The organism is Mesorhizobium silamurunense, assembly GCF_014843905.1.
Lineage (GTDB): Bacteria > Pseudomonadota > Alphaproteobacteria > Rhizobiales > Rhizobiaceae > Mesorhizobium > Mesorhizobium silamurunense.
This window is the reverse complement of sequence record NZ_LPVS01000257.1, coordinates 1-41,970: the sequence shown is the minus strand read 5'-3', so window position 1 is coordinate 41,970 and position 41,970 is coordinate 1. Positions and strand designations below refer to the sequence as shown.

Genomic DNA, 41,970 nt, shown 5'->3' with positions numbered 1-41,970 from the left:
ACATCGTCCCTTACATCCACAAGCGAAAGGTGCCGCCGCGACAGCGCTTACCATGAATCAAAACAAAGACTTAAAGCGCGTCGACTGAATCCGTTTCAGCGCGACGCGCTTTAGGATCTTTTCCCTCCGAAGTCGCCAATGCCGAGCAGCTTCAGCGACAGCTAACCAGCCCTCGCTTTTGCGAGGAGGTTGGTGAGCCAATCGAGCTCCATCTGAGGAACAGATGAAAGCAGAAGCTCGGTATAAGGGTGATGTGGCGGCTTGAATATTTCATCCTTGGGGCCTTTCTCGGTGACGCGCCCCGACTGCATGACAACGACTTCGTCAGCGATGCTTTTAACCGTCGCCAGGTCATGCGTGATGAACATGTATGCAAGGCCCAATTCCCGCTGCAGGCGATCGAGAAGCCGTAGAATCCCTTCTGCCACAAGTTGGTCCAGCGCACTTGCGACTTCGTCACAGATTATGAACGTGGGCTCGGCAGCCAACGCGCGCGCGATGCCGACACGCTGCTTTTGGCCTCCTGAGAGCTCCGATAGCATTCGGTTGTAATATTTCGAAGGATCCAACTCTATCAGATTAAGCAGTTCCTCGACGCGAGTCCTCAAGGCGCGCCCCGACAACCCGACGCAGAACTCGGCCGGCCGACCGATGAGTTCACTCACTGGCAGCTTTGGATTAAGAGCAGTGTCGGCCATCTGGTAGATCATCTGGATTCGCCGCAAATCGTCACGTCCTCGCATCTTGTACGACGGAGGAAGAATTTTGCCATTGTAGCGAATGGAGCCGGCCGTGGGCTGCAAAAGACCCGTGATGCATCGACCCGCCGTGGACTTCCCGGACCCGGACTCGCCCACGACCGCCACCGTCATCCCGGGAAAGATATCGAATGAAACATCTTCAAGGACGTTTTTTGAGCCATAGGCTGCGGAAACGCCTTGGACCGATATAAGCGGGTGGACGTTATCGGGGCGCTTCTTTTGCGGGCATTCAAAGCTTCGTACCGCCCACAATGCCCTTGTGTAATCCGCCTTAGGAGCTTCCAGCATATCTTTCGTTGATGCTTCCTCGACTTCGTTACCCTTAAGAAGCACCTTCACTGTATCGGCCATCTGGCTCACAATCGCGAGGTCATGCGTGATGTATATCGCGGCCGTATGGAAGTTCTTGACGATGTTTCGGATGGCCGCCAGGACCTCGACCTGAGTGGTCACGTCGAGGGCGGTCGTGGGTTCGTCGAAAATGATCAAGTCGGGACGGCAAGCCATGGCCATCGCCGTCATCGCTCGTTGCAGTTGCCCACCTGAGACCTGATGTGGATATCGGAAGCCGATCTCACGCGGATTGGGTAGCCGGAGACGCTCATACAACTCCATGGCGTCTTCCATGGCTGCAGCACGCTTTTGGATGCCATAATGCACCGCCGTCTCGATATGCTGTTCAATGATTTTATGTGCTGGATTGAAGGATGCGGCTGCCGACTGGGCCACATAGGCAATGCGTTTGCCGCGCAAGTGACGAAGTTTTGCCTCCGACGCATTCCTCAGTTCCTCACCTGCAAACCTTATGGAGCCGCCCGATATACGACAGCCGTCTCGCGCATATCCCATCGCGGCCAAGCCGATTGTCGATTTCCCGGCGCCCGATTCGCCAATTAACCCGAGGACCTCGCCACGGTGGAGGGTAAGGTCAACGCCATGGACGATTTCGGACCACTGATCGTCCACGCGTCCTTCGATCTTAAGACCGCGGATTTCCAACAGCACTTGGGTTCGATCGGCCATCGGTCAGTCCTTCAATCCGGAGGATCGGTGGAGAATCCAGTCGATGACGAAATTCACTGCAACCGTGAGGAGCGCGATCGCGCCGGCCGGGATCAACGGGGTGTAATCGCCGAAGGAAATCAAGGTGGCGTTCTCTCTCACCATTGAGCCCCAATCAGCAGTGGGTGGCTGCACCCCCAATCCCAGGAACGATAGTCCAGCGATCAAAAGGAACACAAAGCAAAATTCGAGGCCGAATTCGGCGATCAGGGGGGCCAGGGCGTTCGGCAGAATCTCTCGCCTGATCAAATACCAAGTGCCTTCACCTCGCAGCTTTGCGGCTTCGATATAGTCCATGACCACAACGTTACCCGCCACCGCGCGTGTAAGCCGGTAGACACGCGGTGAATAAATGACAGCGACCACTATGACGATCACCGACAAATCGGTGCCGAATATGGAAAGCATCAGCAGCGAAAAAATAAGCGAAGGAACCGACATTATGGTGTCCGCGATCCGGCTCAATATTTGGTCGAGCCATCCACCGTATGTGGCAGCCAGCAGTCCGGTGAGGGAACCAACGCTAAAGGCCAGGATCGTTGCGATGAGGGCCAATCCAACACTGTTTCGAGCACCGAAGATGATGCGGCTGAGAACGTCACGCCCCAACTGATCGGCGCCAAGCAGCATTTGCGCGTCAGGTGGGGCAAATGACGCGGAAACGATATCAGCCTCACCGAACGGAGCAAGGAATGGAGCAAAAATGGCGGACGCAGCGAAAATAAGGATGATGATGATCCCGAAAATCGCGGTGAGGGGGGCCTTCGCGAAGGTTTGCGACAATTGCCAAGGCAGCACCAGAACAAGAAGCCAGCGAAAGAGATAAGACACCAACGCCAAGGCCAGCAAGATCGCTGCGCAGACGGCAATAACGTAAAACGGGGTGGGCCCGAAGACAGCCCAAACAAGCAGCGAAGCCGTTGCGACGAAACCAAACAACGAGAGATCCCGCCACCGCCTCGCGAGGGCCGCCCAGGTGCAGACTGCTGCCAAGGCAAGTAGATATCCGATAGACAATACCATCCCCATCACCACTACTTTTGGAACCGCAGCCGCGGGTTCGTGAGGATGGCTCCGACATCGGCTGCCAGATTCAGACCGATAAAGGTGGCGGCGAATATCAAACAGCACGCCTGGACGACTGGGAAGTCGCGCTTCGCGACAGCGTCGACCAGCAGTTGCCCGATGCCGGGGTATACAAAGACCACCTCCACAAGCACCACGCCGGTAATGAGATAGGCCAGGTTAAGAGCCACCACACTGATGATCGGTGCCCAGGCGTTCGGAAGGGCATGATGTACTATGACCTTCCAGGCTGGCATCCCCTTGATCTTTGCCATTTCGATGTAGGGCAAGGCGAGCAGGTTTATGATCGCCGCCCTGGTCATACGCATCATGTGAGCGATAACGACCAGAACCAGGGTAAGCGCCGGCAGGAAGCCGCGGTCCAGGTACTCCCCAAAGGACATGCCTGGAGTGAGGTTGGAAAGCGCCGGAAAGGCGCGGATCTTTATCGAAAGGAAGAAAATGAGGATGTAGCCAAGGAAGAACTCCGGTGACGAAATGGACGTCAGCGTCAAGATGTTGGCAATTCGGTCAAACATCGTATTGCGCAACAGCGCAACGACGATCCCAAGCGAGATTGCCACCGGCACTGCGATGACCGCGGCATAGGCCGCCAGGGACAATGTGTTTATCAGCCTTGGCCCGATCGCCTCGCTCACCGGCGTTCCCGACGCAAGCGAGGTGCCGAAATCACCGTGCAGGGCGCCCCCCAGCCACATGAAATATCGCACCAGAGCAGGCGTGTTCAAACCAAGTTGCTCACGCAATGCTGCCAACGTCTCGGGCGTAGCAGTCTGACCCAAAATGGCTTGCGCAATATCGCCCGGCAGCAACTCGACCGCAAAGAAAATGAGAAGGGAAACGAAAAGCAACGTCAGAGCGCCGAAGACTAGTCGTTTCAAAATGAGCTGCGTTAGATCGTTCATCGCAATCCCCTTGCGCTGACTTCATCAGACGACGAATTGCATCGTCTCCAGCAGGCTAATCGTGCGCTGGCGGCTCCAGGCGTTCAGGCAGACTGCGCTTCAAGGGACGGCGCGTCTGCCGCGCCGTCCCGCGAACGACCGTTTTCAGTTATGCCATCCACCAGCGGCTCGAAGCGCGACCGCCGTCCAGCTCCCAACTTGCACCGATCTTGTCTCCGCGCTGGAGATTGCTTCGACGTGCATAGACGAAGTTGTAGAACATCGGCAGGATCGTGCCGCCGTCGTCGCGTGCTATCATCGCCATTTCATGATACTGCTCCGCGCGCAACTTTTCGTTCAGCTCCGCTTTGGCCTGTGCGAGCAGAGTATTGAAGCGCTCATTCTGCCACCGGCTTTCATTCCACGGCGCGCCTGCCGCGTAGGCCGTGGTGAACATCATGTCAGGTGTGGGGCGCGCGCCCCAGTTGCACATGACGAACGGCTTCTTCAGCCAGACATTGGCGTAGTATCCGTCGTTCGGTTCCCGCACGACCTTGATGTTGATCCCCGCACGCTTAGCATTCTCGGCGAACAGCACTGCGGCATCGACGGCACCCGTGCCGATCGAGTCGCATGTGCTGAGGCTTACCGTCAGCCCCTCGGCGCCTGCCTTTTTGAGCAGGGATTTTGCCTGGTCCGGATCATATTCGCGTTGGGGGATATCGCTCGGCCAATAGGGCTGGACCGGTGAGATATGGAAGTCGTTGCCAATGGTCGCGGTGCCGAAGGCGATCTTTTCGACCAGCTCTTTGCGATTGATGGATAGTTTAAGCGCATTGCGAACGTCACGGTTTTTGAATGGCTCGGTATCGCAATGCATCGGATAGGTTACCGTCTGACCCGAAGGCACGTTTTCAATGATAATGTTCTGGTCGCGCTTGAGCATGCCCATGGCTTTGGCTTCGATCACGGACACGGCGTCGACGTCGCCTGTGACAATAGCTGTCTGTCGTGCGTTCGGATCGTTGATCGAAATTTGCTCAACTCCGTCGAAGTAGGCGCCCGTCCCATGCCATCCCTCGTGACGTACCAGGCTCTGGCGCACGCCCCATTCGTTTTCCTTCAGCTTGTAGGGACCTGATCCGTCGCCCGATTGCCAGTTGAGGGAGCCGTCCGAGTTGGCTGGACAAATCGCAATATGATAGTCCGTCATGACCCACGGCATATCGGCGCTGCCGCTGGTCAGTTTGAAGACGACAGTGTGGTCACCGTCCTTGGTGACCTCTTTTATGGGGGACAAGACTGCCTTGGCACCCGAGGTGGATTTCTCGCCGATGTGATGGTTGATCGACGCAATGACGTCGTCCGCGATAACCGGCTTTCCGCTATGAAATGAAGCCTTAGGATGCAGCTTGAAGGTCCACTCCGTGGCATCCTTGTTGGCCTCCCAGGAAACGGCGAGGTCGGGGCCGAGAGTGCCGTCGGCATTCACCTGGGTAAGGTAGCTGCGATACGTCGGGCCAAGGAAGATTGTCTGACGTGAATTCCACGTTGCAGGATCGTGCGAGTCGCCCGTGTTCGAATCGTGGGTGGCATACTTGAATATGCCGCCCTTTTTTGCTTGTGCCGCCGCCGCCTGAGTCCAGAGACCGGACGCCGTGGTGGCAGCGAGACCCGCGGCAATGCTGAAGTGCATGAAATCGCGACGCGTCATGCGACCCTTGCGGGCTTCCTCGGCTAACCGATCGATCTGGTTCATGTTCGAATTATCTCCCATTTTTGTTCTCCTCTTGAACGTAGCTTCTTGCTAAGGCGTCGAAAGTAATCATCGAGCTATTCTAGATAAGCCATTGAGCTCATTCCTTTCTGGTCGTTTGTTGACAACCGGCATGAAGAGTTCCACGCACTCGTCCCGATAGGTCTGGCACTCAGCCATGCGCCGTTCCTCGGTCCATGCCAGTGCTCGGGCCGCGTACCGGGACAGCGTTTCGAGGACAGACCAGCCCAGATCGGGTTCCCACCCGTGAGGGAGCCGCCGCCGGACTAGATCACCCAGGCTGACGACGTGCTCTGTCTGAACGATCTCTGAAACCAGGTCTTCGCTGATTTCGAGACTTTCAAAGCGCCTTCCTCGCCGGCGCATGGATCCATAGGGAAGCGAGGGGCGGCTGGGTCTGATCCGACGGGCAATCGCCTTCCGAACAAGGCGGGCCGCATGGCGGTTCACCATGATTGTCGCGCCGGTGACGGAAAAGACACCGGGCATCTCTTTCCGTTCCCTCACGCGAACCGGAGCGAACGGCTTTCCATTCGCGTCGGTCGACCACGGACGGACCCCACACCATCCATGGATCACGTCATTGGGCGTCAGCTTAAGATCTGGAAAGATCGCATTGGCCTCGCGCAGCAAATAGTCGATCTCTTCCGGCGTCACTCTTACGGTATCGGGATCGTCGGTGACCATCGTTTCGGTAGGGCCGATGAAGTGGTGGTCACCCCAAGGCATGAAGTAGAGCCCAAGTCCTTCAGCCTTGGTGGAGAAAGTCTGCAGACCTTGGCCCCGGTAAGCTTCCGGCAGCTTCACCAGAAGATTTACGCCCTTCAAAGGCGCCACGTGCCGTTCTAGAGCCTGCATCGAGGGCACGAGGCGATCGATCCACGGCCCAGCCGCATTGACGACGACCTTTGCTCGAATTTGAAAGGCTCCGCGCTTTTCGGGAGTTCTATCCTCCACGGTCAGCGTCCAGCCATCGCCGTCGCGGGCAATATCCTCTACTGCCGTATACGTACGCAGCACAGCGCCGTATCTTTCCGCTTCCAGGGCGGTTTCGACGCAGATTCTCTCTGCCCAACGATATTGATACTCTTCAAGATAGCCGACTGAGTGAAGTCCGGATGCGAGCTGCGCAACAAGGCCACTCTTCCTCTTCGCCTCAGCTGCAGGAATTCGGCGATAGGCGAGGGATATCCCATCCGAAAAAGCCGTCAAAATCCGGAAGCCAAGGTCAATTAGCCAGGCCGGATACTTCTGGTCCCTGCGATAGGGAAAATAGTATGGCAGCTTCTCGAGCCGTTCAGGCATCTCCCTGACCATTTCGGCCCGGCAGCGCATCACGATCCAGCACAGGCGGAGTCGGCTCGCAACATCCATGAGCCGGAAGGGCATCTGCCACAGAGGATAGTCAGGCTTCAAATAGGATAGCCCGCAATAGAGATTGCGGCTTGAGCGCGACGACGTGCCAGCGCCGAAATCACCACGGTCAATCAGAACAACGTCGTAGCCTGCACTTGCAAGCTCCCTTGCTGCCGCACATCCGACAATCCCCGCGCCAACGACTGCAACGTCGTGAGCCGAATTGCCTGGTCCTGCGCCATCCCTCCGCGACATTCCCGCCTTTCCTATCGGAACCCATCCTAATGAGACTGTATATTATCCTTACAATTTTGTATACGCTTTCGCAAGAAAATATGAACTGTCAGTGTGCGCATGCCAAAAAGCGCGCTTCGCGTGCGTAGATGCGTCGTTACTCTCTCCGAGCGGCGGGTGATGCTGTCGAGCGCAACCGTTAGGGTCCGAAGCGTGCCGGGGCAGCGGTGGTCGAGGGAAATGCTTACACCGGACCGCGGCGCCCGACGCTACGCAGCCCGTGACCTACACCCTATGATGGGGGAGGATGGTCATGTCGTTCCGGAGAGCAGCCAGAGGGCCACAGCTTGAAGAGGAAAACTGGTGAATCGGAAAGCGAGGCCGAGGGCATCCTGCCCGGCCCAAAGGCTCATTCAGATCTCACTTCGACTGACAGCAAGGGAGGCCCGCACTACAGCGAGTCGTCCTTAGCTGAAGCGGCAGAGATAATATGGGGCGACTGGGCTGCCACCGTTATCGCCTGGTTCGCCCTGATGTCGCTTCGGGGCGGAAACGCATCGGAATGCCAGTTCTGGCTTGAGCTCTTGAGCCAGCTAAACCCTGCCTTATCCGAGGCAGATCTTGAGGACCTAATCACCGAGGCTCATCAGCCTTCTCATTGATGGCCGGGCTCGAGGCCGATTCAAGCGACCGCCGCCCTGTCTACCAAAGGGCAATTTCGTTCGCTCTTGTTTGAGCAATGGATACGATATTGCATCTTTGCATATGATATGGCAGATGTGCATGCATGTCTTGGCGGACCTGGGCTATCAATTAAAAGGCAGGAGAAAGCTGTCCTTCTATGTGACGACGTGCGCAGTGAGCATGACGCTGAGAGGCGACAGAAGTCTTTTGCAGACAAAGCAATCGCGGCCGGCCACCTGCGCCGGGGCTGTGATCTTTGAACGCCAACTCGCTGGTGTTGTCCCGGCGATCAGTTGGATCTACCGGCGACTAGGTGGATTCTATCGGACAAGCCGATCAAGGAAGAGGAAGAGGCTATGGTACATATCGTCCTCGTGGGCGCGGGCAACATGGGCTTCGCAATGCTCAGCAAGTGGCTCGCAGGTCACGAACTCACCAATTCGGTGGCGGAGCCAGCTATCCCGCAATGTTCGGGGAAACCGCAACACACTTTCTCGGTCATCGAACCTGTAGATACCTTGCGACAAAGGGCGGCGGCAATTGGCGCCAGCGTCTACGCCGACGAAAGCCAACTGCCAGAAAAGCTGGCAGCGGACGTAGTTGTCATTGCGACAAAGCCGCCGATGGTAAGCGAGATAGCAGCCCTCTACGCATCCCGTTTGAGCCCTTCAGGATTGGTTATTTCGGTCGCAGCAGGCATCGCCACCGCTGCTTTGGAAAAACGGGTAGGCAACTCTCTTGCCGTCATCCGCTGCATGCCGAACATGCCGGCCTCAATAGGCGAGGGAATGATGGTCTGCTGTTCCGGCTCCAATGCCTCTGACTACCATCGTTCCGTCGCGCAGGAGCTTCTTTCCGCCATCGGAAAAGTCGTTTTCATAAACGACGAGAACCTGATGGACGCCGTTACCGCTGTGTCGGGATCCGGACCCGCTTATCTGTTTCTTTTCATCGAGTCGCTCTCTCAGGCCGGAACAGCCGTTGGGCTGGACGGTGACCTTGCTCTGGAGCTTGCCAAGCAAACTGTCTACGGGGCATCCAAGCTCGCGATAGAAAGTTCGGATAGTCCAACTACGCTGAGGAGGCAGGTCACAAGTCCGAATGGCACAACGGCTGCTGCCCTGGACGTTCTCACGCGTCCCGGCAGCGGACTCCCTGCGCTTGTACATCAAGCCGTTGCTGCAGCGAAGAATAGGTCCGAAAAGCTCGGTAAGAGCTAACGTCATTCAGTCATGGCTGGCAACACAGGGGGGTCGTCGACGGCGGAGGCAAGGCGCCAGAGATCTCCTTGCAGGCCTGGAAGTCATCGGACCATTGAGCTTGCGCGCTGTGAGGCGGAGAGAACACGCCCCGCTGTGGCTTTCCGGCGCGACAAATGACTATCTTGCGTTCTACAACCGTCCTCAAGCTTTGGGAGGACGATCGCATCGGACACGTCATTTCCTTGCAAGCGTGGCGATGCTCCAAATTGCGGCGTCGTGGTAGACATTTCCCATATTCGCCGTACGTGACCGTCCTCTGTCAGGCGCCGCGCAACTCCTGAAGCCTGTCGACCAGGAACTTGCCACTAGTGATAATGTGCATTTCCAGGAGGCTGACGGCGCGCAGCGTATCCTTGGCCTCGCAAAGGTCTATCAGCTGCCAGTGATCGCGATCGGACTGCACCTGTATCTCGGTGAGCGAGACCATCATGCGGGTATAGCGCTCCAGTTGCTGGTAGATGCGTCCTACCAATTCAATCGTCGCCTTGCGGCCCGCTGGCGCGTAGAGCGTGGCGTGGAAATTCCAGTTGAGCTGGTTGGAATACTCGCCGGTCTTTCCCTGCTCCTGATGCTGCTTTGCCCGTTCCCTGGCAAGCGCGAGATCGTCCTGTGTCATCCTTGGGATGGCGAGGGCAAGCAGCCATGTCTCGATGCGGGCGCGCAATTCGTAAAGCTCGAGGATTTCGTCCAGAGAGATGGAAGTGACGACAGCCCCCTTGTGGGAGACAAGCGTGACGAAGCCTTCCGAGTGAAGCTGGTGTAGCGCCTCGCGCACCGGTATCCGGCTGACGCCGAACTCGGTGGCCAGATGCTCCTGCCGCAGTTGGGCATTGGCGTCGTATTCGCCGTTCAGGATCTTTTGCCTGATGGCGTCTGCTACCTGGGCCGAAATGGTTTTTTTCTGTACGAGCATGAATCAGCCTAGGGAAGGACCGCCGCTATTTTGTGGCGGCGCCATTTTGATTGAAGAAATGGACGCATAGCACCGCTCGCAGGTTGTTGTCACTCTGACGGCCTAGCGGCCGCCTCGCTTCAGTAGACATGTTCCTCAATGGGCTTGTTGTCGGCGATCCGCTCATAGTGGAAGGCCGATAGATCGATAGAGCGGTACTCCCCGTAGACAATGAGGTCGCTGACGCCTGAACCGGTTGCCGCCGCATGCATCATGCCGTGACCGCTGAAGCCGGTGGCCAGCACGAAGTTCGGTATTTCCGGGTGACGTCCTATAATGCCGCTATGGTCGAAGGCGTTGTACTCATAGAGGCCTGCCCAAGCGCGAAGCATGCGCAACTGTTCGAAACCGGGCACGCGATGGGCCAGCGCCGGCCAGATCACCTCGTCGAAAAGGTCGTAGTCCACTTCCAGGCTGAAATCGTCAGGATCATTCTCGCGCACGGGTGGAACGCCGCACAGGAAGAGCTGACCTTCTGGCCGCAACCAGAAGCCGCTGGTATCGAAGACGAATGGGCAGTTCTCGATCCGTGCCGGGGTTTCGAAGACGAAGACGCATCGCTTGCTCGGGACGACAGGCAGATCTGTTCCTACCATCCGAGCAATGGCTGCGCTCCACGGTCCGGCTGCATTGATGACCGTGCCGGCTGAGAGGCGTTGGCCATTGTCCAGCACCACTGCGCCGACCTTGTTGCGAACAGCCATGGCCAGCCCGGTCACGGTCGCCGCGACATACTCGACCTTCTGGGCGCGCGCCTTTCGTTTAAACGCTTGCATCAAACCCGGACCGTCGAACCAGCCCTCGCATCCACGGCCGAATGAGCCGAGCGCAAGGTCGTCCGCATTCAGCCAGGGAAAGCGTCGCGCCAGATTGGCCTGGTCGATCAGCTCGATTTCGACACCCATGTCGCGCTGCACGCGGTTCTTGGCGCGTTGCGCTTCGGCCCGCTCGGGGGTCGTCAGCACAAGATAGCCAGGCTGGTGAAGTCCGATGTCGGCCGGCTCGTCGCCGATTGCAAGCCGCGTGCCGACCTCGCGCAGGAAGTCGAGGCTGAACTTCGACATGGCGATGTTCGGCGGCGTGCCGAATTGTTGACGTATGGCGCTGGTCGACAATGATGAGGAAGAGGCCGTGTAGTAGGGATCCCGTTCGATCACCGCGATGCTGCCGTCAAAATCCGGATTTGCCGACAGAAAATAGGCGATAGAACTGCCGACCACTCCTCCGCCGACGATCACCACATCATAATGCGTACCCATCACCGAACCGTCATCCCTGTCTCGAACGCCATGTGAATTTGGATACTATGGGCATCCATCTCACTAGGAATAGCCCGATCTTCAGCGTGAAAAAAGGGGGATCGCAAGATTTAGTATACATTATCCAATCTTCTGTCGGTCTGGCCCCGTCACAAAGCATCGATTTGACGCGGTCTCATCCGTAGTGCCCCATGAAGACGTCCAACTGCCGGATTTCGTCGTGCGAAAGGCGTAGTCCGAGTTTCGTACGGCGCCAGAGTACGTCTTCGGCGGCGACCGCCCACTCCGTCTCCATGAGAAACCGGACCTCGCGTTCATAGAGATCGTGACCGAAATGACGCCCCAAATCGGCGAGGCGCGTACAGCCTGCGAGCAGATCTTCGGCACGCGTTCCATAGGTTTGCACGTATCGATTTGCCTGCCTTTCATTCAACCATGCATGGCGCGATCGAAAGTCGGCCCTAAAGCCGTCGAGACCCCGGACCCCAAACTCTCCTCCAGCGAGGACCTCAGCCGCGGTCGCGCACGTCTTGGGCCAGCGCATGATTTTCGCGAGTTCCCGCATCGCATGTTCCGCTAGGCGGCGATGCGTGGTTAGCTTTCCGCCGAAAATCGTGAGGGCGGGCGCCTCCCCGTCCGGTTTGTCGACCTCGAAGGAATAGTCGCGCGTGAGGGTGGACAGATCCCCGTCACGTGTTGCGCCCACTTCGAACAACGGCCTTATGCCAGAGAAACTCCACACAATGTCTGCGCGTTGCACCGGCCGCTTCAAGAAGGCGTTCACCTCCCCTAGCATGTAGTCGATTTCCTTCTCGGAAATGGCAACCTTTGCGGGGTCGTCTTCCCAGGGCTCATCAGTCGTGCCAATCAGGGTAAAATCGCTTTCGTAGGGCAGCGCTTCGATCAGCCGGCGATCGCGCGTCTGCAGGAAATAGCCATGCTCACCGATCCACTGGCGCGGAACTACCAGGTGGCTGCCGCGCACCATGCGCAGCTTCCGCGCGGTCTGAATGCCTTCTATTTTACCCGCGACATCGATGACCCAGGGACCGCCGGCATTGACCAAAGCTCTTGCGGACACGACTTGCACGTCGCCATCCGGGTCGCGGACTTCGACGCGCCAAAGCCCTTTCTCACGCCGGGCACTCATGAACCGATGGCGTGCCAGGATTTTTGCCCTATGTCGTTGTGCGCTCAGCAGGTTCGCTATGACCAGTCGCGCGTCATCCGCCCGGCAGTCGGAGTAGGCGAACGCGTGGCGATAGTCATCCTTCAGCGGCTTTCCGACCATGTGCTTGCGCAAATTCAACGGCTGGGAGCGCTTCAATACTCGGCGGCGCGCGAGATGGTCGTACAAGAATAGGCCAAGGCTGATCATCCAGCGGGGTCTCTGCGATGCCACATGAGGAAGGATCAGGCGAAGCGGGCGCACCAGGTGCGGCGCCTTTGCCATCAGGATTTCCCGTTCGACAAGCGCTTCGCGCACTAGCCTGAAATCAAAGGTCTCAAGATATCGAAGACCGCCATGCGCTAGCTTGGAAGAACGTGACGAAGTACCTTGGGCGAAATCTTGCATCTCGGCCAGCGCTACGCTCAGAGCCCGGCTGGCGGCATCGCATGCAATTGCCGCGCCGTTGATGCCGCCGCCGATCACGAAAAGGTCGTGGACCTTGTCTTGTTCGCTCAACATGCCCGAACAACTCCTCGTCCGATGGGCGAAAATCCAGGACTTCGACTGGGGTGATGATATCGGCGCCGTGCCACGGCCATGCGGCTCAGGGCATTTGTGGCATCAGACGGCAAGGCTAACCGCAATGTCGATCGCTTTCATCGTACGAACCGGAAGGCCCGACGCATTGGCCTTGATCTGACACAAACGGGTGGGAGGACGTCACGTCAGCGAAATCCGGCATCCCCGTGAGCCCGACTGGGCGACCCCGATTGATGCGATTCACCTGCCACCGCTTTGCCGGCAGCATCCAGAATGGTTTGAAGCTGTCCGCGCAGCGTCCTTTCCCCCAGGAAAGCCCTATCGAAAACGGCCCCGCCGATTGTGAAACCCCAGGCCCCGAGACCGGATACGGTTTTGATGCGCTCGACGCTCGCAATGCTTCCGGCCACTATCAGCGGTAGATCTATACTGGCAATTACGTTAGCTATCAGGGCCTCCACATTGCCATCGAAGCGGTAGGCCAGCAAATCGAGACCGGCAACGCCTTGTCTTGTGCAGAGCGCGCGTGCACTCGCCACGATCTCTTCGGGCGCACCTGTCAACCTGCTGGGATGGCCCACGATCGTGCCGGGAAACGGCATATACTTGAGGCCGCTGCCGGCAAGTATCTCTACGGCCTCTTCGGTATGTGTGCCGCCGAGGATGTAGTCAACGCCGATCTCCAAGCCCGCGCGTATGGAACGAAGCTCATCGTCCTTCGTCTGGCTGACCACTTCCAGCATGACCTCCTGGCCGTTTGCACGAATGCTATCCGCGAGAGCCTTCAACTCGTGCACGGGCAATCCAATATCCTTGAAGCCGACGAATGGAATTGGAAGGTCAGAAATCTCTTCAAAAACTGCGCGCGCGTCAGGCACGGTGACATCATTCTGCGTCAACATGAAGATAAAGCGGGACATGGTGAAATCTCCAGTAAGTCCAACAGGCGCAATAGCAAGAACGGAACGCTTTCCGTGCACTGAAAGTCGAGCTGATCACACACAAACCACATGTGCGAACGACTTTGCGTAGCCAGTTTGTCGGCCCTTAATATTTCAAACTATGGGCTGTTCGCTGCCCGAGTCACGAAATTGATAAAGGAGCATTCGTCAGCGAACAAATGGCTTGCTAAGCACGGATGGCGCGCCTCGGCCGCGTCTCCATGGGACGGCCGCATACCACCAGGATGTTTCATGTGCAACCAGATTTGTTTGATCTGGTACATTTCATGTGTGGGGGTGGCCGTGTGATGCTGGGGCTCACGAAGGCGTTCGCGGGAGTAGGCCTGATCTTTGCCCACTCGACCCCGCATGCGCTTCCTTCGCGGGCAAGTCATCGTCCAGTTGTGCTGATCTTGAAATCGCAGCCCTGAGATTTTTTTGGCTCGCCTCTCGGCAAAAATCGTCCTGTCTTGCAGGCCCGATGATCGCGCCGGGGCAAGGCCGAGGCTTGTTGCGACCACGCCCTGAACCGTTGGCCTAGTCGCAGGCATGCCATGCCAAGGCAGCCGACACGTCTGGGAGACGTGATCGTCACACCATATGCACACGAACCCCTGCGCGCGCCATTTCCTTGGGTAGGGCCGCATTGGAACCATCATCCGTTATAAGATGGTCCACGACATCGAACCCGCAGACTCGCGTCATCGCCGCGCGACCCAACTTCTGATGATCGCACAGAAGCAGGCGGGTCTTGGCGTTGGCGATCATGGATTTCTTCACCCACGCAAAGTCGGGATCAATCTCGTAGACGCCGCCATCGGCCACGCCGGTGCCACTGAAGACAAACTTGTCGGCGCGAAAGTTCGTGAGAAATTCAGTGGTTTCAGACCCGGATACGCCGCCTTGGGCATGGGAGTACACTCCAGGACATAGGATAAGGCTCAATTGTGATGTTGCGCCAACGGCAGTCACGAGGTTCCAGTTGTTGGTAATGATGCGCGCATGCAAGCCTCGCATGGCCAGATGACGAGCGAAGCGTGTCGTCGTGGAGCCCGCGTCGACCATAACGACATCGCCCGGTTCAATCATCGAGGCTGCATATTGCGCAATGCGGTTGCGCTCCTCCACCAGCAACAGATCGCGCTCGGCAAGGCTTGCTTCGAACCCCATCGGAATGGGGAACGCGCCGCCATAGGTCCGGTTGATCTTGCCCTCTTCGTGCAGTTCGTCGAGGTCGCGCCGAATGGTCTGAACGTGGACGTCAAGCCGTTCGGCAATCTCTGAGGCACGTATCGCCGGGCGGATGCTCAACTCCGTGAGAATCTGTCGATGACGATCCGCTTTGCGTGACATCTCCTGCCTCTCGATTCTTCCGGGAGCCCCTCGTGCGGGTCGTTCGATTGATCGCTCTAGTCCAACAGTGCTGATCATCGATAGCCGGGCGGCGATCAAGTTTCAACGGAGGCGGAACGTGCACCAGGCGATGTTTCACATATAACATTCTTGCTGGCTGTGACGAACGCGATTGTTCCCGCACATTTCGATGTTGGGAGCGGGTCAGGTGCCGAGCGCCGTCCCGGTGGCGCGTCCCTGCGAGCGACGAAGCGAAGCCGGGAAATTCCCTGTTGTAAAAAAACTTTCTGCATGGTAATGTATCCAAAATTCCAAATGCGTATACAAATTGGTGGACGTCGTAGTCTGATGCCATCAGGCCAAGTGCGCGGACGTGAACCTATAAGTCACGCCGTGCCTTGATCGGGGAGGGTGGAAACTGACGACGATCAAGGCCAGCCGGTTCCTCGGTTCAGAGGCGCTCCAGGACGACTATCTGGGTGAACACACATTGCTGACATTGTCCCCGGCACCTTGGAGCCGGGTGCGCAAAGCTCCGTGATGAAGGAGGCCGCAACGTCCTTCAAACGGCTGGCGCTGCAATCCGAAACGACACTTTGGCTTGAGAATAGGAGAGCATAAATGATCCTACCGCATCGTCCGCTAATCGGCATGAATCGCAGAAAATTCCTTGGCTTGGCGTCGAGCTCGGTGGCCTTCGCCTCGATGGCGCGTTTTGGTCCCGCTCGAGCCGAGGGCGTCGAACCTCAGCTCAGCGTGATGGGCTGGGCCGACTACATCAATCCGGCGAACATCGAAGAATGGGAGAAGACGAACAGCTCCAAATTCGTCTACGACAACTATGCCAGCAACGAGGAGATGTTCTCCAAGTTGCAGCTGTCGCAGGGCAACAGCGGCTACGACGTCGGTATGAACACAGACTTCATGATCAAGCTTCTGATCGACAAGGGCTTGATCCAGAAGCTCGACAAATCGTTGATCCCCAATATCAAGAACATCCTGCCAAGTTACGCCAATCCGCCCTATGATCCGGACAACCTCTACACCGTCCCCAAGAGCGCGGGATCGCAGGGCTTCATCTACGACAAGACGGTGATTACGCGACCGATGAAGACCTGGAGCGACTTCCTGGAGGCCATCCAGAACGAGGCGAGCGGTCGCACCTCGCTGCTCGATGATCCGCTGGCCGCCGCCCCGATCATCTGGTCGAAGGGCCTTTCGTGGAACACGACCGAGGAATCCGCTTTGAAGGACGCCGAGGCCATGGTCGAAGTGTTGGCTAAGCATATCAAGACCTTCAACTCGTACCCGGTACAGGACGTGGCATCGGGATCGGTCATCCTGGCCCAATGCTGGAACGGCAACGCCAAGCAGGCGATCGATGCCTCCAAGAACGAGAACCTGGTTTTTGTGTATCCAGAGCCCAAATCCGAGCTGTGGTTGGACAGCTATCACCTGCCGGCCGGCGGCAAGAGCCTGAAAGCGGCCCATTCCTGGATCAACTTCGTGCTCGACCCGGCCGTCGCGGCGAAGGAGACCGCTTACACCGGCTTCCTGTCGCCGGTTGCCGGCAGCGAGGCGCATATCGATCCCAAGGTAGCTGCGGATCCTCTGATCTTTATGCCAGCCGACGCCTTGGCTCGTGGCGAGCGCACTCAACGCAACGAGACGTACAACAGGCGCGTCGCCATTCTCACCAAGTTCAAGGCAGCAGCAGCTCAATAGAGCGTCGAAGGCGATACAAAATAGCGCCGGGCTGCAGCCCGGCGCTTCTATTGTGGAAAGAGCGCAACGGATGTCGGCAGACATTGAAATCGACCAAGTGACCAAGCTCTACGGCACGTTCAGAGCCGTAGACGACGTCTCCCTCAAGATTCAGAACGGCTCCTTCATTTCCCTGCTCGGTTCTTCCGGAGCTGGCAAGTCAACCATCCTTCGCATGATCGGCGGCTTCGAGTTGCCGGACTACGGAGCCGTACGGATAGGTGGCAAGGACGTCACGCTGCTGCCGCCTTATTCCCGCGATGTGAACACCGTCTTTCAGAACTATGCCCTGTTCCCGCATATGAATGTAGCTGAGAACGTGGCCTACGGGCTGCGTCGGGACGGTATCGCGCCGGAAGAGAGGCGGCGGCGTGTGCGGGAAGCTCTCGATATGGTCGAGATGTTGTCCTACGCCGAGCGGCGGCCAACCCAGCTCTCCGGCGGTCAGCAGCAACGGGTCGCGCTGGCGCGCGCCATTGTCAAACGCCCTTCCGTCCTTCTTCTCGACGAACCCCTCGGTGCCCTCGATCGCAAGTTGCGGCAGCAGATGCAGGTCGAGCTCAAACTGCTGCAACGCCAACTCGGACTGACTTTCGTGTTCGTGACCCACGATCAGGAGGAGGCACTGGCGATGTCCGATCAGATCGCCGTGATGCGACACGGCAAGATCGAGCAGCTCGGTGGTCCAACAGAGCTATACGACATGCCCTCAACGGCTTTCGTTGCCAGTTTCATCGGCACTCAGAATTTCCTCGTGGGAGCAAGGGTCGACTCTACGACCACGATGCGCAGCGAAGGCGGCGCGAATCTGACCGTTGGTCGGGTCGTCGGCGATTTGCAGAGCAACGCACAGGTGCTTGGCGCCGTGCGGCCAGAAAACGTCATGCTCTCGATGGATGAGCCGAAGGCCTCGGCCAATCGGTTGAGGGCAACGGTCGCGGCCAGCGTGATGCTTGGCGACACACTCGAATTCATCCTCATGCTCGATGGCGGACGCGAATTCATGGCGCGCATGCCCCGGCGTGGCGCGGAACTTCTGCCGTCGGGGGCAGAGGTCTGGGCTCATTGGGAGGTGCCGTTCTTCACCATGTACCCCTATGAGGACCTGCAGGCCAAGCCAGGCATGGGAGGGGTTCAATGACAGCCATCGCTGCGCCGCTGCGCCGACGGCGGTCCCTCGTGCCGCGCTGGATCATGGCATGGCCGGCGCTTGCATGGTGGACCTTCTTCTTCGTAATCCCGCTGGCGTGGATAATAGTCTATAGCTTCGGCACCGTGCCGGCCGATAACGCCGCAGGTCCCGTGGCGCTCGACACACTGTCGCTGGACAACTACGGCGAGTCGTTGAGCGAGATCTTTTTTCGCGTTTTCGGCATCACAATACGCACCGCGGGAATGGGGACGATCCTTTGCGCTCTGCTTGGCTTTCCCGCAGCCTATGCGCTGGCGCTGCACGTGCCGTCGCGCTGGCGTTCGCTGCTGGTTTTCCTGCTGATCCTGCCCTACTGGACGAGCTTCTTGCTCAGGACCTTTGCCTGGCGAATCATTCTTGCCCCTGATGGGACCCTTGCTCATATCCTGAAAGGCGGCGGACTGATCAGCGGGCCGCTGCTGATGCTCGACACCAACGCGGCAGTGCAACTCGGTATCGTCTACAACTACCTGCCCGTGATGATCCTTCCTATCTATGTGGCACTTGAGAAGATCGATCCCTCGCTTCTCAGGGCAAGCATGGATCTCGGCGCGGGTCCAGTCAGGACCTTCTTTGCCGTGACGCTTCCGCTTTCCACACCCGGACTCTTCGGCGGCCTGCTGCTCAGCTTCATCCTTGCCGCCGGAGACTATGTCGTGCCTACCATCCTCGGCGGCACCAAGGGGCTGATGGTCGGCAATCTGGTAGCTACCCAGACCCTTGCGTCGCATAACCTGCCGCTCGGCGCCGCAATGGCAGTGCTGCTCATCGTGCTCCTGTCACTCATCGTACTGGCGGCGGGCGTGGTGTTCTGGGTAGCGCGGGCAACGACTCGCTATTTCAAGGGACCTGCTCTATGAACCTGCCCGCCAACCGCCCCGCGCCGAGCTATGGCCGCCTGCTGCTTCAAGTCTGGCTGGGGGTGGTGTTCTTGTTCCTGTTCCTGCCGATCTTCGTGATTGTCGTTTACAGTTTCAACGGCGGCCGCAACCTCTACGTCTGGACAGAATGGTCGGCGCACTGGTACGCGGAAGCGATCGGCAATCCGCGCGCCGTCGGCGCGCTGTGGGTGTCGCTGCGTATCGCTATCCTCAATTCCCTTATTGCCGTCGCCCTTGGCGTGTTGGCCGGCATTGCATTGGCACGCCGCAAGGGTGTTTGGACGAGCCCTTATCTGGCACTGATCTTCGTTATTCTGTGCATTCCGGAATTGGTCTCCGCCATCGGGCAGATGATCTGGCTCGATCGCATCGGCCTTTTTAATGGGCTGGCCCGGCTTGCCGTGGGACATTCCTTGTTCAACATGGCGGTGGTGGCGCTGGTGGTGAAGGCGCGCGCAGAAGGGGTAGGCGAAACGCTGGAGCAGGCCGCTGGCGACCTCGGTGCAAGACCATGGCGCGCTTTCATCGACGTGACGCTGCCGATGATGTTTCCGGCGGTGCTCGCCGGCCTGCTGTTATCCTTCACGTTTTCTTTCGACGACGTGATCATCTCGTTGTTCGTTCAGCGGCCAGGCACGTCGACCTTTCCGATCTATATCCTGTCGTCGATGAAGGCCGGCCTCAAGGGAGACGTCGCAGCACTTGCGGTCATGACCTTGATGGTGAGCGTTGTCGGCATCGCCGTCGCCGCGTTGTTGCTTGCCCGTGGATCCAGCGGGACCAAAAGCAAGACGCTGGGCGGTCTCATCGGCTAGTGCGGGTCGCCCAGCGATGAATGGACGTTGACGAGTATCTACCCCGGGGAGGTTCCCCACCGAAGTCCGCGGCATCGGCACCGGTTTCGTTGCCGCCGTCCGCCCAATCGGTGTCGGCATGGGTACTTTTCTGTCGCCGATAGGAGTGAACAAATCGGTGTTTCGGCGGTGTCGAGCAAGAAATCTCACAGGCCGGCGGGCTGAGTGCCGGCCGACCCTAGTCTAGCGCGTGGTTGAGGTGGGCGGCCTCGATCGGAGATTACGCGTTCCGGAACGGGACCATCATTCACCTCCAATGAGCACGAGACAGTGTGCTCGGTTGACGATGAGGCCTAGACGAGTTCACCTTCTACAAGGAGGAGTTCGCGCTTCGAAGCTTGAAGAGCAAACCGCCTGGCTTCTTCGTAGGCAGGGTCGCTGTGGCAAGCCTTGGCGAGCTCGAACGACGGGAACTCGACGACTGTGACCCGGTTTGCATCGCGCGCCTCCTTCAGCTGGGGTGGAGTTTTCAGAGGATTGAGGCGCGCTTGATACTTCTCGCTGATGGGCTTCCACAATCTGCCGTACTCACTTTGCGCTTCTTGATCCGACACCTCGGTTCCGATGATTAGCCAGTATCCCTTCATTTGCGTTCTCCTGCTGACCAGTGCTGGTGCAAGGCCGGTCGATGGCGTCTATGGAGTGACATCGCCTATCGGCAGTGGTTGAGTTCAGGATATGCGCAGTCCTGTCAGGCGATCGAGGTCCCAGATTCGGGCTATATAGGTACGCATCTCGTCGGCGGTGGCGCCGCCTCGGAATTCGGCAAGCCGTATTGCCTTGGCCTCCAGTTCCTGCCTGGCGAGCGTGTTGCCCGGATCACCCTTGGGTTCGTCGACGCGTGAGAAGAGCTCACGTCCGTCAACGGTCGTGATGCTTACTTTCCCCACCCATTGCTTTGGATAGAGCGTGTCGACCTCTTGGTCGAATTCCATGCGCACCTTCGAGCGGAAAGCCGCAACGTCGTGGTCGCCAAGCGCATGGCGTTCGAAGGCGTCGAGGTCGGCGACGCCCAGCACTGCGATCAGGCCCAGCACCGTGCCCATGGAAAACTTCGCCTGGTGGACCGTTTGGGGAATGTCCACTGCGCCCAGAACATCAATGGCGCCCTGGTGGACATGGGTCACCACCTCGACGATATCGCCGGCGCCAAGCCCTTCACGGCGCATCAGATGCTGAAGGGCATCGGCGGCGGGATGAGTGTGCCGGCAGGAAGCATGCCATTTGAAGGACGTTTCTTCCGTCGCCCAGCGGCTGCCGAGACCGTCAGTCAGCCGGGCCGGATCGGCATCGCTGGACATGCCGGCCGCCATCCCCTTCTTGCCCTCGAGAATCTGCGAGGCGCCCTTGAAACCATCGCGCGCTAGATAGGCTGCGGTCAGGCCATTGGTGGCGGCTCGCGCGGTATGGAGCTGCTTGGAATCGGCAGCGTCGCGCAGGAATTCCCAAAGGCCGGCGGCCTGGGTGCCGGCTGAGCCGAGCGCGTGGTTGAGGTGGGCTGCGTCCAGCCCGAGCAGCTTGCCGACGGCTGCGGCCGCCGCCACCGCTCCCGCCGTGCCGGTCGTGTGGAAAATCTCGTAATGCGAGCGGCCAAGGAACTCGCCGACGCGGATCCCCACCTCATAGCCGGCGATGCAGGCAGTGAGGATCTCGCGCCCGTTTTTCTTTTCCGCCTCGGCGACAGCCAGGAGGGCTGGAAAAACCACGGCCGCTGGATGGAAGACCGAGCCATTGTGAACGTCATCCTGCTCCACGACATGCGAAGCAGCGGCGTTCACCATCGCCGCGAAATAGGGGCTGGTTCGCCGCCTCGTCGGGACGACGGTGCTCGGGCCATCGGGCGGCCCCATCGCGCGAGCGAAGCTTTCGATGATCTCGACCTGAGGGGCGCCTTTGCCGGCGAGGGCAGAGCCCAGCCAGTCGATCATCAGTCCCTCGGCGAACTGAACGACGCGCGGGGGAATTCGCTCGAAGTCGAGCTCGGCGACGAAGGTGCAAAGTCTGGCGGTCGGCCAATCTTCCTTCTCCAGGGACATCGGCGTGCCCTCCTTAAATCGGGGCAGTGAGGCGAAGTATCCGCCTTGCCCGCTCGATCACCGGCCGATCGACCATTTCGCCGTTCACCTGGAGGGCCCCGCCGGAAGAGGCCGCCTCGATGATGCCTTGAGCCCAGCTGACCTCCTTCTCGCTCGGACGAAAGGCGCGGCCGATCGGGTCGATCTGCTTCGGGTGGATCGCCATCTTGCCGCCGAACCCCATCTTCATTGCGTGGCGCGCGTCGTCTTCCGCGACTTCGGGACTGCCGAGATCGGCCGCTATGCCATCGATCGGGGCGGAGCGGTTTGCTGCACGCGAGCGCCACACGATTTCGCTACGCGCCGCTAGCAGGCTCAACCGGTCGTGCGCACAACCAAGATCGAGTGCGAAGTCGAGCGAACCGAAGGCGATCGCCGTGACACCGGGCGAGGTCAAGATACCCGTCAGACTCGCTAGTCCGGAGACGCTCTCTACCAGAGCGATGACATTGACAAAGCGTCCGATGCGCAGGGTCATATTGGCGATGTCTTCAGGGTGCTCGGCCTTGGGCAGCATGACGGAGATGCCCGCGAGGTCTCGCAGGGCCTCGATATCGGTGGCGTGCCAGGGCGTGCCGACGGCGTTGATGCGCACGATGACGGGAGATTTCAGTGCGCCGGCGTGAGCGACGACTGCTTCCCGTGCCCGGGCTTTGTCGGTGGGCGCCACGGCATCCTCAAGATCGAGAATAACCGCGTCCGCGCCGCTGTCGTCGGCCTTTGCAAACCTGTCCGGCCGCGAGCCCGGCACGAAAAGTGGCACGACGGGCGTCACGAAGTTCACCATTGCGCTGTGGCCTTCACCGTCACATGTCCGTCCGATGCCCGCACTTCCATGTCCATGTTGCCCTTTCCGCGGGCCGTTCCGCTCAGAAGCAAGGTCTGCGGGCCGATCGCCGGACGCACCCCGCGAAAGGAGAAACTGCGTGGCGCTTGGCCGGCTATGACGGCGGCGAAGTTCATGAGCAGCGTCGCCTGGAGCGGACCGTGGATGACGAGCCCGGGATAGTGCTCGACGCCCGTGGCGTAGGGCACATCGTAGTGGATGCGATGCCCGTTGAACGTCAGCGCCGAGTAGCGGAAGAGCAGCACCGGATCGACGTCGACGATCCGCTCGTGCGATGCGCTCAGCCTGGGTGTGGCCGGCTTCGCTGGAGGCGCGGTTCCAGCTTCGGCCGCGCAGTAGACGATGATCTGGTCCTCCTCGACCACTGGGCCGGCGGCATTGGAAATCTCGTGGCGGACGGTGACGAAGGTGAGCCGTCCGGTGCGGCCCTGCTTTTCCTCAACCGCGCTTAGCGTCGAGCGGCGGCGGATCGTGTCGCCGCCACGGATCGGCGCCAGAAAACGCATGTCGCTGCCTGCCCACATGCGCCGCGGGAGCGGCACCGGCGGCAGAAAGCCGCCCTTGGCTTGATGTCCGTCCGGACCCAGTTCGCTTGCGTCGGCAATATCAGGCGTCAGGCACCAGTGCAGGCCGGGCGGGGCCTCGTCGCGACGCACCACGTGAGGGCCGAGCGAGGCCTCGAAGCTGGCCAGAAGGCGGGGGGTCACGATGTCCTCGACCTGGCGGGCCTGTCCAATCCATTTCTGCAGAGTCGCGCTCGAATCCAAGCTCATGCAACGTCCTCCTTAGGCCGCGAATTCGGATCGGATCCGATCCGTGTCGGCGCCAAGGGCAGGAACCGTGGGGATTGTTTCGAAACCTTCCGGTCGCCCTGCCGGCGTCGGTACAGCAACGCGATTGCCGTCGGGTAGCGCCACATCTGTCCGACGCAACGCCTTGTGACGCGGTAGGTCGCGCATCTCACTTACCCGACCCCAGGCGATCTGCGCCTCATCGAGGCGGCGGATGGCCTCGTCGTGGTCGATCGATGCGAAAACCGGCTCAATCTCGGCGTCGAGCGCCACGCGATTGGCGACACGCCAGGCATTGGTGGCGAAGCGTTCGTCGGCGAATAGATCCTGCCTTTGCAGCACAATTCCGCAGAAGCGCTTCCATTCGCTGTTTTGCTGGATTGATACGACCACCGCGCCACCTCTGCACACGTAGGGCCGGTAGGGATAAATCGAAGCGTGCGAAAGCCCATATCGGTTGGTCTCGCGCCCCGCATATTCCTGGTGCAGTAGCGGCACGGCCATCCAGTCAGCCATGCCGTCGAACATCGCAATCTCGACAACGCGGCCGCGCCCCGTCCTCTCGCGAGACAGCAGGGCTTCTAGAATTGCTGCATGAGCGTTCATGCCGGTAGCGATATCGGCGGCCGAAACCCCAATTTTGCACGGCGTCTCTGGTGTTCCGGTCACCGCGCAGATGCCGCTTTCGGCTTGCACCAACATGTCGTAGGCGCGCATCGCCGCATAAGGTGTGTCCTGTCCGTAACCGACGATGTTGATCGTGATCAGACGAGGGAATTTCTGCGTAATAACCTGGGCGGAGAGGCCGAGCCTGTCGATTGCGCCTGGCGCCAGGTTCTGCACGAGAACATCAGCCCGTGCCACCATGCGGTGCAACAGAGCAAGATCTTCCTTGGCTTTGAGGTCGAGCGCTACGCTTTCCTTCCCGCGGTTCAGCCAGACGAAATAGGCCGACATGCCTTCCACGGCGCTGTCGTAGTGGCGCGCGGTCTCGCCTTCCGGTCGTTCGATCTTCACGACACGCGCGCCACCGTCGGCGAGGCGGACCGTGCACAAGGGAGCGGCGACCGCCTGCTCGATCGAAACGACGAACAGGCCTTCCAGCGGGCGGGCGTCAGACATTGCGCTGCACTCCGGAACGGGCGATCACGCCCGGCTTCAACCGCTCGTTCTCGCCGTAGTCTTGGGCCGGATGGAAGAACAGCCGCGGCGTGTCGTCGATTTCCTCCAGCCGCTTTCGATAGGCCTTCAGGTAGGCCTGGCGGCCTTCCTCGCCGACACGGCCCGGCATATAGGCGACGAAGGGCGGAAGGACGTCGAAGCCGGCGTAGCGCAGGAGGCCGTTGTGAACCGGCCACAGCACCGTGAGGATATCGCCGTCGATGCCGTCGGGCGCGTAGGTGTCGGCCGAGGTGCCGGTGGTGGCGGCCACCATGGCGAGCTTTCCCTTGAACGCGCCGGTGTCGTACTTGCGGCCCGGCAGATAGGCGAAGCCGCGTGCGAAGACGCGATCGGCCCAGCCCTTGAGGATGGCGGGCATGCCGAACCACCAGATGGGAAACTGGAAGAGCACGAAGTCCGCTCGTTTCAGCTTTTCGATCTCGGCATTGATGTCGGCCGACAACCGGCCCGCCACGTAGGCCGCGGTCTGCTCGCGCTGTAGGCTGAAGAAAGTCGGGTCGTTTCGCTCGCCGGTTATATCGCTCGGGCCGGCGACAGGGTTGAAACCCATGGCGTAAAGGTCGCTGACCACCACTTCATGGCCGGCGCCGGCCAGGGTCTCCAAGGCGAGATCCCGCATGGCGCCGTTGAAGGATTTCGGTTCCGGGTGGGCGTAGACGATGAGGACGTTCACGGAGACCCTCCTAGTAGGAACGCGGCAGCCCAAGCACGTGCTCGGAAAGGAATGACAGGATGAGGTTGGTGGAGATCGGCGCGACCTGGTAGAGGCGTGTCTCGCGGAACTTGCGCTCGACATCGTACTCTTCCGCGAAGCCGAACCCGCCATGCGTCTGGATGCAGACATTGGCGGCCTCGTTCGAGGCGTCGGCCGCCAGCATCTTGGCCATGTTCGCTTCGGCGCCGGGGTTCTTGCCGGCTTCGTAAAGGGTCAGCGCCTCACGCACCATTAGTTCGGCTGCCCGCATGTTGGCGTAGGCCCTGGCGATCGGAAACTGGATGCCCTGGTTCTGGCCGATCGCTCGGCCAAACACATGCCGCTCCTTCGCGTAGACGCTGGCCCTTTCGATGAACCATTTCGCATCGCCGACGCATTCCGCGGCAATCAGGATGCGCTCGGCGTTCATGCCGGAAAGGATGTAGCGAAAGCCCTTGCCTTCCTCGCCGACCAGGTTCTCGGCCGGCACGTGCAAGTCGTCGAAGAAGACCTCGGTGGTAGCGTGGTTCATCATTGTGCGGATGGGCCGGATCGTGAGTCCATTGCCAAGCGCCTCGCGCATATCGACGATCAGAACGGAAAGGCCATCCGTTTTCTTCATGCCATCCTTAAGTGGAGTGGTGCGCGCCAGAAGCAGCATTAGATCTGAATGCTCGGCGCGGCTTGTCCAGATCTTCTGGCCCTTGACCACAAAATGATCGCCGTCGAGCCGCGCGGTGATCTTGAGCGCGCCGGTATCCGTGCCGCTGGTCGGCTCCGTGACGCCGAACGCCTGCAACCGCAGCTGGCCAGCAGCGATCTTGGGCAAATAGCGCATCTTCTGCGCATCTGACCCGTGTCTAAGCAGAGTGCCCATGGTGTACATCTGCGCATGACAGGCGCCGCCATTGCAGCCGGCACGCTGGATCTCCTCCAACACGGCGGCAGCTGCCGAAAGCGGGAGGCCCGAGCCGCCGTACTCCTCTGGGATCAGGATCGAGAGCCATCCGGCTTCCGTCAGAGCTCCGACGAACTCGCTAGGGTATGCCATCTCCCTATCGAGGGAGCGCCAGTACTCGCCAGGAAAGCGCGCGCAAAGCCTGACGACGGCGTCCCGAATATCCTGAAAGTGTTCCATGAAATTTGCTCGACCTTTGCCTTGCTGCAGGTCGCATTATCGTGCGTCAGTGTCCTGTCAGCAACGCAAGGCACGTGTGAGCAGATATACCAAAATTAGATAGTCATGGCGCAGGGCCGAGGAGCTGACCGACCCATACGGCCCGCTCCACAGAATCTTTGACGATATCCTCTATCGCCTGACCGGCGAACCGCGCCAGCCGTGAGGCGGGCCGATCGGCTGGATAGGCAAGGATGAGGCGGCGCACCGGTACCGGATCAATCAGCGGTGCTGCAGTTAACAGGCCGGCGGAGACGTCGGCATGGATTGGGGCGAGCGGCAGGATTGTCCAGCCATGGCCGTTGCGCACGAGGTCTTTCAGCGCGGCGTAAGAGTCCACCTCGATACCAACGTCGAGCGCAATGCCGGATTCGGCGGCGCAGCGTTCGACAATGATGCGCAACCCGTGCTTGAGGCTGGGCATCATCAGACGCCTACCGGCCAGCGTGTCAAACGGTACTGCGCGCACGGTGGAGAAGCCGGCATCGGGCGGGCCGATCAGGAACAGGTTTTCCAGCAGCAGCGGGCGGGAGCGCAGCGATCGCGCCATGCGTGGGTCGTACAGCACCGCAACGTCGACCTCACCGCGATGCAACCAGTCTAGCAAATAGCCGGTATAGGCGCTCACAAGTCGGAGTTTTGCTTTTGGATGGGCTTTTCCAAAAGCAGCTGCCAGAGGCAGCGAGATGATATCCGCGACAGTGGGTGGCAGGCCAATGGCGACTTCGCCGGTCAGCGGCGCGTCGGCCGGGGTAGCGGTGGCGCGAATCTCGTCGATCTCGGCCAACACGCGCACAGCGTGCGCCAGGACCTGCTCGCCCTGCTCCGACAGCACCATTCCGCGGCCGTGGCGAAGGAACAGGGCAAAGCCGAGCTCCTCCTCCAGCATACGCACTTGGCGGCTCAGCGCTGGTTGCGCGATGTGCAGCCGGTCGGCAGCTTTGCTGAGGCTGCCAAGTTCGGCGACGTGGATCAGGGTGCGCAATTGCGATAATTCCATGAGCTATCAAATATCATTATATCTGATCACGAGAAAGAGACGAAGATTGGATCGGAAAACCGCGATACTTTGGTGGCAATCCAATCCTCCGGAGGTCCAAACGTGACGGCCAGCGCACAAGCAAAACAAACGGAAGCAGCCGCGGCTGCTGTTGCACCGCCAGCGTCCGAAAAGCAGTGGCCGGATGAGGTCTATGACGTGCTCAAGGCCGCGGGCATCAGCCAGATGTCTTATGTCCCCGACGCTGGCCATACCACTCTGATCCGCCGTTTCAGTGCCGACCCTGAAGTCGTCACCAACGTGCTGACAACGGAGGAAGAGGGCATCGCCATCGCCGCGGGTTCCTGGCTCGGCGGCAAGCGAAGCGTCGTCCTTATGCAGTCGTCCGGCGTCGGCAACTGCATAAACATGCTGTCGCTTCCGGTGCAGGCGCGCTTTCCGTTGCTCGTCCTGGTGACGATGCGCGGTGAGTGGGCCGAGTTCAATCCGTGGCAGGTGCCGATGGGACAGGCGACGGAGGCTTCCCTGAAGGCTATCGGCCTCATGGTGCTGCGCGCCGAGACTGGTTCCGATCTTGTCGAGACGGTGGCGCAAGCTGCGTCGATGGCTTTTGACGGCGACCAGCAAATTGCCGTGCTCATCGGGCAGCGGCTGCTTGGCAAGAAGAAGTGGTGAACAATATGAGCATGCCGACGATGGACCGCCGGGTGGCGGTGAAGAAACTCCTTGATGCCCGCGACGGGGCATTGGTGGTGACCGGCCTGGGCTCACCAAGCTATGATGTGCACGCAGCCGGCGACCGCGATGAGAACTATTACCTCTGGGGCGCCATGGGGGGGGCCGCGCTGGTTGGTCTGGGAATTGCGCAAGCGCAGCCCGACAGGCGGGTCATGGTGATCACCGGCGATGGTGAGCAACTCATGGCGTTCGGCTCGCTGGCGACAATCTCAGTTGCAAGGCCGAAGAACCTAGACATGATCGTCCTCGACAACCAGCATTTCGGCGAGACCGGCATGCAATCGAGCCACACGGGGCGGGGCATTAGCTTCGACAAAGTTGCCGCCGCTTGCGGGTTCGTAGTGACTGCGGAACTGCGTTCGCTTGAGGAGGTCGACGCGCTGTGTGAGCGGCTGCTCCAACCTGCCGAGGGACCGCGCCTGTTTGTGCTGAAGATCACCGCTGAGAATTTGCCACGATCGCTGCCGCCGCGTGACGCGGTTGAAGTGAAGAACCGCTTTCGCGCCCATCTGGGCTTTGCCACCTGTTGAGGACCAATATGCCACTGGTCAGCTTCCAGAACACGATTGGAGGTCGTCTCCAACCGATCGCCGATACATTCGAGAGCCATGATCCATACACGGGCAGGCCATGGGCGTTGATCCCTCGAAACGGCAAGGCCGACGTTGACGCTGCCATAGCCTCCGCAAAAGCGGCTTTTCGGTCGATGGAATGGGCTGGCCTTACTGCGAGCGCGCGTGGCAAGCTGTTGGTACGGGTCGCCGAGCTGATCGCCGACAACGCCGAGCGCATAGCTGCCATCGAGACCCGCGACAATGGCAAGTTGATTACCGAGATGACAGCGCAACTGCGCTACATCCCCGAATGGTTCCGCTATTTCGGCGGCCTTGCCGACAAGATCGAAGGGTCGGTGCTGCCGATCGACAAAGCGGGCATGTTTGCGTTTACCCGTCATGAGCCGCTGGGCGTCATTGCCGCAATCGTACCCTGGAATTCGCCGCTGCTCCTTCTGACATGGAAGCTCGCGCCGCTGCTAGCGGCGGGCAACACTGTGGTCATCAAGCCGTCGGAGCACGCCTCGGCTTCGACGCTCGAATTCGTGAAACTGTTTGCGCAAGCGGGTTTTCCCCCGGGCGTCGTCAACACCGTCACCGGCATGCCTCAGGATGTCGGCGTGCCGCTCGTCTCCCATCCTGATGTCGCCAAAATCGCCTTCACCGGCGGTGAGCCGGGCGGGCTCGCTGTCTATCGCGCGGCGGCCGAGGGTTTGAAGACCGTCACGCTGGAACTGGGCGGCAAATCGGCCAACATCGTCTTCGACGACGCCAACCTCGACAGCGCGGTCAACGGCGCTGTATCAGGCATCTTCGCCGCCAGCGGCCAGACCTGCATCGCCGGCTCGCGCCTGTTGGTCCATCGCAGGATCCACGATCGTTTCGTCGAAGATGTCATCACGCTGGCCGCCAGCGCCCGCATGGGCAATCCAGCGCTTGCCGAGACGCAAGTAGGACCGATCACTACACAAGCGCAGCGCGAGAAGGTGCTCTCCTATCAGGGCATTGCACGTCGCGAGGGCGCACTGTGTGTGCTGGGTGGTGGAAAGCCGAATGGCGCAGGCCTTGATGAAGGTTGGTTCGTCGAGCCCACCATCTTCACCGGCGTCAACAACACGATGCGCATTGCGCGTGAAGAAGTGTTCGGGCCGGTCCTGTCGGTCATTCCGTTCGATGACGAGGAGGAGGCCTTCGCAATCGCCAACGACAGCCCTTATGGGCTGGCCGCGGGGATATGGACCAGCGACATGGGGCGCGCGCTACGCGGCGCGGCAGCGATGGAGGCGGGTATGATCTGGATCAACTCGTATCGCGCCGTTTCCTACATGGCGCCTTTCGGTGGCTATAAACGGAGCGGCATCGGACGAGAGAGCGGGCAGGAGGCCATAAACGCCTATCTGCAGACAAAAACCGTGTGGATAGACACGGCCGGCAAGACCGCCAATCCTTTTGTGATCCGCTAAGCTCAGGCTCGGCCCAAAGTTGCCCGAAACGATGATGCCCTCACAGACGAAGGAGTTCGCCATGAGACAGACAGGCAGGGTGGCGGTCGTCACCGGAGCTGCACGCGGCATCGGCCGTGCATGCGCCGAACGCTTCCTTGCCGAAGGCGCGAAGGTCGTGCTCGGTGATATCGATGCCAACGAACTGAAGAAGTGCGCTGCCGAAATCGGCACGCCGGAAACGGTCTTGGCCGTGGTCACGGATGTCAGCAGGAAAGACCATGTCGACGCACTGGTCGCGGCCGCGGCGGCCAAATTCGGCCGTGTCGACATCATGGTCAACAACGCCGGCATAGCTCCGGTTCAAGACTTTCTCGACATCAGCGAGGCCGATTACGACCGGGTCCTCGCGGTCAACCTGAAGGGGGCGTTCATGGGCACCCAGGCGGCCGCTCGTCAGATGATTGCGCAAGGCCAGGGCGGCGTCATCATCAACATGTCATCGATCAATTCGGGCCTCGCCAATCCTCGGGTCGCAACCTATGCAATCTCGAAGGGCGGCATGAACCAGGTCACCGGCACCGCCGCCGTCGCCTTCGCGCCTCATGGCATCCGTGTGGTCGGCGTCGGCCCGGGCACAATAGCGACGGAGATGGTGATGGATGGCACGTTCATCGATTCCGAGGAAATGCGCCGCGCGATCCTTTCGCGCACGCCGCTCGGGCGCCTCGGCACTGCGGCGGAGATCGCCTCCGTCGTGGCGTTCCTTGCCAGCGACGATGCATCCTACATCACCGGCGAAACAATCTACCCCGACGGCGGACGCCGCGTGCTCAACTACACGGTCCCGGTAAAAGGGTGATTCAAATGAGCAATTTTGACAAACTGCATCACATCTGCGTCGTCGTCGCTGACATCGACAAGTCACAGGCCTGGTACGAATCGATCGGGATAGGTCCCTGGCAGAGCTATCCTCCGATGACCGGATACACAGATATCGCGGTGCCGAACCTGGACGCGTTCTTCAAGTTGAAATACCGGGTCTGCAACTTGCCAAATTTCCAGCTCCAACTTTGCGAACCAAGCGAGGATCCCAGCCCCCAGCGTACGTTCCTGGACACCAAGGGCGAAGGCGTTTTCCATGTTGGTTTCGAAGTTGCCGACGCCAACTCGGCTGAGGTTGCTTCGAAGGCGCTCGGACTGTCGACGATGTCACGTGGTCGGCGCGACGACGGAACCGGATTCAACTACTACGACACTGCCCAGAAGGGTGGCGTGGTTTTGCTCACCCGGTCGACCCCTCAAGGGAAATAGGCAAGAACGTCACAACAGATGTTGCAAGCTCCGGGCGAAGCGAGTCAGTTCTTGCGCATCTCCGCCTTCGCCCAATTGAAGATGTATTCAAATGGAGCCCCCACTCGAAGGAGCGCCGGTATCGCTGACAGGCGCTGAAGGCTGCGGCGAAACGAGAGTGTTTGCCTCACCGCCCTAGCGTTGTCGCTGTGGCGGTCGCATCCCGAGTTCAAGAAGACGAGTCTTGGAAAGAAGCAAGAGCCTCAACAAGCGCATTCTTGACCAACTCCACGCGCGGCAGGACGACCGCCTGCTCGTGGACCAGCATCCAAAGGTCTCGCGCAAGCTTCGGTGCGTCCTGCAGCAATGCGAGGAGCCCGATTTTCTCCGCAGCAAAACGCGGTAACACAGCGAGGCCAAGTCCCTGCTCAACGGCAGCTATCTGCGCGCTGAACGACGATAGGCGCACGGCCGGCTGCAAGCCGGGGCAAAGTTCGTCCAGCCAGGCCGCCATGGTGAGGTAACGCAGATCCTCCGCCCAACCAATCACGCGGTGGCGGTACAACTCGGCCGGGCTGGCCGGAGTGCCGTGGCGGGCGATATAGGCCGGCGAGGCGTAGAACCCGAATACGACCCGTCCAACTTTGCGTTGGCGATAGCTGCCGCGTTCGGGCCGGATCAGGCGCAACACGATGTCGGCTTCCCCGCCTGTCAATCGCACTGGACGAACGCTCGAATGCATCTCGATCCGGATATCCGGATGGGTTTGCAGGAAGTTGGCAAGACCGGGCAACAGAACCGTCTGTCCGAGAAGCTCAGGAACATCGATTCGGACGGGGCCCGACAGATCACTGTCCTTCTCCCGCGCCATGCGTTCAAAGACACGCATCTGGGCTTCGGCCCTTTCGCCTGGCCCCATCAGATCTTGCCCCGCCGGCGTCAGGTCATAGCCGTCACGGTGAGGACGAAAGAGTTTGACCTGTAGTGCAGCCTCCAGTGCCTCGATGCGGCGAGATACGGTGGAGGGACTGACGTGCAGTTGGCCAGAAGCCGCGCTGAGCGATCTGGCGTTTGCTACCGCAAGGAAAAACTTCAAGTCGTTCCAATCCATTTGGCTTTCCATTTTTGCAAAACTGCATTCCGGAATGGTTTCTCGACAAAACTAGGGATGCAAGGCCATTCTGATCCAAATCTTGCGAGATAAGAAGCCATGTCGAAGCAAACCGAAGCCTTTCGATTTTCCGAATTTGGATCGGCACAGGTCCTCAAGTGGCAGACGCAGACGCTGCCAGATCCTGGCCCGGGAGAGATCCAGATCCGCCATCTCGTGATCGGCGTGAACTTTATCGACATCTACCACCGCCGGGGCGTCTTCGCCGCGCAGCTCCCTTTGCCAAGCGGGCTGGGTGTAGAAGGGGTCGGCATCGTGACCGCTCTCGGCGAGGGCGTCTCGAATTTCGAAGTCGACGACCGTGTCGCGTATGTTGGCGGGCCGCCGAGTGCCTACTCGACACACAGGAACCTGCCGGCGGCCCGTGCTCTGCTGGTCCCGGATGCGCTGGACAGCGAAACCGTCGCCGCTCTGGTCTTTAAGGGGCTTACCGTCGAATACCTGATCCATCGATGTGTGCCGGTCACAGACAAGGACACCGTCCTCTTCCATGCCGCGGCCGGCGGGGTCGGCTCCATCGCTTCGCAGTGGCTGAGGCACATCGGCGCGACCTTGATCGGAACCGTCAGCTCGGACGAAAAAGCGAGGATCGCTCAAGACAATGGTTGCGATCACGCAATCATCTATACCAAAGAAGATTTCAAGGCTCGAGTTGCCGACATCACCGGAGGCAAAGGCGTACGAGTGGTCTATGACTCCGTAGGCGCCGACACATTTGCCAAATCTCTGGACTGCTTGCGACCCCGAGGTACGCTTGTCAGCTTCGGCGAGAGTTCCGGTCCCATCGAGCCCATGAGCGTTGCCTCGTTGGGTGGGAAGGGGTCTCTGTTCGTCACCCGCCCATCTATTGCGCACTACACGGCCGATCGAGGCGAGTACGAGGCGGCAGCGCGGAACCTTTTCGGGGCGATTGAGGCGCGCATAATCAAGGCGCCAAACGTGTCGAAGTACAAGCTCAGCGATGCGATCAAGGCGCACGAAGAAATGGAAGCGCGACGCACGCACGGCTCCGTCATCCTCATCCCGTGATCGGCTGTCGCACCGAGGTGTGGTCCGCCACCAGGGCCAGGCCGCATCGCAGAGAACGATGGGCGACGGCCGACTCTCGCACGGTTCGAAAGTCTGATCTCCAGCAACATAGGCGCCGGGAAACGCCAAAATCGATCGTGGTGCCGGATGGGACCTGTAGACCGATTGCGCCTTATTCTCCTGGCGTGATTGCCGATGGCATCCTCTATGTGTCCGGTACTCTGGCATTCGACAAGGATAACAACGTCGTTCACATAGGCGACGCGGGCGCTCAAACCCGCCATGTGCTGGAAAGCATCAAGGCGGTCATCGAATCCGCCGGCGGCACGCTGGACGACGTGACCATGAACCATATCTTCGTCACCGATTGGTCGAACTGTCAGGCTGTAAACAAGGCCTATGCCGAATACTTCCCTGGGGACAAACCTGCTCGCTACTGCCTTCAGTGCGGCCTTGTGAAACCGGATGCTCTGGTGGAAATCACTACGGTCGCCCATCTCGGTAGGTAGGACCCTGGGAGAGGCGATCGACAGGCGATGTGGTCCGGGGAAGTGAAGCTCGAGATCACACATCGTAGAGACCGATCTTGCCCGATCCCTTGCGCAAAAATTTCCGGAGCACCTCGCAGTGTTTCAAACGGCTCTGGATGTTCCGATCAATCGAGAGCCCTTAACGCGCCACCCGAAAAGCCGAGGACCAGAGCCCGGTGCCAAATTTCTGAGGTGGAGCCGCGAGGCGAAAGCCAGCGCCTCGATTGGGCGCAGATCCCACGATTGATTAGCTATCAAGCTACCAACCCCGGCCCTTCGGAAGCGCATCAATATCCGGCGTGGATGTGTGGAGGATTTCGTAGCGCTCAGCCATTTCATCATCCTGCGGTGGTATGTTCCAAGCTACGAACTGGATGATTTGCCATCTCTGAGCATCCAAAGCCAACGCTGCGGTATGAACATCAGGGTGTGACCTAAGTTTCTCGCCGCGCCTGCAAATGGGTAAACAACGACGGGTGCGCGGTGCGCCCGGAAAGAGTGAGCGTGAAGATCGGAGTGCGTGGCGCTCGAATGCGTCTAGGTGGCGACGCCATGGACGGCTATGAGCCCCAGCACCGTGCCCATGGACAACTTCGCCTGGTGGATAGTTTGCGGAATGACCACGGCGCTCACGCCATGATGGCCAACGCGTCCGCAAAGAAGCGTTCGCCACCGAAGTTACCAGATTTAAGGGCGAGTACCATTTCGCCGTACTGACTTCCCAATGTTCGAAGCACGGGTACGCCCGCCGCGATTTCCGGGCCCAACTCGAACGCTGGAATCGCCAGGCGATCGACGACCGCGCCAGATGTCTCGCCACCGGCAACGACCAGCCTGCGGACTCCCAGCTCGACCAGCCCAGCTGCAATCGTCGCAAGGGCGCGCTCGATAGTGTGGCCGGCCGCCCCCCGTCCATGGCGTTCCTGGAGTCTGGAAACCTCATCCGGGGGCGCGCTGCTGGCAACCAGAATAGCGCCTTTGGCAAGGTGCTCCGTCGCCCAAGTGAGGGCACGTTCTACTGTCTCCAAAGGATCGCTTACCAATTTCTCAGGATCAAGCCTCAGGACAGGCATCGTCTGCTTGGCTTTGGCAACCTGTTTCAGCGTCGCCGTTGAGCAGCTGCCGGCAAGACATGCTGCAGGACCGCTGATCCTCTGGGCCCGTGTTGACCGTTCGTATCGCCGTGCGGCGCCGGCAGCGATCAGGCCCCGGGCGAGACCCATTCCCAAGCCAGATGCTCCGACCGACAGGCGTTGGACTAACGCTGCCGTGCCGATTGCTTCGAGGTCGCTCTCGAAAACGGCGTCGGCGACGGCCGCTCCCGTCCCGTTGGCAGAAAGCTGTTCTAGTCTGGTGCGGATTGCATCCGCTCCCTGAGCGACGGTAGCGAGCTCGACGAGCCCAACCGTCCCGGTGGTCTGCCTAGCCAGCACGCGTACCAGATTGGCATCGCGCATGGGATTGAGAGGATGATCCCTGAGCGAGCTCTCATTCAACGGAACTGCACCGACAAATAGATTGCCCTTGTAGACGGTGCGATCGGTTTCGGGAAAGGCCGGCGTCACCAGAACCGATGTTTCAAGGGCATCAGCGCGCAAGGCATCGAGGACCGGGCCGATATTGCCCGCATCGGTGGAATCGAAGGTCGAGCAAATCTTGTACATCACGTGCGCTGCGCCGCGGGTGCGGAGCCAATCGTGGGCGGCACGGGCGCGTTCAACCGCTTCGGATGCGGCGACCGAACGGATTTTCAGCGAGATGACGATAGCGTCGACTTCGGGTAGCGGCAGGTCAGCCGATGGAATCCCGATGGTCTGAACCGTACGCAAACCTTGTTTCGCCAAGGTGTTCGCCAAGTCTGATGCGCCGGTATAGTCGTCCGCGATGCAGCCAAGGGCGAGGGTCATAGAAGGGCTCCAACGGCTTTTGAGGCCCGGTCGTGCTCTCCGGCAAAGGAGGCGAACCAGCCGAGCCCGTCAAGCGTCTTGGCCTTTGGACGATATTCGCAGCCGACAAAACCGTCATAGCCCAGCCGGTCCAATTCCTCGAAGATGAATCGATCGTCAAGTTCTTCACAGGTGGGTTCGTGCCTTGAGGGAACGCTTGCGATCTGGATGTGGCCGACAATCGGCAACAGCCTCCGCAGAGCCACGGTGACGTCCCCATGCAGGATCTGGCGATGGTAGACGTCGAACTGCAGTTTCAGATTAGGCAACGCCAAATCGCTTATGAGTTGCTCAGCAAAGGCGAAGTCGTTCAGAAAATAGCCCGGCATGTCGCGGCCATTGATGGGTTCGATCACCAGGTCCATGCCGCGATCCGCCAGTTTTTCGGCGGTCCAGGTCACTGCTTTTCGATAGGCATCGACGGCGCCCTTGTCCTCGCGCGAGCCGAGCCCGGACATGAGATGGAGGCGCTGTGCAGCGGTGGCTTCGGCGTAAGCGAGCGCGGTCTCGACACCGGCCTTTAGCTCATCGAAGCGCTCGGGCAACGCCGCAAGGCCGCGTTCGCCTGTAGCCCAATCGCCCGGCGGGAGATTGAACAGGGCCTGGGTCAGACCGTTCCGCTCGAGGCGCTCGCCGATCGCTTCCGGCGTGTGCTCGTAAGGGAACAGGAACTCTACCGCCGTGAAGCCGGCGGCCGCGGCCGCGTCGAACCGGTCGAGGAACGGCCATTCGTTGAACATCATAGTCAGGTTGGCGGCGAAATGGGGCATGGTCGGTCGAGTCCTGGTCAGGTTTTCGTTTCGCCAGGCAGGTCGGTGCCAGTGATGCGCCCGTAGAGCCGGGCAACCGAGGCATCGTCATCTCGCCCCATGCCAGCAGCCGATGTCATCAGGAACATCTGGAGCGCGGCGGCTGCAACCGGCACCGGGAATTTGGCGCTGCGGGCCATGTCCTGGACGATGCCGAGATCCTTGACGAAGATGTCGACCGCGCTTCGCGGCGTGTAGTCCCCGTTAAGCACGTGCGGAACCCGGTTCTCGAACATCCAGGAGCTGCCGGCCGAAGCCGTAATCACTTCATAGACCTTGCGGAGGTCGAGCCCCTGGCGGGCGGCAAACACGATGGCTTCGCTCGCGGCGGCGATATGCACGCCAGCGAGCAGTTGGTTGATCATTTTGAAAGCCGCGCCGATCCCCGGCTCTTCGCCCAATTCGTAGACCTTGGCTGCCATGGCATCGAGCACGGGCCGTGCCTTGGCGAAGGCGGGAGCAGAGCCAGAGGCGAGAACGGTCAGCGCCCCGTCCGCCGCGCGGACCGAGCCGCCGCTGATCGGCGCGTCGAGATAGAGCCCTCCGGTCGCCCCCAGCCGCGCGGCCAATTTGCGAGCGACATCGGGATCCATCGTTGCTGAGGAGACGAAGACAGTCCCCTCGGCCAGTGTCTCGGCAACGCCACCCGCGCCGAAGAGGATGGCTTCCGTCTGCGCGGCGTTGACCACGACTGACACCACGACATCCGCGGCCCGCGCAGCCTGGGCAGGGGTTTGTGCCCCCCGCCCGCCTTCGGCGACGAAGCGCTGAACCAGCGCATCGTCGATGTCGAAGCCAGTCACCTCGAATCCGGCCCGCTTGAGCGACTGGGCCATCCCGAAGCCCATCGAGCCGAGGCCGATCACTGCGACCCGGCTCGCGCTGGTCACAACGGGGTTTTCCTTTTGCACAGCGTGAACAGTCATCATGGAAACTCCATCTTGCTTCGGTCGGGTCACTTGTTGACCAGCTTGGACGGCGTCGTCAGCACCAGGATCGCGCCTGCCACGAGCATGGCGGCGAGCGCGTACATGGCGACGTGCGTTGTCCCGGTCAGATCCTTGAGATAGCCCACAAGGTAAGGGCTGACGAAGCCGGCCAGATTGCCGACCGAATTGATCAGCGCAATGCCCGCAGCGGCGCCGGTTCCCGTCAGAAAGGCTGTCGGCAAAGACCAGAAGAGCGGTGCGCAGGTGATCGCTCCAGCCGCTGCCAGCGACAGGAAGGCGATGGCGATCGTCGGATCTGAGGACGTAGCGGCGACGATGAAGCCGACGGCACCGAGCAGCGCCGGCACGACCAGATGCCAGCGGCGCTCGCGGTGCCAGTCGGCGCTGCGACCGAACAGGTTCATGGCGACGACGGCACAGAGGAATGGGATGGCGCTGATCAGCCCGATGTTGAGATTGCCAGTGACGCCGGTCGCCTTGACCAGGGTCGGCATCCAAAACGTCAGCCCGTATTGGCCCATCACGAAGCAGAAATAGATAACGCACATCAGCCAGACGCGCCCGTCGCGGAATACCCCGGCGACCGAATGCGCCTTCTCCTTGTGGCGTTCCTCGCGCTCGATCTCCTCTTCGAGCACCCGCTTTTCCGCTTCGCTCAGCCACCTGGCGTCGCGGATGCCATTGTCGAGGAAGAAGAAGACGGCGATGCCGAGCAGGATGGCGGGAACGGCCTCGATGAGGAACATCCACTGCCAGCCGGCGAGACCGCTATCGCCGTGGAACGAATCCATGATCCAGCCGGAAAGCGGGTTGCCAAAGATGCCGGATATCGGAATTGCGGACATGAAGACAGCGATGATCTTGGCGCGGCGGTGCGAAGGATACCAGTAGGTCAGGAAGAGGATTATCCCCGGATAGAAGCCTGCCTCTGCGACGCCCAGCAGGAAGCGCAGCAGATAGAACATCGGGGCCGATTCGACGAACATGAAGCCTGCCGAGATCAGACCCCAGGTGATCATGATGCGCGCGATCCACATGCGCGCGCCAACCTTGTGCAGGATGACGTTGCTCGGCACCTCAAACAGGAAATAGCCGATGAAGAAGATGCCGGCGCCAAGGCCGTAGACCGTTTCGCTGAAGCCGAGTTCCGCTGACATGTCGAGCTTGGCGAAGCCGACATTGACGCGGTCGAGATAGGCGACGACGTAACACAGCATCAGAAACGGCACGATGCGCCAGAAGACCTTGCTGTAGGCGATTCTTCGGGTCTCGATTCCTGCCATTGTTTCAGCCGGCAGCGTTGGGGTGAGCACCGTCATTTCATTTCCTCCCTGTTTGATGGCGTTTCTTCGCGGTCTCGCGCCGCTTAACCCCATTTTTGGCAGCGCTTGCATTGTCGGATAGCATGGATTGGCAGCGCTGCCAATGGAAAATGGCAGCGCTGCCAAAATTTGATTGAGTTGGCTGTTGCGACGTGCGAAAACTAAAAGCAGCAGGACGGGTCGGAGGCGGGTTAGGGGCTCGGAAATGGTCGACCAAATAGCCGAGGGATGGGAGCGGGGCCGATGATTACCCTCACCGACGTTGCGCGCGCAGCCGGCGTTGGCGAGAGCACTGCCTCGCGCGTGCTGCGTGGGCATGGATCATTCTCGGCAAAGACGCGCGAGAGCGTTCTCAATGCAGCGACTAGCCTCGGCTATGTGCCGAACCGCATTGCCGGAACGCTGGCTTCCACCGGTTCCAGGCTCGTCGGGATCGTCATCCCCTCGCTCAGCAACATCGTCTTTCCGGACATGCTGCGCGGGGCGAACACAGTCCTCGTCGGCGCCGGCTTTCAACCGGTCATCGCGGTAACGGACTACGAATTACGACGCGAGGAGAGCCTCATCGAGTCGCTCCTGAGCTGGCGCCCCGCCGGCGTCATGGTGGCGGGGCTCGAGCACACCGAGCGCGCTGGCGCAATGCTGCGCAACGCTGGTATCCGCGTCGCAGAACTGCTCGATACCGACGGCGAGGGTATCGACATCGTCGTCGGCTTTTCCAACCGCGAGGCGGGACGCATGACCGCGCGCCATCTGGTTTCGCGCGGCTATCGGCAGATCGGCTATGTCGGCCACGACCTCAGCCGCGACCTGCGCGCCGCCAAACGCTTCGCAGGATTTCGTTCGGCACTTGGCGAGGCCGGCCTCGACCTCGCCGGAGAAGAAATCATCCCCGCCTCGTCTTCGATCCAGGCTGGGCGCGAGGGGCTGGAGCGCCTGCTGGAGCGCAGCACGAGTTTGGACGCTGTCTACTTCTCCAACGACGACATGGCGATCGGCGGCTATTTCCACTGCGTCAGCCGCGGCATCACCATCCCCGACCGGCTGGCGATCTTCGGCTATAATGGTCTCGACGTGGCGCGCAGCGCCCCGCAGCCACTGTCGACTATTCTCACGCCCCGCGTCGCCGTAGGGGAGATGGGCGCGCGGCTGGTCTGCTCTGACGGACCACCGACGGTGGTCGATCTCGGGTTCGAACTGATCGAGGGAGCCACGACGTGACCGACGCGAAGTACAGGGAAGAGATCTGCCGCTTCGGGCGTTCGCTGTTCGAGCGCGGCCTGACGCCGGGATCGTCAGGCAACATCAGCCTGCGGCTGGATGACGGTGGCTGGCTAGTCACACCCACCAATGCTTCGCTGGGATTTCTCGATCCCGCCCGCATCGCCCGGCTAGACGCACAGGGAAAACTAGTCTCGGGCGATGCCCCGACGAAGGAAATCCCTCTGCACACCGCTCTCTACGACACGAGGCCAAGCGCCCGCGCCATAGTTCATTTGCATTCGACCCATGCGGTGGCCATCACCATGCTGCCCGAAATCGATCCCAAAGCGGTGCTACCGCCGATGACGCCCTATTATCTGATGCGTGCCGGTCAGACCGCGCTGGTGCCGTATTTTCGGCCTGGTGACCCGGCAGTCGCTAGTGCCATCAAGGGCCTCGCCGGGCGCTATTCCTCAGTTCTCCTCGCCAACCATGGTCCTGTCGTCGCGGGCGAGACGCTCGAGGCAGCCGTATTCGCCACCGAAGAGTTGGAGGAGACTGCAAAACTCTATCTACTGTTGCGCGGCCTAAACCCCCGCTACCTTTCGCCGGAGCAGGTCAGCGATCTGGTGCGTGTTTTTAGGCTAACATTGCCCAAGCATGACGAGCATGGCCATTAAGCCGCTGTAGACAGCGGCCGTGGGGAACAGTGCCGTTCGCGTTGTCTCTCAGTTGCTCCCTGCTTTGCGTCACGGGAGCATGCGGAACGATACGGGAAGATTTCTGATTTTGGCCCACGAAAAAGCCAACAAAATCAACGATGTTAATACGCCCTCCGGGCCCACCAAAATTCCCATCTAAGTTACTGATTTTATTTATTTATTTTTTCTTTGCCCACGCCATGGACTCGAACCCCTCATAAAATCAAATCTGATTGTGTTCGAGAACGATTTCGGCGCCTGCAGCGAAGTTGATCTTTGAGTCGTTGCGGATCACTGGATTGGACGTGTGGTATGCCCGACTTGGCCCATAGTTGACCTGCGCCAGCCGCATGAGGGCGGCGGCTTTGCGCCGCATGCACGGCTATAGAGGTCAACTTTGCCGCTTCCTGAAAGCCGACATCGCCGGCAGCGACGCTGTACGTCGAAGTTGCGCCACTGAACGAACCCGCTCGCGCGGGAGGGCGCGGGTTTCGAGGTGTGCG

General features: G+C 60.1%; 39 protein-coding genes. 15 read left to right on the top strand and 24 right to left on the bottom strand.

The window, feature by feature from the left end:
* Positions 1-161: 161 nt before the first annotated feature.
* From AU465_RS35275 to AU465_RS35255, 5 genes are all read right to left on the bottom strand, one after another.
* Positions 162-1,784, bottom strand: a complete 1,623-nt coding sequence (locus AU465_RS35275) for an ABC transporter ATP-binding protein (RefSeq protein WP_192257995.1) — start codon at positions 1,782-1,784, stop codon at positions 162-164.
* Between the two features lie 3 nt (positions 1,785-1,787).
* On the bottom strand, positions 1,788-2,762 hold the full coding sequence (locus AU465_RS35270; protein WP_312891362.1) for an ABC transporter permease: 975 nt from the start codon (positions 2,760-2,762) through the stop codon (positions 1,788-1,790).
* Positions 2,763-2,857: 95 nt separating this feature from the next.
* Complete coding sequence (locus AU465_RS35265; RefSeq protein ID WP_192257991.1) at positions 2,858-3,814, bottom strand: ABC transporter permease; 957 nt, start codon at positions 3,812-3,814, stop codon at positions 2,858-2,860.
* 148 nt (positions 3,815-3,962) lie between these two features.
* Positions 3,963-5,552: an ABC transporter substrate-binding protein gene (locus tag AU465_RS35260; protein ID WP_210325403.1), complete on the bottom strand. Its 1,590-nt coding sequence runs from the start codon at positions 5,550-5,552 to the stop codon at positions 3,963-3,965.
* 66 nt (positions 5,553-5,618) lie between these two features.
* Positions 5,619-7,181: an FAD-dependent oxidoreductase gene (locus AU465_RS35255; RefSeq protein ID WP_192257989.1), complete on the bottom strand. Its 1,563-nt coding sequence runs from the start codon at positions 7,179-7,181 to the stop codon at positions 5,619-5,621.
* Between the two features lie 326 nt (positions 7,182-7,507).
* Between AU465_RS35255 and AU465_RS38205 the strand changes: the two genes are divergently transcribed.
* Positions 7,508-7,822, top strand: a complete 315-nt coding sequence (locus AU465_RS38205) for a Y4oE-related protein (protein WP_512699448.1) — start codon at positions 7,508-7,510, stop codon at positions 7,820-7,822.
* Positions 7,823-8,200: 378 nt separating this feature from the next.
* Positions 8,201-9,064: a pyrroline-5-carboxylate reductase gene (gene proC / locus AU465_RS35250; RefSeq protein ID WP_192257987.1), complete on the top strand. Its 864-nt coding sequence runs from the start codon at positions 8,201-8,203 to the stop codon at positions 9,062-9,064.
* 301 nt (positions 9,065-9,365) lie between these two features.
* Here proC and AU465_RS35245 read toward each other — a convergent pair whose 3' ends face one another.
* The 5 genes from AU465_RS35245 to AU465_RS35225 all read right to left on the bottom strand — a co-directional run bounded on the left by AU465_RS35245 (position 9,366) and on the right by AU465_RS35225 (position 15,322).
* Complete coding sequence (locus AU465_RS35245) at positions 9,366-10,019, bottom strand: GntR family transcriptional regulator (RefSeq protein ID WP_192257985.1); 654 nt, start codon at positions 10,017-10,019, stop codon at positions 9,366-9,368.
* 119 nt (positions 10,020-10,138) lie between these two features.
* Complete coding sequence (locus AU465_RS35240) at positions 10,139-11,317, bottom strand: NAD(P)/FAD-dependent oxidoreductase (protein WP_192257983.1); 1,179 nt, start codon at positions 11,315-11,317, stop codon at positions 10,139-10,141.
* Positions 11,318-11,492: 175 nt separating this feature from the next.
* A complete protein-coding gene (gene glpD / locus AU465_RS35235) occupies positions 11,493-13,007 on the bottom strand; it encodes a glycerol-3-phosphate dehydrogenase (protein WP_192257981.1) in 1,515 nt (504 codons plus the stop codon).
* Between the two features lie 206 nt (positions 13,008-13,213).
* Complete coding sequence (locus AU465_RS35230) at positions 13,214-13,948, bottom strand: beta/alpha barrel domain-containing protein (protein WP_192257978.1); 735 nt, start codon at positions 13,946-13,948, stop codon at positions 13,214-13,216.
* A 612-nt stretch (positions 13,949-14,560) separates the two neighbouring features.
* Positions 14,561-15,322, bottom strand: a complete 762-nt coding sequence (locus tag AU465_RS35225; RefSeq protein WP_192257976.1) for a DeoR/GlpR family DNA-binding transcription regulator — start codon at positions 15,320-15,322, stop codon at positions 14,561-14,563.
* A 621-nt stretch (positions 15,323-15,943) separates the two neighbouring features.
* Between AU465_RS35225 and AU465_RS35220 the strand changes: the two genes are divergently transcribed.
* The 4 genes from AU465_RS35220 (at position 15,944) to AU465_RS35205 (ending at position 19,974) form a co-directional block, all read left to right on the top strand.
* The gene (locus tag AU465_RS35220) at positions 15,944-17,047 is read left to right on the top strand and encodes an ABC transporter substrate-binding protein (protein WP_192257974.1); all 1,104 of its coding nucleotides are present in this window, start codon (positions 15,944-15,946) and stop codon (positions 17,045-17,047) included.
* A gap of 70 nt (positions 17,048-17,117) precedes the next feature.
* Positions 17,118-18,227 carry an ABC transporter ATP-binding protein gene (locus AU465_RS35215; protein ID WP_192257972.1) on the top strand — a complete coding sequence of 370 codons (1,110 nt, stop codon included), beginning with the start codon at positions 17,118-17,120 and terminating at the stop codon, positions 18,225-18,227.
* On the top strand, positions 18,224-19,138 hold the full coding sequence (locus AU465_RS35210; protein WP_192257970.1) for an ABC transporter permease: 915 nt from the start codon (positions 18,224-18,226) through the stop codon (positions 19,136-19,138). Before AU465_RS35215 ends, AU465_RS35210 begins: the two co-directional genes overlap by 4 nt.
* Positions 19,135-19,974 (top strand): ABC transporter permease, encoded by an 840-nt coding sequence (locus AU465_RS35205; protein WP_192257968.1) that lies wholly within the window; start codon positions 19,135-19,137, stop codon positions 19,972-19,974. The genes AU465_RS35210 and AU465_RS35205 overlap by 4 nt, the downstream gene beginning before the upstream one ends.
* Positions 19,975-20,306: 332 nt before the next feature.
* Here AU465_RS35205 and AU465_RS35200 read toward each other — a convergent pair whose 3' ends face one another.
* From AU465_RS35200 to AU465_RS35165, 8 genes are all read right to left on the bottom strand, one after another.
* Positions 20,307-20,600 (bottom strand): DUF1330 domain-containing protein, encoded by a 294-nt coding sequence (locus tag AU465_RS35200; RefSeq protein ID WP_192257966.1) that lies wholly within the window; start codon positions 20,598-20,600, stop codon positions 20,307-20,309.
* 84 nt (positions 20,601-20,684) lie between these two features.
* Positions 20,685-22,049: an MmgE/PrpD family protein gene (locus AU465_RS35195; RefSeq protein ID WP_192257964.1), complete on the bottom strand. Its 1,365-nt coding sequence runs from the start codon at positions 22,047-22,049 to the stop codon at positions 20,685-20,687.
* Between the two features lie 13 nt (positions 22,050-22,062).
* A complete protein-coding gene (locus AU465_RS35190) occupies positions 22,063-22,875 on the bottom strand; it encodes an HpcH/HpaI aldolase/citrate lyase family protein (protein WP_192257962.1) in 813 nt (270 codons plus the stop codon).
* Complete coding sequence (locus tag AU465_RS35185; RefSeq protein ID WP_192257960.1) at positions 22,869-23,708, bottom strand: HTD2 family dehydratase; 840 nt, start codon at positions 23,706-23,708, stop codon at positions 22,869-22,871. The genes AU465_RS35190 and AU465_RS35185 overlap by 7 nt, the downstream gene beginning before the upstream one ends.
* 12 nt (positions 23,709-23,720) lie before the next feature.
* Positions 23,721-24,848, bottom strand: a complete 1,128-nt coding sequence (locus AU465_RS35180) for a CaiB/BaiF CoA transferase family protein (protein WP_192257958.1) — start codon at positions 24,846-24,848, stop codon at positions 23,721-23,723.
* On the bottom strand, positions 24,841-25,581 hold the full coding sequence (locus tag AU465_RS35175) for an NAD(P)H-dependent oxidoreductase (RefSeq protein ID WP_192257956.1): 741 nt from the start codon (positions 25,579-25,581) through the stop codon (positions 24,841-24,843). Before AU465_RS35175 ends, AU465_RS35180 begins: the two co-directional genes overlap by 8 nt.
* A 10-nt stretch (positions 25,582-25,591) precedes the next feature.
* Positions 25,592-26,740, bottom strand: a complete 1,149-nt coding sequence (locus tag AU465_RS35170; RefSeq protein WP_192257954.1) for an acyl-CoA dehydrogenase family protein — start codon at positions 26,738-26,740, stop codon at positions 25,592-25,594.
* A gap of 103 nt (positions 26,741-26,843) precedes the next feature.
* On the bottom strand, positions 26,844-27,779 hold the full coding sequence (locus AU465_RS35165; protein ID WP_192257952.1) for a LysR family transcriptional regulator: 936 nt from the start codon (positions 27,777-27,779) through the stop codon (positions 26,844-26,846).
* A gap of 102 nt (positions 27,780-27,881) precedes the next feature.
* Between AU465_RS35165 and AU465_RS35160 the strand changes: the two genes are divergently transcribed.
* From AU465_RS35160 to AU465_RS35140, 5 genes are all read left to right on the top strand, one after another.
* Positions 27,882-28,454 carry a thiamine pyrophosphate-binding protein gene (locus tag AU465_RS35160; protein WP_192257950.1) on the top strand — a complete coding sequence of 191 codons (573 nt, stop codon included), beginning with the start codon at positions 27,882-27,884 and terminating at the stop codon, positions 28,452-28,454.
* Positions 28,455-28,459: 5 nt separating this feature from the next.
* Entirely contained in the window at positions 28,460-29,047 is a 588-nt protein-coding gene (locus AU465_RS35155) for a thiamine pyrophosphate-dependent enzyme (protein WP_192257948.1), read from the top strand.
* Between the two features lie 8 nt (positions 29,048-29,055).
* On the top strand, positions 29,056-30,534 hold the full coding sequence (locus AU465_RS35150) for an aldehyde dehydrogenase (RefSeq protein WP_192257946.1): 1,479 nt from the start codon (positions 29,056-29,058) through the stop codon (positions 30,532-30,534).
* Between the two features lie 61 nt (positions 30,535-30,595).
* Positions 30,596-31,375, top strand: a complete 780-nt coding sequence (locus tag AU465_RS35145) for an SDR family NAD(P)-dependent oxidoreductase (protein WP_192257944.1) — start codon at positions 30,596-30,598, stop codon at positions 31,373-31,375.
* A gap of 5 nt (positions 31,376-31,380) precedes the next feature.
* Positions 31,381-31,827: a VOC family protein gene (locus tag AU465_RS35140; protein WP_192257941.1), complete on the top strand. Its 447-nt coding sequence runs from the start codon at positions 31,381-31,383 to the stop codon at positions 31,825-31,827.
* A gap of 208 nt (positions 31,828-32,035) precedes the next feature.
* Here the strand turns inward: AU465_RS35140 and AU465_RS35135 are convergent, their stop codons facing one another.
* Positions 32,036-32,917 carry a LysR family transcriptional regulator gene (locus AU465_RS35135; RefSeq protein ID WP_192257939.1) on the bottom strand — a complete coding sequence of 294 codons (882 nt, stop codon included), beginning with the start codon at positions 32,915-32,917 and terminating at the stop codon, positions 32,036-32,038.
* Positions 32,918-33,016: 99 nt separating this feature from the next.
* Here AU465_RS35135 and AU465_RS35130 point away from each other — a divergent pair, with 99 nt between their 5' ends.
* Together AU465_RS35130 and rutC are read left to right on the top strand one after the other, a co-directional pair.
* On the top strand, positions 33,017-34,006 hold the full coding sequence (locus AU465_RS35130; RefSeq protein ID WP_192257937.1) for a quinone oxidoreductase family protein: 990 nt from the start codon (positions 33,017-33,019) through the stop codon (positions 34,004-34,006).
* A gap of 134 nt (positions 34,007-34,140) precedes the next feature.
* Positions 34,141-34,515 (top strand): pyrimidine utilization protein C, encoded by a 375-nt coding sequence (rutC, locus tag AU465_RS35125; RefSeq protein ID WP_192257999.1) that lies wholly within the window; start codon positions 34,141-34,143, stop codon positions 34,513-34,515.
* A gap of 280 nt (positions 34,516-34,795) precedes the next feature.
* Here the strand turns inward: rutC and AU465_RS37985 are convergent, their stop codons facing one another.
* Genes AU465_RS37985 through AU465_RS35100 form a run of 5 tightly spaced genes read right to left on the bottom strand, consistent with a single transcriptional unit; the run spans position 34,796 to position 39,560 of the window.
* Positions 34,796-35,209: a DUF4865 family protein gene (locus tag AU465_RS37985; protein ID WP_192257935.1), complete on the bottom strand. Its 414-nt coding sequence runs from the start codon at positions 35,207-35,209 to the stop codon at positions 34,796-34,798.
* Positions 35,166-36,443: a 3-oxo-tetronate kinase gene (gene otnK / locus AU465_RS35115; protein WP_192257933.1), complete on the bottom strand. Its 1,278-nt coding sequence runs from the start codon at positions 36,441-36,443 to the stop codon at positions 35,166-35,168. Before otnK ends, AU465_RS37985 begins: the two co-directional genes overlap by 44 nt.
* Positions 36,440-37,252 carry a 2-oxo-tetronate isomerase gene (gene otnI, locus AU465_RS35110; protein WP_192257931.1) on the bottom strand — a complete coding sequence of 271 codons (813 nt, stop codon included), beginning with the start codon at positions 37,250-37,252 and terminating at the stop codon, positions 36,440-36,442. Before otnI ends, otnK begins: the two co-directional genes overlap by 4 nt.
* Positions 37,253-37,269: 17 nt before the next feature.
* Positions 37,270-38,217, bottom strand: a complete 948-nt coding sequence (ltnD, locus tag AU465_RS35105; protein ID WP_192257997.1) for an L-threonate dehydrogenase — start codon at positions 38,215-38,217, stop codon at positions 37,270-37,272.
* A 29-nt stretch (positions 38,218-38,246) separates the two neighbouring features.
* On the bottom strand, positions 38,247-39,560 hold the full coding sequence (locus tag AU465_RS35100) for an MFS transporter (RefSeq protein ID WP_192257929.1): 1,314 nt from the start codon (positions 39,558-39,560) through the stop codon (positions 38,247-38,249).
* 231 nt (positions 39,561-39,791) lie between these two features.
* Between AU465_RS35100 and AU465_RS35095 the strand changes: the two genes are divergently transcribed.
* Together AU465_RS35095 and otnC are read left to right on the top strand one after the other, a co-directional pair.
* Positions 39,792-40,784 carry a LacI family DNA-binding transcriptional regulator gene (locus tag AU465_RS35095; protein ID WP_192257927.1) on the top strand — a complete coding sequence of 331 codons (993 nt, stop codon included), beginning with the start codon at positions 39,792-39,794 and terminating at the stop codon, positions 40,782-40,784.
* Entirely contained in the window at positions 40,781-41,446 is a 666-nt protein-coding gene (otnC, locus tag AU465_RS35090) for a 3-oxo-tetronate 4-phosphate decarboxylase (protein ID WP_192257925.1), read from the top strand. The genes AU465_RS35095 and otnC overlap by 4 nt, the downstream gene beginning before the upstream one ends.
* Positions 41,447-41,970 lie beyond the last annotated feature (524 nt).

Coding starts and splice junctions, on each gene's coding strand:
- AU465_RS35135 (WP_192257939.1), bottom strand. CDS start 32,917: ATGGATTGGAACGACTTGAAGTTTTTCCTTGCGGTAGCAAACGCCAGA.
- glpD (WP_192257981.1), bottom strand. CDS start 13,007: ATGTTGAGCGAACAAGACAAGGTCCACGACCTTTTCGTGATCGGCGGC.
- AU465_RS35195 (WP_192257964.1), bottom strand. CDS start 22,049: ATGTCCCTGGAGAAGGAAGATTGGCCGACCGCCAGACTTTGCACCTTC.
- AU465_RS35265 (WP_192257991.1), bottom strand. CDS start 3,814: ATGAACGATCTAACGCAGCTCATTTTGAAACGACTAGTCTTCGGCGCT.
- AU465_RS35255 (WP_192257989.1), bottom strand. CDS start 7,181: ATGTCGCGGAGGGATGGCGCAGGACCAGGCAATTCGGCTCACGACGTT.
- otnI (WP_192257931.1), bottom strand. CDS start 37,252: ATGCCCCATTTCGCCGCCAACCTGACTATGATGTTCAACGAATGGCCG.
- otnK (WP_192257933.1), bottom strand. CDS start 36,443: ATGACCCTCGCCCTTGGCTGCATCGCGGACGACTATACCGGCGCATCA.
- AU465_RS35180 (WP_192257958.1), bottom strand. CDS start 24,848: ATGTCTGACGCCCGCCCGCTGGAAGGCCTGTTCGTCGTTTCGATCGAG.
- ltnD (WP_192257997.1), bottom strand. CDS start 38,217: ATGACTGTTCACGCTGTGCAAAAGGAAAACCCCGTTGTGACCAGCGCG.
- AU465_RS35165 (WP_192257952.1), bottom strand. CDS start 27,779: ATGGAATTATCGCAATTGCGCACCCTGATCCACGTCGCCGAACTTGGC.
- AU465_RS35200 (WP_192257966.1), bottom strand. CDS start 20,600: ATGAAGGGATACTGGCTAATCATCGGAACCGAGGTGTCGGATCAAGAA.
- AU465_RS35225 (WP_192257976.1), bottom strand. CDS start 15,322: ATGTCACGCAAAGCGGATCGTCATCGACAGATTCTCACGGAGTTGAGC.
- AU465_RS35155 (WP_192257948.1), top strand. CDS start 28,460: ATGAGCATGCCGACGATGGACCGCCGGGTGGCGGTGAAGAAACTCCTT.
- proC (WP_192257987.1), top strand. CDS start 8,201: ATGGTACATATCGTCCTCGTGGGCGCGGGCAACATGGGCTTCGCAATG.
- AU465_RS35260 (WP_210325403.1), bottom strand. CDS start 5,552: ATGAACCAGATCGATCGGTTAGCCGAGGAAGCCCGCAAGGGTCGCATG.
- AU465_RS35220 (WP_192257974.1), top strand. CDS start 15,944: ATGATCCTACCGCATCGTCCGCTAATCGGCATGAATCGCAGAAAATTC.
- AU465_RS35205 (WP_192257968.1), top strand. CDS start 19,135: ATGAACCTGCCCGCCAACCGCCCCGCGCCGAGCTATGGCCGCCTGCTG.
- AU465_RS35145 (WP_192257944.1), top strand. CDS start 30,596: ATGAGACAGACAGGCAGGGTGGCGGTCGTCACCGGAGCTGCACGCGGC.
- AU465_RS35100 (WP_192257929.1), bottom strand. CDS start 39,560: ATGACGGTGCTCACCCCAACGCTGCCGGCTGAAACAATGGCAGGAATC.
- AU465_RS35245 (WP_192257985.1), bottom strand. CDS start 10,019: ATGCTCGTACAGAAAAAAACCATTTCGGCCCAGGTAGCAGACGCCATC.
- AU465_RS35150 (WP_192257946.1), top strand. CDS start 29,056: ATGCCACTGGTCAGCTTCCAGAACACGATTGGAGGTCGTCTCCAACCG.
- AU465_RS35170 (WP_192257954.1), bottom strand. CDS start 26,740: ATGGAACACTTTCAGGATATTCGGGACGCCGTCGTCAGGCTTTGCGCG.
- AU465_RS35275 (WP_192257995.1), bottom strand. CDS start 1,784: ATGGCCGATCGAACCCAAGTGCTGTTGGAAATCCGCGGTCTTAAGATC.
- AU465_RS35130 (WP_192257937.1), top strand. CDS start 33,017: ATGTCGAAGCAAACCGAAGCCTTTCGATTTTCCGAATTTGGATCGGCA.
- AU465_RS35095 (WP_192257927.1), top strand. CDS start 39,792: ATGGGAGCGGGGCCGATGATTACCCTCACCGACGTTGCGCGCGCAGCC.
- AU465_RS35240 (WP_192257983.1), bottom strand. CDS start 11,317: ATGGGTACGCATTATGATGTGGTGATCGTCGGCGGAGGAGTGGTCGGC.
- AU465_RS35185 (WP_192257960.1), bottom strand. CDS start 23,708: ATGAGCTTGGATTCGAGCGCGACTCTGCAGAAATGGATTGGACAGGCC.
- AU465_RS35215 (WP_192257972.1), top strand. CDS start 17,118: ATGTCGGCAGACATTGAAATCGACCAAGTGACCAAGCTCTACGGCACG.
- AU465_RS35190 (WP_192257962.1), bottom strand. CDS start 22,875: ATGGTGAACTTCGTGACGCCCGTCGTGCCACTTTTCGTGCCGGGCTCG.
- AU465_RS35140 (WP_192257941.1), top strand. CDS start 31,381: ATGAGCAATTTTGACAAACTGCATCACATCTGCGTCGTCGTCGCTGAC.
- AU465_RS35230 (WP_192257978.1), bottom strand. CDS start 13,948: ATGTCCCGCTTTATCTTCATGTTGACGCAGAATGATGTCACCGTGCCT.
- AU465_RS35210 (WP_192257970.1), top strand. CDS start 18,224: ATGACAGCCATCGCTGCGCCGCTGCGCCGACGGCGGTCCCTCGTGCCG.